Raw genomic sequence first — 47,534 nt, forward strand, 5'->3', positions numbered from 1 at the left:
TATATTCTTCAAAGGAGCTTGAACTTCTAATATAACTGTAATGTACCATTACACTTTTTAAATGAATTAAAACTGCACTCTCTTGGTGCAGTAAATAATGAAAAAGACAAAGTAAGATTATTTCGCTGAAACCTGCTGTAAAAATAATTTTCGAGGCGTTCGTAGCCCTAATTTTTCCGCTTCATTGACCAGATTTAAGGCTCGGTTGATGTCTTTTTGTTTTAACGCATTGAGGACAGCTTGATTAAAATAGGCCTCCGTTTCTTTCTCCACCTTAACATTTTTCTCATTCTCTCCCTTTTGGTTAGCAATCACGGCGGTGGCTGCGGGGGCGTTTTTTTCCATTGTAAAAATCTGATTTAAGCCGACAAAATGTGTGCCGTTAGCGGGTTGGAAATTAACGATGAGCTTGCCATTTAAACTATGCTTCACTTGAATATCCGCAATCGCTGGCGGTTGTTTGCCTGTGGCTTTGGCAAAAAGTTTTGAGGGGTGAGGGACGACAGTTTGCCCTGCCAAATCCGCTTTTGTGGTGTAAATCAGCAAGTATAATGCCCCTTGATTAATTGGCGTGAGATTTAGCGTCGCAACTAATTTATTCGGCTTTAGCCCACGTTCTTCTTGCAGTTTAAAGTAGGCGGAATCATAATGTGCTGCAACCTGAAATTGACTATCTAAAACCACGACATTCGGGACAAAAACCTGCTGATTTTGCACCTCACTTTCAATTTCGATTTCCATTGCTCCTTGGCTTGCAGGGAGACGATAAGCCGCAACAGGGCTTTCAATCCCAGCAAAAGAGAGCGTAAACCCTTGTTTTTGTGTGGCGTTAAGTTCGGTTTTCACCTGTTGCGGTAGTGCGACATCTTGCCAGTGCAACTGAGCGAGGCTTTGAGCAGGCAAAGACAAGGTCGCGGCGAACGTTGGCGATGTGCTGAAAACGGTGATGGCGAAAAGTGCGGTCAAAAAAAAGGGTATTTTTTGGGTTAATTTCATTGTTACCTCACAAGAAGAAAGCCATTGTGTTGTTGAAGAGGCAAGCAAAAGTGCGGTGGTTTTTTGAGCCAGTTTTTTTACTTGCCTTGTCCTATGATTTACTTATGGGTTGCCTGAATCTGAGATCCATTCCGTGGTTGGCATTACCACCAAGCCTCAAATTGTATGCCAGCGATAAATTCGCCATCTTTGGCTTTATAGCCTGCGTCAGTGCGTTTGCTGGTATTAAATTTATCGTTCCAATGAGCATAAGTGCCGAACACACGGATTGCAGGTCTTGCCCAAATGCTGCTACCGGCTTGCCATTGTTGGGCGAGGGTGTATTTCATTAGTTGATTTTTCAATCCTGTTTGCTGATCTTTAATGCGATCATAGCCCACTTCAACCAGCGTACTCATTGTGTCAGTCCATTTGTACATCGGGCGAACGCCTGCGGAATACCAAGTTTTCCCTTGATGATTATCTAAATCGGTTTTTTCGTAAATTAACGCATACATCACTTCCACTTTATCTGACGGTGCGACAACGCCTTGATTGATTAAACGTAGCATATGCCCTTTATTGGTATTTGAGCCACCTTGAGAATGTCCCGTACTCCAAGAGGTCATCGCGTCTGTGGCGTATTGCACGGTAAATTTATTAAAACCGCCAAAAAATTCGCCTTGTGTGTGCTCGAGGGTGAGCATATAGCCGTTTTTACTTGCACCCTCGACACGGCTGGCGTGATTTTTGGTATGCGAGTTGCCGTAATCTAGCCCGATTTCTAATTTTCCGTTTTTATTCACTTCAAGATCGGCAAGACGCACATCAAAGACATCGTTATACACGTCTTTATCTAGATCACGAGTGGATTCCCACTTTTTCGTAATCGGGTTATAATTCCAGCCGTACGCTCCGCCTTGCTCGGTATTGCGAGTTACGGCAAAAGACAATTTCCCTACGCCCACATCAATATTCTCTACCCCTGCGCCAGGGCCTGAAATATCCCAATAATAGAAGTCATTAAGATGCACATCGTGGCGTTGATAAAAGCGTTTCCCTGCCCATAAAGTGGCATCGGGTAGGCTATCGAGGAAATTTTTAAATTGCACATTGATCTCACGCAAGGCGGGCGTGGTGGTTTCCCAATCGCCTTGCTGATTAATGGAATAGGCAAGATTGGAATCTAAATAAATGGATTTATTGCCCTCATTAAAAAGCGATTGCCCCAGTTTAAATTCTGCATAAGTTTCCGCTTCGTTGCCTAAGCGATATTTTGAACCACCACCGTTTACTGTAAAGGCAGTTTGCTCACCACCGCCTGATGTCTAACCAATGCCCGAACGAGCATAGCCGTGAAAATCAACGGCATTCGCACTCAGTGCGATAAAACTGGCGGCGATAGCGGTTGCAATGCGTGTTTTTGCGTTTTTCATAAGCGACCTCACTTGAAAATAATTGACGTATGAAAGAGAAATGAAAAATGATGGTTACACCCCTTTTTCTTTAAAAAGCCTTGGGCAAGCCACCCCGTTTTCTTTGAATAAATGACAACGCTCTGGCACGATCCCAATATCAAATTCTGCCCCCTCATCAATCAACACCACATCATTTTGTCGATAGACCAAGGTTGGCTGTTTGATTTCAGGGATTTCAAGATGGATTTGGGTTTCATAGCCCAGCAGTTCCACCACTTGCACTTTGCCTCGTAGGGTAACTTCTGCTTTTTCAGAGGGGACAAGGTGTTCAGGTCGAATACCAAGTGAAAGGTTATCGCCCACTTTCACCCCACTAGCAAGAACGGGAATCCAAAAGTTGTGATGATTTGCATCGGGTAATTCCACCTGAACCCGCTCTGGCTCTACGCCTGTAACTTTAACAGGGAGGAAATTCATTTTAGGCGAGCCGATAAATCCAGCGACAAAACGATTAGCAGGATAATGATACAGCTCAAGCGGTTTGCCAACTTGTGCGATGCCGCCTGCTTTTAGCACCACGATTTTATCGGCAAGGGTCATCGCCTCCACTTGATCGTGGGTAACGTAAATCATAGTGCGGTTCAATTTTTTGTGTAATTTGGAAATTTCCACCCGCATTTGTACGCGTAATGCGGCATCAAGATTAGAAAGGGGTTCATCAAGTAAAAAGACTTCAGGCTGAGAAACGAGAGTTCTGCCAATCGCCACCCGTTGTCGCTGACCGCCCGATAAGGCTTTCGGCTTGCGATCGAGCAAATGGGCAAGTTGTAACACTTCTGCCACTTGATTTACCCGAGCCTCACGTTCCGCTTTGCTCACCCCAGCCAGTTTTAAGCCGAAAGACATATTTTCCGCCACATTCAAATGAGGGTAGAGGGCGTAAGATTGAAACACCATTCCTATGCCTCTTTTGGCTGGCGGCACATCATTCATTCTTTTTTCGCCGATGTATAAATCCCCTGTGCTGATGTCTTCAAGCCCTGCGATCATTCTAAGTAAGGTGGATTTTCCACAGCCAGAAGGTCCAACAAAAACGACAAATTCGCCTTCATCAATTTCTAAATTAATGTCCGTTGAAATCTGTACATTGCCGTAGGATTTACCCACATTGCGTAAGGATACCTTTGCCATATTTAACCTCGTTTTGCATTTTTATCCGAAAGCTTAGGATAATTCAATGTGCCGTATCTTCCCCTATTCATTTATAAAAAAAATCCTCCTTGACGGATTTTTTTAAGGATTAGATGGAAAAACCGGCTGAAAATGATGTTGTGTGTTGAAAAGGACAATTTGGCGAGCTTTTGTGATAGCGATCACATTTTCTTCTTTCATTTTTGTGAGCTTGCTCACAGAAATAGAAAAAACTTGTCAGAACAGGCTGATTTTTTAAAAGGAGGAGATGGGGGGAGGATAACAAATTGTAAAATTTACGCATAATGAAGCAGAAATCCTTATTACCCACTCACAATCAGGAGCGTAGTATTATGAAAAAAGTGATGAAAAAAACCTTATTGACTTTCACCCTAAGCACCATTGCCAGCCTTGTTTTCTCAGGGGCGGTAATGGCGAAAATGAGCGAAGGAAAACTGGTGATTTGGATCAACGGCGACAAAGGCTATAACGGCTTGGCTGAAGTTGGGAAAAAATTTGAAGCGGATACAGGCATTCCCGTGTTAGTAGAACACCCTGATAAACTAGAAGAAAAATTCCCACAAGTTGCCGCAACAGGCGATGGACCCGACATCATTTTCTGGGCACACGATCGCTTTGGTGGCTATGCACAAGCAGGATTGTTAGCCGAATTACACCCTAGCCCTGAATTTAAAGAAAAATTCGCCGATTTCGTGTGGGACGCACAAACCTATAACGGCAAGGTGATTTCTTACCCTGTTGCGATTGAATCCCTTTCATTAATCTACAACAAAGACCTGATCAAATCGCCACCTCGCACTTGGGAAGAAATCCGCGAATTGGATAAAACCCTAAAAGCACAGGGGAAAAATGCCATTATGTGGAACCTTGCAGAGCCTTATTTCACTTGGCCAGTAGTTGCTGCCAATGGAGGCTATGCGTTCAAATTTGACAACGGACGCTATAACCCGCAAGACATCGGCGTGAATAACGCAGGTTCGCAACAAGGATTACAATTTGTCGTAGATTTGGTGAAAGATAAGGTGATCAATCCTGATATGGATTATTCCGTTGCGGAAGCTAGCTTCAACAAAGGGGAAACTGCCTTAACCATCAACGGGCCTTGGTCGTGGGGCAACATTGAAAAAAGTGGGATCAATTATGGCGTGGCAGTATTGCCTACCCTCAATGGTAACCCATCTAAACCATTTGTGGGGGTATTAAGTGCCGCGATCAATGCCGCAAGCCCAAATCAGGATCTCGCTATTGAGTTTTTAGAAAATTATCTTTTAACAGACGAAGGGTTAGCCACTGTGAATAAAGATAAACCATTGGGTGCGGTGGCATTGAAATCTTACCAAGCTAAGCTCGCTGTTGATCCTAGCATTGCCGCCACGATGACGAATGCGGAAAACGGAGAAATTATGCCGAACATTCCGCAAATGTCCGCCTTTTGGTACGCTGAACGCAGTGCGATTACCAATGCGGTGAATGGTCGTCAAACGGTACAACACGCCCTAGATGACGCACGAGCAAGAATTTTAAAACAGCAATAATTTGAGGGGAATTTCTCCCTTTTGTCTATAGCTAAAAGTGCGGTGCTTTTTTTTACATTTTTTTTTGAGGTGTAGTATGCGATCATTTTTAAGCCCCAATCCTGTTTTAACCCCCAAGCTGAAGCAACGAGGTTTTGTCAGATACAGCCTAATCCTTGCCATTTTGCTCTTGGATTTTTATGCCGTAATGCTGATGTATTCCCAAGGCGAGTATCTTTTTGCGATTTTAACCCTCGTGATTCTCACTTCTGGGGTTTATATTTTTAGCAGCCCGAAAGCCTATGCGTGGCGATATGTGTACCCCGGCATCACAGGAATGATCATCTTTATTTTGTTTCCATTGGTAGCCACTATCGCCATTGCATTCACCAATTACAGCAGCACAAACCAACTTTCATTTGAGCGTGCGTTAAACGTTTTAACCACCCAGAAATATTTATCTGGCGAAAAATATGATTTCAAGCTCTACCCACAAGCGGAGGGAAAATTCCAAATTGGCTTATCGCATAACGGAGAATATTTTCTTTCCGAACCCGTACCGTTAGCCCCTGCACAAGTCAATTTAACGCAACAAGATCTGCCAAACATCAGTACCGCTCCGCTGAAAACTATCACCCAGAATCGCCAAGCCTTGCAAGCGATGACCTTAATTTTACCGAATGGCTCATCATTAACAATGAGTTCATTACGCCAGTTTTCAGCCCAAAGTCCTCGTTATCATTATGACGAAGCGACACACCAGCTCATTAATAATGAAAACGGCAAACGCTATGCTGCCAATTTTGACACAGGCTTTTTCCAACAAATAGATGCACAAGGCAACTGGCTGAAAGAAACCCTTGAACCCGGTTTCACCGTTTCTATTGGCTTCAGCAATTTTATTAAAATTTTCACCGATGAGGGCATTCAAAAGCCGTTTATCCAAATTTTTATTTGGACGATTGTATTTTCTGTGCTGACGGTAATTTTTACTGTGATCTTAGGAATGATTTTCGCCAGCCTCGTACAGTGGGAAGCCTTAAAAGGCAAGGCGGTTTATCGTCTTTTATTAATTCTGCCCTACGCCGTTCCTGCATTTATTTCTATCTTAATTTTCAAAGGGTTATTTAATCAAAGCTTCGGTGAAATCAATATGATCTTGAACCAGCTTTTCGGCATTCGCCCTGAATGGTTTAATGATCCGTTCTTAGCTAAGGTAATGATTTTAATCGTAAATACTTGGCTGGGCTATCCTTATATGATGATCTTATGTATGGGATTATTAAAAGCCATACCGCAAGATTTGTATGAAGCCTCCGCAATGGACGGGGCGTCCACTTGGCAAAATTTTAGCAAAATTACTGTGCCATTATTGTTAAAACCGCTAACTCCCTTAATGATCGCCTCGTTCGCCTTTAATTTTAACAATTTTGTGCTAATTCAATTATTAACCAATGGGCGACCAGATATGATTGGCACAACCACCCCAGCAGGACATACTGATCTTTTAGTCAGCTATACTTACCGAATCGCATTTGAGGGTGGCGGAAGCCAAGATTTCGGGCTAGCCGCTGCCATTGCAACCCTCATTTTCTTATTAGTCGCAGGGCTTGCCTTGCTGAATATCAAAGCCACAAAAATGAAATTTGGCTAGGAGGGATTATGGCTATTGTTCAAGCAAAATCATTACGCTATCGCCTATGGGCAACCCATTTATTTTTAATTGCCTTTATCGCCTTAATAATGTTCCCACTATTGATGGTGGTTGGCATTTCGCTACGCCCCGGCAATTTAGCCCTCGGCGAGATTATCCCGAACGAAATCTCGTGGGAACATTGGAAACTCGCTCTTGGGTTTGATGTGGTACATTCTGATGGTAGCATCACTCCACCGCCGTTCCCTGTATTACTTTGGCTTTGGAATTCTGTGAAAGTGGCAACCCTCACCTCTGTTGGGATTGTTGCACTCTCGACTACTTGTGCTTACGCCTTTGCAAGAATGAAATTCAAAGGCAAAAAAACGCTATTGCAAGGAATGCTCATTTTCCAAATGTTCCCTGCGGTGTTATCCCTTGTCGCCTTATATGCCTTGTTTGATCGCCTAGGGCAATATATCCCATTTCTGGGGTTAAACACTCACGCTGGCGTGATCTTCGCCTATCTTGGTGGTATCGCATTGCACGTTTGGACGATCAAAGGCTATTTTGAAACTATCGACGGCTCATTAGAAGAAGCTGCAGAATTAGACGGTGCAACCCCGTGGCAGGCATTCCGTTTAATCTTGCTTCCTCTTTCTGTGCCGATTTTGGCAGTGGTGTTTATTTTATCTTTCATCGCTGCCATTACAGAAGTGCCAATCGCCTCGTTACTTTTGCGTGATGTGGAAAGCTACACCCTCGCCGTGGGTATGCAACAATATCTTTATCCACAAAATTACCTATGGGGCGATTTCGCCGCCGCAGCCGTCCTTTCCGCTATCCCTATCACCGCCGTCTTCCTACTCGCCCAACGTTGGCTAGTTGGCGGATTAACCGCAGGCGGTGTAAAAGGTTAATTCCTGAGGGGAAGAAAAAGTAAAAAAATAGCGAAAAATCTGACCGCACTTTGAATGATAAATCACGCTCTTAACACTTGTAGGGCGTGATTTTTAAGCCTGTAAAATATGATTAAGGTCGCTTTTTTCCATTATCTTTATTGGCTGGAATTTTCGGTTCAATTTCTCTTAAAAAATCAAGATAGTGATCTGTTACACGATATAATTTTAATCTGTCACTCATAACCATTTCCCCAATGAAAATACTGTGCAAAAAAAAAGATGCCGATTAGGCATCTTTTTTCAGCACTTGTGGTAGCTTGCACCTAATTAAGTAGCACTTATGGCAGCTTACGCCCGATTAAATAGCACTTATGGCAGCTTACGCCTCAGCACATAATATAGCCATTTTTGAGTGGTATTTCAAGGTTTGTCATTGATTTTCCTTTTCTAGTCGTTTTTCGTTTTTAATTTAACTGTACCCCATCAACTGCAAAAGTTCCCTTGTGTATTGAATGGCTTCGTTACGATTTGCTACGCCTAATTTTTGATATAAATTGCGGATATGGGTTTTAATTGTGGTGGTGGCAACTTGTAATTCATCTGAAATTTGGTCGTTGCTATATCCCGAATAAATTAAGCCTAGCACTTGCCATTCCCGTTGGGTAAGGGGGCTGATTTTTAATAAATCTGGCACTTGCGGATTTTTTAATAATTGTGCGACAAATTCTTCATCAAAATGAGCGAATTTATGTCGATAATATTGGTTGATGTGGCGTAAGATAAATTGAGCTTTATGAGCAACTAATTCATCGAGGCTGTTTTGGGCAAGTAATTGGCGGATTTGCTGTGCCATTATTTCCCCCTCCAACACGAAAACACTGATAAAGTTGGTTTGTTTGGTGAGGGCAAGAGCAAGCTGAAGATCTGCCATCGCCGCTGTTTTGTTATGTGTAAGAAAATGCAGCCGATTGCGTAAAATTAAGGCTCTGTTTAAGTCGCTGATAAATTGTAACTTTTCCGCCGTTTGGATCAATTTATCCAAAATCGTTTTGGCAGCCTCATAATCGCCAATCAGCATTTTTGCCCGCGCAATATTACGCCATTGTACTTGGCTGAAATGATTGGTATCCGTGCTTGGTGGTTGGTTTTGAATTAGCCAATTTTGAGCAGCTTGGTTATCGTTCGTCATTTGCCATAACACAATTTTGACCTGATCAGCATTGGCATTCCAATCGTTGTGATAATGATGTGCATTTTGTAGTTGGGTAATTTTTTCTAGCAGTCGGGCGGCGTTGTCTAAATCCCCGCGTACAATGGAAATTTTGCATAAAATCGCCAAACATTGTAGCCTTGCTTCTTCGCTATCCAACACCGAAATACCAGCGGTTGCCATTGCTTCGGCTTTGTCCAAATCATACCAATCCCATAAAATTTGCCCTTTCAAACGGAGCAAAAACTCATACATTGGAATTTGTTGCAAGTGGTTTTCTTTCACAAATAGCGTCGCTTTATTGAGCATATCATACCCTGCTTGTAAAAAACCTTGGGCGATCAAAATTTCCGATTGTTGGAGTAATGTCCACAGCACATTGTGAGAGGTGTGATACTGACGAGCCATTTTTTCCGCTTTTTGCAGCATTGTAATGGCATCGGCGAAATTGCCTTTAACGTGCCACGCCTCGCCAATAATGGAGGTGGCAACAATTTTAGCATAGTGGGCGTTGTCAGCAAGGCGATTTAATGCGTTGGAGGCAAGTGAAAGTGCGGTGTTTTCATCGCCTGAATTTATGGCGACTTGGGCGAGCAACACGTCAAATTCCGCTTGATTTTCAGGGCTGAGATCGATGTTCTGTTGCTCAAAATGGGCAAAAATGCCAGCTACTTCACTATGCTGATGTTGGCTTTGGGCAAGCCACGCTTTTAATAACACCAGATTAGGGTAGGCGACAAGCCCTGTATCATCAAGATGTTCTAGGCTTTGCTCTAATAATTTGAGTTCCCCTTGGTGGAATAATTGCCAGCCGTTTTGTGATAAAATTTGCAACAATAATTGTTTGTTTTCTAATAAGCTGGCGTGGTAGAGGGCTTCGGTAACATAGCCTTGAGCGAGCCAACCTTGTGCCGCTTGTTGGTGCAAGGTGGGCATTTCATTTGCCAACTCACGCTGGCTACAATGGGCTAAGAAAGAGGCAAAAAGCGGGTGAAAACGCCACCAATTATCATCGCTTTCCATTCGCTGTAAAAATAGCCCTTGTTTTTCTAGCCGTTCCAAAATAAATCGGCTCTCTGTTTCGCCCGTTACTTCAGCTACGAGGGTTTCGTTCATTGAACGCAGAATAGAGCAACGCAAAATAAATTGTCTAGTCGCTTGATCCACAGGGGCAAGCACTTCGTCATTTAAGTAATCATTGATGTGAAAACTATGATGGGAAAGGCGTTTGGCAATATCTTGTAGAGTACTTTTCTGCTGTTTGGCAGAAAGGCTGATGAGTTGTAACGCCGTCGGCCAGCCCTCCACCTCATCACAAAGTGCGGTAATTTCTTGTTCCGTTAAGGGATCTTCTAAGCGAGATTGGAAAAATGCAATACTTTCTTGATGAGAAAAAGGCAGTTGATGGGCATTAATTTCTAATAATTGTTCTTGCACTCTTAAACTGGCTAAGCTCAATGGCGGCTGAGAACGTGAAATCAAAATGAGCGTCATTGCAGGCGGTTGGTGTTTGATCCAATATTTTAATGCGTCGTGAATTTCTTCGTTTTCAATTAAATGATAATCATCAATCACCAGATAAAATGGCTGTTCGTAGGAAGCAAGATTGACCAACAACTGATTAAACAGTGAAAACAAATTGGAATAGGGCGGATTGTCTTCATTGTGAATGTGGTTGTTGGTAGCTCTCGCTAATGCCGCACAAAAATAGCCTGCGAACCGCTCCGTTTGATTATCGCTTTCATCTAAAGAATACCAGCCTAGATGTGGTTTATCCTTTGCCCATTGGGAAATCAACGTAGTTTTGCCATAACCTGCGGGAGCGGTAATCAGCACTAAAGGATAATCTGAAGCCTGTTCTAGCAAGGATAATAAAGCGGTTCTGGTTACGCTATTTTGTAGGCGGTAAGAACAAATAAGTTTTGATGGAATTAACATTGTTAATAACCCTTTTGTTGATGAAAGATGTCTTTTGGAGTTCTCCTCCCCCAAATAAGAAATTACTTCCTACTCGTCATACTGACAAGATTATAGCAAGGAGGATTTATTTTTTCTCCTGCCGAGCATAATAAAACAAGAAGAATGTTTAATTTATGCCTTAAAAGGAGTTTTTATGTCTATTTCTCATACAAATGAAATGGCGTTATTTGATAATAATGTACAAAAATACTGCCGTTTTTTTGAACTTAACTCACCACAACAATTTACCCTTGAGCAATGGTATCAAGTCATCGCTCGTACGGTGCTTGAAATGGCATATCACAAGCCGCAAGGCAAGGTTGATGAGCAACGCCATATTAATTATCTCTCAATGGAATTTCTCATTGGTCGCCTCACGGGGAATAACCTGATGAATTTGGGCTATTATGAAGCGATCAAAGCCTATTTAGCCCAGTATCAGATTGAGCTAGTCGATGTTCTGGAACAAGAACGTGATCCTGCTTTAGGCAATGGCGGATTGGGACGCTTAGCCGCCTGTTTTTTAGATTCAATGGCAACGCTAGGGCAAGCGGCGACAGGCTACGGGCTGCATTATCAATATGGGCTGTTTAAACAGGCTTTCCAAGATGGAAAACAAGTAGAAAGTGGCGATGAGTGGGGAAGAAATCAATATCCTTGGCATCGCTATAATCCAAGCAAAACCCAACAAGTGCATTTTGGCGGAAAAGTGGTGGCAATCGAGGGAGATCGCTATGAATGGCAACCCAAATTAACCATTGAAGGCAAAGCTTTTGATCTGCCGATTGTGGGCTATCAAAATGACGTAATCCAACCGCTACGCCTCTGGCAAGCAGACAGCCCACAATCTTTTGATTTAAACCAGTTTAATGAGGGCAAATTTGTCGCAGCGGAAAAAACCTTAATAAAAAGCACCGCACTTACCCAAGTGCTATACCCGAACGATAATCATCGTGCAGGACAACAGTTACGCTTAATGCAGCAATATTTCCATTGTGCTTGCTCCGTGGCGGATATTCTTTCTCGCCACTTGGCACAAGGCTTCACCTTGGAAGAATTTCCGAAACGCCAAGTGATTCAGCTCAACGACACGCACCCAACCCTTGCAATCCCTGAATTAATGCGGATTTTGCTTGATGAACATCATCTTTCTTGGCAACAAGCGTGGTCTATTTGCCAACAAAGTTTCGCTTACACAAACCATACCTTGCTTCCAGAAGCTCTAGAACAATGGGATCAACGCCTATTCAAACAATTATTGCCACGCCACTTTAAAATTGTGGAAAAAATTAATCACCTTTTCCATCAACAAGTGAAAGCACAATTTGGCGATGATGCCAAAGTATGGGAAAAACTGGCGATTTTGTTTGATTACCGAGTGAGAATGGCAAATCTTTGCGTCGTGAGTTGTTTTGCGGTGAATGGTGTTGCTCAAATTCATTCTGATTTGTTGGTTAGTCAGCTTTTCCCCGAATATCATCAACTTTTCCCGACAAAATTCTGTAATGTTACCAATGGCATTACCCCAAGACGATGGATTCAACAAGCCAACCCTGCATTAAGCCAGTTGCTCGATCAAACTATCAAAGGGGATTGGAAAAAAGATCTTGAGCTACTTCACCAAGTGGAAAATGTGGTTGATGATGCCAACTTCCGCGAGTCTTATTGGCATATAAAACAGCAAAACAAAGCGGCTCTTGCCAGAGAAATTGAGCAAACACTTAGCTTATCTGTCAATCCAAATGCGATTTTTGATGTACAAATTAAGCGTTTCCATGAATACAAACGCCAGCATTTGAATTTATTAAATATTATCGCCACCTATCAATGGTTAAAAGATAATCCGAATAAAGATTACACACCAAGGCTCTTTGTTTTTTCAGGCAAAGCGGCACCGGGCTATTATTTGGCGAAAAATATTATTCACGCCATTAACAATGTCGCAGAGATCATCAATAACGATAAACAGATGAGAGATAAGCTACAAGTGGCGTTTTTACCTGATTATCGTGTGTCGCTAGCGGAAAAAATTATCCCAGCGGCGGATATTTCCGAGCAAATCTCAATGGCTGGCAAAGAGGCCTCAGGGACAGGCAATATGAAGCTGGCATTAAACGGGGCATTAACCTTAGGAACGCTTGACGGGGCAAATGTGGAAATTGCTGAAATGGTAGGGAAAGAGCATATTTTCCTCTTTGGTCATACGGTTGAAAGCATTCAAACCTTGCTGGCAGAGGGCTATTCGCCAAAAAGCTACTATCAAAATGATCCCGTATTAAAAAATGCGGTGGATTTTTTGGCCAAAGGCAAAGCGAGCAAAGGGGATAAAACGGCGTTCAGCTTAATGTTAGATAGTTTGCTTGAGCGAGATCCATTCCTCGTTTTCGCTGATTTTGAGAGCTATCGAAAAGCTCAGGAGCGTATTGGCCAGGCTTATTTAGATCGTGATGCGTGGTTAGAAAGTGCCATTTTAAACACCGCACGGCTTGGCAAATTCAGCTCGGATCGTTCAATCCGTGATTATCAATCACGCATTTGGCTAAAAAAATAGCGTAAAGACAGAGGTTAGCACAATGAACAGATCAACCAAGCGATTTCAGCAAGCAGGCATACTGCCTTATTTTTACGATGAACGAGGGCTAAAAAAAGTTGCCAGCCTGCAAACCCAGCAGCGTTTATTTAAGGCATTTGCGGGAAATACGGGGACATATTCAGCGATGTTGCCACCAGTAAAAATCCTTTATGAAAACACACCGCACTTTTTAAAGCTCCATCGCACGGATCTCAAGCACAATGTGCAGGGCGATTGGCGGCTTCAACTGGAAAATCAGCAAGGGGAAATCAAAGGGAAAGTAAAACGTAATACCCTGCGTTTTCCTCATCATCTGCCGTTGGGTTATCACAATTTAACCTTAAAGGTCGGGACGAAAAACTATGCTTGCCGCTTGATCGTTGCCCCAAAACGCTGTTATCAACCACCAGAAATGGAACAAGGTAAAAAGCTATGGGGATCATTTATTCAATTATATAGCTTGAAATCTGAGCATAATTGGGGCATTGGCGATTTTGGCGATCTCAAACAATTTCTACGCCACATTGCGGCGACAGGGGCGGATTTCGTTGGGTTAAACCCCATTCACGCTCTTTTTCCTGCTAATCCTGAAAGTGCTAGCCCTTACAGTCCTTCATCAAGAAAATGGCTCAATATCCTTTATATTGATCTCAATACATTACCTGAATTTCAGCAAAATCCTGAAGCACAGCAATGGTTTCAGCAGCCACAAATTCAGCAAACCTTAGAAAAATTACGCACGGCAAGCCATATTCATTACACAGAAGTGATGGCATTAAAACTCGAAGGGCTACGACTTGCTTTCTCTTTTTTCCAACAACAGGCAAATTCTGCTCGCCAAGCTGATTTTGAGCAATTTCTCCAACAAAAAGGGGAAAGCATTATTATTCAAGCCACTTTTGATGCACTTCATCAACATCTCAGTGAGCAATTCCCTGAACAATGGGGTTGGAATTATTGGGCTACGCAATATCAGGATTATCATAGCGAAACGGTAGCACGCTTTCAGGAAACCCATCAAGCGGATATTCGCTTTTATGCTTGGTTACAATTTATTGCGGAAACTCAGCTCAAAGAATGTAATGAACTCTGCAAAACCTTAAAAATGCCGATTGGGCTTTATCGTGATCTTGCTGTTGGCGTTTCCGATCAAGGCGCAGAAACTTGGTGTGATAAGCAACTTTATTGCTTAAAAGCCAGCATTGGTGCACCGCCTGATATTTTAGCTCCACAAGGGCAAAACTGGGGCTTATCGCCGCTCAATCCACATATTTTGCAGCAGCGAGCCTATCAACCCTTTATTGATCTTGTGCGAGCCAATTTGAACCACTGTGGTGCATTACGTATCGATCATATTATGTCACTGCTACGACTGTGGTGGATTCCTAAGAATGGACAAGCACAAGATGGAGCATATATTCGTTATCCTGTTGATGATTTGATCGCCATTCTTGCCTTAGAAAGCCATCGACACAAAGCACTTATTATCGGGGAAGATCTGGGTACAGTTCCGAAAGCTATCGTGAGTAAGCTCAAAAACGCGGGGATTTTATCTTATAAAGTGTTTTATTTCGAGTTTGACGAACAAGGAAAAAGTCGAGATTTAGCCGATTATCCTTATCAAGCAATGACAACCTTAAGTACGCACGATCTGCCAACCATTGATGGCTATTGGCGAGGCTATGATTTTGAACTTGGACAGCGTTACGGCATTTACCCAAATGAAAAAATTTTGGCGATATTGCAACAGCAGCGTCAGGAAGCTAAAGCAAAAATTTTAGCACGCCTAACAGAAGCAGGAATTGAGCCTGATCTACCAAAAGATTTATCCTCTCCAATTAGTAAAAAATTTAATCATCAACTGCAAGCCTATGTGGGGAAGGTAGAAAGTGCATTGCTAGGGCTTCAGCCTGAAGATTGGTTAAATATGTCTGAACCCGTCAATATTCCGGGAACAAGCGCTCAATATCCTAACTGGCGAAGACGACTAAGCCAGAATATCACAGAGATTTTTAATGATCCTGAAGTTCAGCAACTTTTACAGAAAATAAATACTTGCCGAAAATCGCATTAATTCTATAAAAATAGCCGATTAATCGGCTATTTTTTCAAAATGATTATTAATTTTTCAACAGACTGTTGACTAAACTCAATACTTCATCAATCTGTGCAGAAGAAAGTTTCCCCTCGTGAACAAACTTCACTTTGCCGTTTTTATCCAACACTACGATCAAACTTTCTTTCTCTTTTAATTTCCACGCATTTTTTACCGCACTTTGATTATCCAGCAAAATTTAGCTATACGCATTTTCTTTTTTCGCCTTTTCGGTTCAGCTTCGCACAAAAGCACTTGTGCCGCAAATGGCGTCATCGGCGTTAATGATGTTGGTGATTTGAATGTAACCTTTTGAAGTGTTGAGTTTTAATTGCGTCCATTAACGGCTGATTTTCTCTTTTGTTGCAATGTGTAAAACAACACGGCTTGATACAAAGTATGAGTCGTCGAGGAAATTGTTGGGATAATGTGCCGATGGGGCGTTGGTTTAGAAGTTTTAAATATAAATGGATGTTATATGATCGTATTCAACTTATCACAATCTACAAACAAAACCTGATTTTCACTAAAGCCGAATATATTAATCAAACAACGGCACAAAACTCTCTTTAACAAATCCGCCAAATCGTATAACCTTACAGCTTGAAGATTGCCCAACCAATGCACAGGGCTTATGTAAAATGGACGATTTTTATAACGCGGTAAAAAATGCCTTAAAATAACACCGCACTTTACCCATAGCCGATCACGGCTTCGCTTTTGTATAATGTGAAGCCGTACTCCCGAACCATCGCAAACTGTGAACGAGGCGTGATCAAAAAATGACTGAAAGCAAAAAAGACAATGCGATTTTTAATCTCAAAGCCAGCGAAAAACTGTTACTACGGCTCATTCGCCAATATTCCCCCTCACGCAAAGAATTAAGCGTATTATCGGGTTTAACCCCTGGGGCAGTAACGCAATATTGCCGCAAACTGCTGTTTCTCGGCTTAATTAAAGAAACGGAGAAAATGGTAAAAAAACGGGGAACGCCCTCTTTTCATTTAACTTTAAATCCCAATGCTTGTTGCTCGATTGGTATCACCTTTTCAGATAACTCATTTCAGCTCGCAATCGTGGATTTTATTGGCAATAAAATTGCCAATGAACGCTATGTTTACCACAATAGCGTGCAATTTGATGAATTATGCCAACAAATTCGCACCGCACTTCAGCAACTTTTAGACAAAAAATTTCTCGCTGAAGCAAAAATTCTCGGCATCGGTTTTTCTCTTTCTGGCTACCTATTGGCCGATCAATCCATTTCGTCCCCTTGGTTTCCGTTATTACAAAATATCCCTAACTTAGCCAACGTATTCAGCGAAAAACTGGGCTACCCCTGCCATATTGAGAACAACATTAACACGGTGGCACTGGGGGAATATTATTCGGGATTATGGAATGATATTGAAGATATGGTGGTCATCAGCCTTGATTTTGGCATTGGGGCGGGCATTATCTCGCAAGGCAAATTAATTCGCGGCGGTTTCGGTAATGCTGGTGAAGTGGGCTTATTGTTCCCTTATGATGCCCCTCGCCCAAGCTGGAAATATTTGCAAGACGAACTCGGCGAGTCGCAGTTGCAAGGAAATTTAATGGAAAATCCTCAAGTGCAAAAATGGCTCGCACACAGCCAAGAGCAAATCCATTCCCTTATGCTGTCTGCCATTGCGTGGCTCGATCCCCGTGTTATCGTCCTCACAGGAATGTTGCCACCGCTGTTAATCAACCAGTTGATTGACTATGTAAAACACACAAAAACAATGCAAAATTTACACCGCACTTCCGCTCAACTCTGTGCTTCCAAAATGAAGTTTGAAGATATTTCTATCGCCGCCGCCATCGTTCCTATTTATCATTTTTTGCAATGACGGATTTACTCTATTAATGTATCTGAATAAGTATTTATATACTATTTTAACTATGATGCTAAGAAATAAAACAATAAATTAAACCCAATTACCAAAAGGTAATTGGGGGCATAAAAATAAGATTTCTTTAAATAGAAATTATCCCTCAGAAGTTAACTTATTCTCTAATGTTTCCGGTACTAAATCCAATTTGGCCATTAACATTTGATCGTGATCTTCTTCGTTATTACCAGTTACCAATAATTTGTCACCATAGAAAATGGAGTTTGCACCAGCCATAAAACAGAGTGCTTGCATTGCTTCCGGCATTTTATGACGACCAGCGGAAAGTCGCACATAGCTGTTCGGCATTGTGATGCGAGCAACGGCAACAGTACGTACAAATTCTGTCCAATCCAATTCTTCCGCTTCCATCATTGGTGTGCCTTCCACTTTGACTAACTGATTTATTGGGACAGATTCTGGTTGTGGATCAAGATTAGCTAAACTGGCAATCAAACCAGCACGTTCTTTACGAGTCTCATTCATTCCAACAATACCGCCACAGCATACTTTCAAGCCAGCTTTGCGTACTTTGCCGAGAGTATTGATGCGATCATCAAAACGGCGAGTGCTAATGACCTCTTTATAATGTTCCGGAGCAGTATCAATATTATGGTTGTAATAATCTAACCCAGCTTCTTTAAGCTGTTCTGCCATTCCATCTTGTAATAAACCGAATGTGCCACAAGTTTCTAGTCCGAGTTCTTTCACTGCTTTAATAATAGCGGAGACTTTTTCAATATCTTTTGGTTTAGGCCCTCGCCACGCTGCGCCCATACAGAAGCGCCCTGCACCTCGTTCTTTAGCAATTTTGGCTTTTGCCACAATATCTTCAATATCTAAAAGTTCTTCTTTTTGCACACCGGTTTGGTAACGGGCGGATTGAGGACAGTACCCACAATCTTCCGGACAACCGCCGGTTTTAATAGACATCAGTGTTGACAGCTGAATGGTTTGTGGATTGAAATTTTCACGATGAACTTGTGCTGCACGGTAGATTAAATCAAGAAATGGAGTTTCAAAAAGTGCTTCCACTTTGCATACTGACCAATATTCCACACTTGGATGTGGGGTGAGTGAAGATAGCTCAATCGTTGTTGTTGTCATATTCCTGTCCTTATCATTTTTGTAACAAAGTTCTGTATTCTAACGATTATTGTGGTGTTGCACCAAATAATTTTCAGTTATTCTGCCATTATCAATTCGAATAACTCGTTGCATAATGTTAATTACCTCGTTAAGTTGATGGGTGACCAATAATAGACATAACTGTTTTTGACAGCAGATTTTATCAACCAGTTGCAACATTTCTTGTCGTAATTCAGGATCAAGCGCAGAAAAAGGTTCGTCTAGCAATAAGATTGGACGATTACGTAATAAGGTTCTAGCAAGGGCAACGCGTTGTCTTTGACCACCGGAAAGTTGTTGAGGCAGTCTTGCTAAATAATGTTCTAGCCCTACTTGCTCGGCAACATCAGTGACTTGTTTTTGCTCTGTTTTATTCAACGAAAGACTTGGTTTTAAACCTAAAGCGATATTTTCGGCAACGGTGAGATGATTAAATAGATTATTATCCTGAAACAACATTGATACTGGGCGTTGATAAGGTTCAGTGAAAGTGTGATTTTCACCGTTAAGCCAGATTTCTCCTGATTCTGCATATTCAAAGCCGGCAATAAGATTGAGTAGGGTAGATTTGCCAGCACCACTGGCACCAATAAGGGCAGCTTTTTCAGTTCGAGTAAGTTGTAAATCAAAATACATTGGCATTGGTGGATAAGTGTAATGCACTTGTTTAAGTGTAATCATTGGGTCGATTTTGTTCCGTAAATAAAAAAATGAAAAAATAAAACAGCAATAACACCATTGCGGTGACAGCGGCGGCATCGCTTTGATAATGACCTAATTGTCGATAAAGCAACAACGGTAATGAAGTGAAACCATTATTGCCGAAAAGTGCGATAGCAGTAAAATCACCTAATGAAATTGCCATTGCTAAGGCAAATGCCGAGCATAATGGACGAATTAACGTTGCCTTTTCAACAATTTTCCAACGTTGCCAACCACGAAGATTTAATGATAAACAGAGTCGCTGATAGTTCAACATATTGCTATAAAAAGGCGCTGTTAGTAACTGTAATGCGAATGGCATTGCTACTAAAGCATTGCAAAGAGCGACTAAAATAAATAACGATATTGTATTGCTTTCCATTTCTGCAAGAAAGAGAAATAATCCTGTTGCTAACACTAAGGTTGGGATAGCTAAAATAATTGTGCCGATATTTAACATCCATTGACTACTTTGCTGTTTGCCGAGCCAATAGAGATGGCGAGTGGTCAAGAGAAGTGAAATTGTTAGTATCAGACAAAGTAGTGCCGCAGTGGGTGCTAACAAGAGTGAAAAAGCAATAGCTTGCCATAATTCTGGATGTAACAACTGTTGCCATAAATGACGGGCATTTAATCCAGCAAATAGCGTTTCCAGTAGCGGAGCAACAATGAAAAGTGTCGCTGTGATTAAAATAAAGTAGTGATAGCAACGTTGATAATGGTTTAAATTCGGTAAACAGCGTGGTTGAAGTGAAGTTTCACTTTGCTGATAACGACCAAAACGGTTGTTAATGCTAAATAGTGTGAAGCAGAATAAAAATTGTAAAATAGCTAATAATGCTGCGGTTTCAATATCAAAATCAAAAGTGATTGCTTGATAAATTGCAACTTCCAACGTGGTATATTTCGGACCACCTCCTAACGTTAGAACAATAGTGAAACTAGTGAAGCAGAGCAAAAAAATAAGTCCGAACAGATTAAAACAGGTTGGACGCAAAAATGGCATTTCCACCCAACGGAAAAAACGCCAATGACGTAAATTCAGTTGCGCCGCCAATTTGAATTGTGAAGCAGGCAACTGTTGCAAGCGTTGATATAACACTTTTGCCGCTAACGGAATATTGAAAAAAAGATGGGCGATTAGAATACCGCTTAAACCGTAAATATCGGGAAGTTGCTGCCCGAATAGACGAAGAAATTGATTAATCCAACCATTGAAACCGTAAATACCGACAATACCGAAAATAGCAACCAGTGCCGGTAACACATAGGTCAGCGAGAAAATTTTTAATAGAAAGGTTTTGGCAAAAAAATCTAGATAAAACAGTGATCTGGCAACAATAATACCGAAAAATAGTGAGAAAGTAGCGGATAATCCGGCTTGATAAAAACTGAAAAAGATAACTTGTTGCAGGTAATCGTTTTGCAGTAAATTTAGCCATTGTGAGAAGCGACTATGTTGTAGTAATTGTTGTAAGCTGCCGCCATAAATAATGGCGAGCAGTAATAATATGACTAAACCCGGCAACAGAAAAAGTTGCCGTTTTATTTCAATATAACGCATTATTTTGCCAACGCATTTTGCCATACAGCAAGCCATTGCTTGGTTTGTTGATGGCTGATATTTGAAGTATCAATAGTTTTTTCAGATAGCACTCGATGACGCAACTGATCATAATGTGGTTCAATCGCTGCATCGGTAACAGCAAACATCACATTACTTTTGCTGATGATATTTTGTGCTTCCGGTGAGATTAAAAATTGTAAAAATTGATCTGCTAATTTCGTTTGTTTACTTGCTTTTAATTTTGCTGCAATTTCGATTTGTAAAATATTGCCTTCGCTGAATTCTGTTGCAGCATAGTTTTGTTTCTGTTCATTTAGTTGATGATAGAGTGGTGAACTACGGTAGCTCAATACTAAATCGCTTTCTCCTTTCAAAAAGGCACCGTAAGTTTCAGTCCAACCTTTGCCGACAGTGACGGTGTGCTTTGCCAGTTGTTGCCACGCTTGTTCTACTTGATCTTGCGGATAAACCTGATTGACCCAAAGTAATAAGCCACGACCGACAGAACTGGTGCGCGGATCTTGATAGATAATGCGTAAATCCTGACGTTCAATCAATTCTTTTAGGCTTTTTGGAGGATTGCTGAGTTTTGTTTTGTCATAAATAAAGGCGAAACTACCGAAATCATAAGGAATATAGGTTTGATTTTCCCATTTTAGTGGTAAGTGAAGATTGTTTAAATTGATGTTGGTTTTGGCAAATAGCTGTGATTGATCTGCGGCTTCAATTAAGCTTTGATCTAAACCTAACACGATATCAGCTTTGCTTTTTTTGCCCTCTAAACGCACTCGATTAAACATTGTGACACTATCTTCAAAAGTCACGAATTTGAGATCACAGCTGCACTGTTTTTCGAACATAGGTTCTAATTTTGGTGCAGGCCCCCAATCGGAAGCAAAAGAATCATAAGTATAAACGGTTAAGGTTTCAGCATTGGCGAAAGAAATGGTACTAACGGTCAATACACTGAGGAAAAGTGTTTTTTTTAACATAGTGAATTCCTATTTCATTATTGATAAATGCAAACAGGATTTTGAATAGCAAGCTGCTTCTCAAATCCCTCCGCTGCGACTAATCAGTTCAGGTTCGACGGGTATTATCTCAGCCTTACTTTTAGTAATGCACCCCGTTGAGAACGGCAGTTACTATACGAAATTGTAGCGATTTAGACAATGAAATTGTGAAAAGTTTATGAAAGATACCGTCATTTAAGCGTTTTTTACACTATAAACTTTAAATTTTCCTGTTTTCGCAAGAACCTGATGTGTACCGAAACTGCGATCAAGCAGATCCGGATAAGGCAGAAATGCATTAGCTACAATTCTTAATTCTCCGCCACGATTTAAATGTTGTTTGGCTTCAGTGATTAAGGTTTCTACTGCTTGATAAGCAGTATTCAAACCTGAATGGAACGGCGGATTGGAGATAATTAAATCGAATTTGTCATTAATTTGTGAAAAAACATCACTAGCGATAACCGTACCTTGCAGTTGATTTTGTTGCAATGTTTGCGTTGTCGAGGCAATTGCCATAGCGTGAATATCGCTCATTGTCAGCTCAATTTGTGGTGAAAGGAATTTTAGATAAGCACCGATTACCCCAGCACCACATCCGATATCTAACACTTTTCCCTGCACAGGTTGTTGCATAGTTGAAAGCAATAAATCTGTACCTTGATCCAGCTCACCGGAGCTGAATACACCCGGCAGTGCATAGATAGTTAATTGTGGCAATTGTGGAAGTGTATATTGTTTCCACCAGTCAGATAATGTAAATTGCACCGGTTTTCGTAATTCAAAATAGTAAAGGCTACATCGCCGAGCGGAATCAATTTTATAAATATCGCCTAATTTGCCACAAAACTTCTCTGCGGATCGAACGCCTCCACGATTTTCTCCTACTAATAAAATTTTTTGTCCGATAGGTGCTTGCGACAAAATTTGAGTTAATTGGAATAGACACTCTTGTTTGTTTTTTCCCCAGTAAAAAATGATGAGAGATGCTTCTTGATAATCAGCTTCAAGCTTAAATTCAGTAGGATTTTTAGCGTGACGTACATAATCAAAGTAATAACTGACTACATTAATCCGTTTGGCTAAGATACGACATTGTGATGGAAAATCATCCTGTATATTACCGAGAAAAAGTAAAGTTTCATTTTCAAACAGATTAAGGTGGCGTTGTAATAATTGGCTTTCGGGTGTGAGTGACATTGTTTTTTCTTAGAAAGTGAATTGATTGAATCAAAAGAAAGATGGAGCTAATAGAAGCCCCATCGCTATTTATGATGGTTTTATTTGACACGATAACCAGCTTTAGCACCGCTATCGACATCAAGTAGGAACAGATCTGCACCACCACTACCGGCAGATAAAATCATTCCTTCAGAAAGTCCGAATTTCATTTTACGAGGCGCAAGATTGGCAACCATAATCACCATTCGCCCCTCTAATTCTTCTGGTTTGTTGTAAGCCGCTTTGATACCTGAAAAAACCTGACGAGTTTCAACACCTAAATCAAGTGTGAACTTCAATAATTTTTTACTTTCTGGCACGGCTTCACATTTCAATACTTTTGCCACACGTAAATCCAATTTAGCAAAATCATCAATAGTAATAGTTTTTTCAAATGGCTCAATTTCACTGTCTGTTTCACTTATTTTTGCCGGCGCTGTTTGGGTTGCAAATTGAGCATTTTCTGCTTTTGAGGCTTCGATCAAAGCTTCAATCTGTTTCATTTCTAAACGACTAAATAATGCTTTGAACGGTGCAATTTCGTGTGCCAATAATGGAGAAGTTAAGGTTTCCCAACGCAATTCATCGTGCAAAAAGGCTTCTGCACGCTCCGCCAATTTCGGCAATACCGGTTTTAAATAGCCCATTAATATACGAAACATTTGAATACCCATTGAGCAGACCTCGTGCAATTCCTGCTGGCGAGTTTCATCTTTTGCAATTATCCAAGGTGCGGTTTCATCCACATATTTATTGGCTTTATCGCATAAAGTCATAATTTCACGAATTGCTTTGTTGTATTCACGATTTTCGTAATGTTGAGCAATTTGTTCTGCCTGTTGGCTGAATTCTTGCCATAAGGCTTGATCGTGTAGGCGATCTGCTAATTTGCCATCGAAACGCTTTTGAATAAATCCTGCATTACGGCTAGCAAGATTAACCAATTTATTGACAATATCGCTGTTCACACGTTGTACAAAATCTTCCAAATTTAAATCTAAATCATCAATACGACCACTTAATTTTGCTGCATAGTAATAACGTAAACATTCAGGATCAAGATATTCAAGATAGGTTTTTGCTTGAATAAAAGTACCACGGGATTTAGACATTTTTTCACTGTTTACTGTGACATAACCGTGTACAAAAATATTATTTGGTTTGCGGTAACCTGCACCTTCAAGCATCGCCGGCCAGAATAGACTGTGGAAATAGACAATATCTTTACCAATAAAATGATAAAGTTCGGTGTTGCTGTTTTGTTGCCAGAAATGGTCGAAATCAATATTTTTACGATTACATAAATTTTTGAAAGATGCCATATAACCAATAGGAGCATCTAACCAGACATAGAAATATTTACCAGGTCGGTTTGGAATTTCAAAACCGAAATAAGGCGCATCACGAGAAATATCCCACTGCTGTAAACCAGATTCAAACCATTCCATCATTTTATTGGAAACTTCGGTCTGCAACGTGCCAGATTTAATCCAGTCTTTCAACATAAATTCAAATGACGGTAAATCAAAGAAGAAGTGTTCAGACTCTTTCAGGATCGGAGTTGCGCCGGAAACGACAGAACGAGGATTAATCAACTCTGTTGGGCTGTAAGTAGCGGAACAGACTTCACAGTTATCACCATATTGATCTTCAGCTTTACATTTTGGGCAAGTACCTTTCACAAATCGATCCGGTAGGAACATTCCTTTTTCTGGATCATAAAGTTGAGAAATAGTCTTGCTCTTGATAAAGCCGTTTTGTTTCAATTTGTTATAAATTGTGCAGGATAATTCTTGGTTTTCCGGACTATGAGTAGAGTAGTAATTATCATAACTGATATTAAACCCGGAAAATGAAGAAATATGTTGTTGTTGCACATCTGCAATCAATTGTTCTGGCGAGATACCCATTTGATCCGCTTTCAACATAATAGGTGTACCGTGAGCATCGTCTGCACAGACGAAATAAATTTCATTACCGCGCATCCGTTGAAAACGTACCCAAATGTCGGCTTGAATATGTTCAAGCATATGACCTAAATGGATTGGACCGTTTGCATAAGGCAAGGCACAAGTAACTAATATTTGACGGCGACTGGACATAATTTTTCCTTTTGATTAATTCGTTTTTTAATTGTGAAAATAACCGCTAATGTTACTCTATTGACAGGCTATTTTCCAGTTTAACTACTACTACCAAATATGTATTAGCGCTGTTTTCGATTGATTTTACTTAACAGTTGCTTGTGGTCGTGGTTAAATAGACGAGCTAATTTAAACACTACCTAATTTAAGGACAGATAAATGCGTAGTCTTAATTTTACTTATACTCATCTTGATGAAAATGTTGTGCAACAAATTGCCGACAAATTGGAACAATTTCAACATCCTACCTTACAAAAAGATCTGCTGACACTAAAAGCAGTGAAAAAAATTAGTTGTGAAAACAACAAATTGCAAATTGAGTTAACAATGCCATTTGCTTGGAACAGCGGTTTTGCCGATTTGAAAGCATCATTAAGTGAATCGTTGGCACGGTTGGCGAAGGTTGCATCAACCGAATGGAATCTTAATTATCAAATCGCTACTTTAAAAAGAGCTAACAATCAACCGGCAGTAAACGGAGTGAAAAACATTATTGCGGTGAGTTCTGGTAAAGGTGGAGTAGGAAAATCGACAACTGCGGTTAATTTGGCATTAGCATTACAAGCACAAGGTGCGAAAGTAGGTATTTTAGATGCTGATATTTATGGCCCATCCATTCCTTATATGTTGGGGGCTGAAGAGCAACGCCCTACTTCGCCGGATAATCAACATATGACACCGATTGTGGCACACGGTTTGCAATCTAACTCAATCGGCTATTTAATGGATGCGGATAGTGCAACTATCTGGCGCGGGCCAATGGCAAGCAGTGCTTTGAGCCAATTATTGAATGAAACCTGGTGGACGGATTTGGATTATCTTGTGATCGATATGCCACCGGGAACAGGTGATATTCAATTGACATTGTCACAACAAATTCCGGTAACTGGTGCGATTGTAGTTACTACACCGCAGGATATTGCATTATTGGATGCGATTAAAGGTATCACGATGTTTAACCGAGTTTCTGTGCCAGTATTGGGCGTTGTGGAAAATATGAGCGTTCATATTTGTGCAAATTGCGGTCATCACGAAGCGATTTTTGGCACTGGCGGTGCAGAAAAAATTGCTAAACGCTACAACATCAAATTGTTGGGACAATTGCCACTACATATCCGTTTACGCGAGGATTTGGATCAGGGCAAACCGACTGTGATTGCCGCGCCTAATGATGAAATCAGCAAAGCCTTTTTAGATTTAGCACAAAATGTTGCTGCTGAACTTTATTGGCAAGGTGAAACCATCCCGGCAGAAATTATGATTCGAGAAGTGAAATAGCATTGCTAAATTGATAAAATTTTTTAGAACAGATTTTAAACAGCTTTATATCTTTGATATAAAGCTGTTTTTTATGCTTTCTATCAGGATATGTTTAAAAAATTGAGAATTTTAAACATATTTCGTTAATATGTAGATTGGATAAACATATTTTGACAGCGAATCGAAAAAGAAAACCTACGAGGAGGTTAGGTTAGATATTTTTAGCAAAAGCTAATAAAGTATTTTCTTCGGTTCGATTAATATGGTTGATATTGAACTTATCAAAAGTCCGTTTAATAGTGTCAATCACATTGATTTTATTAGCTGTGTCAGCAGTATCCAATGCAAAGAGGATATTTTCTTTTTTCAATAAACCCTCTTCATCTGCTCGATTGATTTTAGATATCCAATTATCACAATGCTCAATCATATTCGGGCTTTCATCCTGGTCAAAAGCTAATGGTTTAACCGCTTTTAAGATTTCTTTCTGATCTTTATTTTTTAAAGCAAGCGGAAGGATGAATTTGGTTAATTCTCCTTTTACTGAATGTTGTTTGTAATTCGACAGAATAGCATCATTTTCAGCTTTAAAAATCGTTTTGAAGTGTTTCTCCATAATTGTTTCTTGATTATCGGATTTAATGCCAGATAAATGAATATATTTAGTATATAAATTATTAAAATAGGCTTGTGGATCATCAACTAGACCAACTGCTGCATTGCTGTATTGCACAATACCTTCCTTAACATCAACATAATGATGAAAGAAAGTTGCCATTTCTTGTGGAGTTAAATTGAATACTTGAGAGGTAATATGTTGTAATTCCTCATTTATGGTATCTCTTATGCTATTAAATATATTACTACGATAAAAAAAATCGTTCACACGCTTATCATTTTTAGCAACAAGTTGATAGCTCAGTTTTTGTTTTTCAGGTTCACACATCAGTAAGCCAACATTAACGAATTCACCTGTTTCAAAGTAAGGTCGAAACCTCACAAAACTATATAAAATTGGTTGTTTCATTCGATGTTGCTCCAGTAATCTTTGTTAGTTATGCGGTTTAGTAGTGTATGTATCTTATTAATATAATTATCAATTTTTTTAAATTCTTCTTCATCTACTGGAAACCAGTCATCAGGTATGAGTTTATAAATATGATTAAAGTCCTTTAGAATGTCAATAGCTCTATCTGTAAATAGCTGTTGATCAACAAAATCTAATCTCCACATTCTATTTTTAGGAGCAAAAATATGCTCATCGAATGCAGAAATTTCTTCGTCAAAAGCAAGATTATGATCTATTACGAGTATTTTCTGTTGCTGTTCATCAAAAAGTAAATTAATATTGCCAGTTCCTACTTGTGATGCAGTTCTATCTGAATTTAAAATCCATCTATCAAACATATAGAGCTGTTTTTGTAGGCTTTCAGGGAAATAATCGACATTTTTTGCTTGTACTGTTTTTGCTATTTTTGCTGAATCAATATATTTTGAAGCAAAAGCTGAGCCAACAGAAAGATCAGAGAGCCAATCAGACAAAATATATTTATTTGTTTCGTTAGTTATTTCAACAAAAGATATTTCAGGACAAGGTAACCCCATTTTGATTGCTAATTCAGAGCCAATAGTCTCAGCTAATAATTGCTGAATAGGCATCATTGCTTTTGTTTTGACAATGAACCATTGACCATCATCTGCTTGGCAGATAAAAGGTCGGGTTACCCCCATATCAGTTCTTTCTTGAATGAAAGAAATTTTCCTCATTGATACAATCTCTTATTTAAGAAAATCTAAATTTTGGTTTTAACACTAATTTTAGTGTCATTATTTATTTAAATGCATGGTTTGCTTTTTATATTCTAATAACATCGCATAAAATAAGACAGTTAAAAAGAAATAGAACATATTGCCTGAATTATGTGCAAAAAAGACTTGTGTTAACCCGTAAGACATTACTGAAGTGATGTGAATCATACCGAGTGTTGCTAATAATCTAACTTCTAAATTATCTTTATTTTCTCGATAAGCTTTAAAGAATTGCCATAGTGGAAATAAAAATACAGCAAGAAGGGATAATAATCCGATAACACCTCTTTCTAAAGTATCATTGAGAAATTGATTATGGGAGTGTCCATATTGTCCATCGTGCTCACTTATAATACCTTGTTTTGCTTGTTGTGCTCGCTTGGTATCAGCCCCTTTATCTCCCCATCCAAAGAGAGGTTTTTCTTGAATAGCTAATAGTCCAGCCTTCCAAAGTTCTAATCTAGGAGATACAGAACCGTCATTTGGTAAGTTAGATAACTGACGATTTGACAAAATATTGGTTATTTGTTGATAAACAATTTCTATTCGTGATTTTATAGGAGTATTCATTGAAATAATTAAACTAAATGCCACAAGAAAAGTTAGAATACATCCTATAATTGCTTTTTTAGAAAAGATGGTTCTATTTAAGTATAATAAGATTAAAAGAATAAATGGCGAGAGTAGCCAACCTCCACGAGATAGACTGAAAAGGCTTCCTATGACTCCTCCAATTATGCCTGTTACACATAAAATACTTAAAAAATTTAATTTCTTATTCCAACTATAAAAAAATATAGCAGCACAGAACATACCTAATGACATAGAAATATCACCGAATTGGATAGGCATTTGATATGAAAATTGGAAAGCTCTATTATAATGTAAGATATTAACCTGATAAAAAGAGAATAATCCTGAAATTATTCCGCCTAAAGGAATAACATATAACAATAACTGTAATTTAATCGGATAATTTTTAAATAAATAAAAGACAAATAAAAAAGTTAATGCTCGGCTTGGACCATCAAGAATTTTAGTGGAGTCTTGGTGAATTAACACATCAAGTAAATAGATAAAAAAGTAAAAACAAAAAGCAAAAACAAAAGCATAGCAGCTTGAATCAAGGAAGCATTTTTCTCTGGCTCTAAAAGCATAAAAAATAAAAAGTAATAAACCTACAGCAGCCAGAACAACACCTGTACCATATGCTTTAGGAATAATAACAAGAGCAATAAAAAAGTAAGCAACAGATAAATTTAAAAAAAATGAAATAGAACGGTGAAAAGTAGGGGGATTAAACATAATAATATCTTCAAAAATATATAAAATTTAATTAAGAGCAGTTATCTTCCCCCCCCCCTTGCCATTTAAAACAAGGGGAGTATGGAGATCAACGACTACGGAAAACGATACGACCTTTGCTTAAGTCATAAGGTGTCATTTCAACAGTCACTTTATCACCGGTAAGGATACGAATATAGTTTTTACGCATTTTACCGGAGATATGAGCAGTTACCACATGCCCATTTTCCAATTCAACACGAAACATTGTGTTTGGTAAGGTTTCCAAAATGGTACCTTGCATTTCAATACTATCTTCTTTTGCCATGTTTCCTCTAATAGTTAACAACTTTATTGATAATTAAACAAAAAGCTACCGAAGTAGCGCTTTAAACGGCGTAATTATACACATATTTTTAATATATATGCATTAAAAATTGGAGAGAGTTATTGAGAAATGCAATTAAACCTGTGACTAGAAGTCGCTGATATCCATTTATTTTGTACAAAAAATAATCTCAAATAATCGATTTTTAACTAAATAACTTGAAAATAATCAATTTGTTGCCAGTAAAATCGCTACTTTTCCAAAGTAGGATATTACGACACGACACAATTTGATAACTTTTATAAATTGTTGATTTACAATTATATTTACCCCCCTCCCTAGACACTTTTTAAGTAATTTGAATATATTGAAATGGCGTCATACTTCTTTTACAATATGCAAAAATTTTTTATCGAGAATAGTTCAAAATGGAAAATCAACGACAACAAAACTCATCAGATGAAATTGATCTGATTGAATTGCTTACCCTCTTATGGAAAAAGAAAGTTATCATTATTGCAACAACTTTCATCTGTGTGGTGATAGCAGCAATTTATGCTTTTACCGCTAAAGAACAGTGGACATCAAAAGCAGAAGTAATCGCACCTAATGCTGTTTCATTAAATAACTATCTAACTATCAGACGTGAATATGCTCGTATTTTAGGTAGTGATTTTGATGTAAACAGTTTATCTAATAGCTTTTTTTCAAAATTCAATCAATTACTTTATTCATTGGATGAGAGAGAAAATTTCTTATCTCAAACGGAAGTGTACAAATTAGAAAGTGTCGGTAAGGATAAAGAGCAGCAGCGAGTCATTTTAAATAAATTAGCGCGAGAAAATATCACTATTACCAAACCTGATGAGAAAAAAGATCCAAAAGCATTATGGGGAGGAGTACAAGTGAGTTTTTCCGCAGAAACACCAGCATTAGCTCAAGATACATTAAAAGCCTTCATAAAGCAGATTAGTCAAGAGTCATTAGATTACAATTTTAAGTCTTTTCTAATTACTTATAATGAAAAATTAACTGATCTTCGTTTTGAGCTTAACCAAATTAAACAAAATGTCGATATTCAACGCAATGTACAGTTAGAAAATTTACATCGAGCTTTGGATACAGCAAAGCGGGCAGATATTAAAGATTATTCAAAAATATCTGGTGAAGTAGAGAATAATTTATTAAATATAATTAGAGCAGATACCTCTATTCCTTTATCTGAATCTCCACTATCAGATAATCCATACCTCTTCATTTTAGGAGAAAAATATATTAGTGCGCAGATTAGTGCTATAAAACAAAACGATATCATTTACCCACCAAAATATTATCAGATTCAAGAACAGATAACGAAATTGGAAGCATTAGCTCAAAAATTTAAAGAAGGGAAATTGGAAACAAATGCTTATACTTATCTTTCTTCACCGGATTATCCTGTGGTTAAAGATAAGCCGAAAAGATTGTTAATTGTAGTAGCTGGTATGTTAATTGGTCTTATTTTATCAATTATTTATGTGTTAGTAACAAGTGCGTTTATTTCAAGAAAAAAAGAAATAAATTAGTAATGTTGAGAACAGATTATGCTGAATAATATTTTAAGTCTACACCGTAGTGTAAAAAGAGTTATTTCAATAATCATTGATATTCTTTTTATTGTTAGCTCCTATTTTTTAGCATTAGGAATTAGGCTTAATTTTCATGAAGAAGTGATAAAAACAGATAACTGGTATATTGTTTTATGTGTCAGTGTAATCTCTATTTTGACATTTATTCGTTTAGGTTTATATCGTGCAGTTCTTCGTTTTATTACCATTAAATTTACGCAAGTTGCTATTGTTGGTACGGGGGTATCAACAGCAGCATTGTTATTAGTAACATTTGCGTTTCAATTTAATTTACCAAGAACAGTTCTATTCTTATACTTTGTTTTCTTGTCTATTTTTGTTGTTTGTACTCGTTTTTTATGGCGTGCAATGTTGAGTTATGATCGTCATGATAAGACAAGAGTAATTATTTATGGGGCAGGAAGTTCAGGAAGACAGTTGCTGACAGCATTAAATCAAGCATCAAATTATTTAGTGGTTGGTTTTGTTGATGATAATAAAAATTTACATAGAACAGTAATGCACGGTATTACCGTATATAATCCAAAATCATTAGACAAATTAATTGAGAGCAGAAATGTAAAAAAAATATTATTAGCAATGCCAAGTGCAAGCCAGACACAACGTAAAAAGATTATTAATCGGATTAGTAAATATAAGTGCGAAATTCTAACAGTTCCGGGAATGGAAGATATTGTTAGTGGTAAAGCACATTTAACTAGCTTAAATCAAATTTCGATTTCCGACTTATTAGGAAGAGATATTGTTAAACCAATAGACACTTTATTGAATCAAGATATTAAAAATAAAGTTGTTATGGTAACCGGTGCAGGTGGATCAATTGGTTCTGAATTATGCCGTCAAATTGTTAAGCAACAACCTAGAAAATTAGTTTTGTTTGAGTTGAGTGAATTTTCATTATATCAAATTCATCAAGAATTATTACAAAATGATAATGTTAGAACAGAAAAAATTGAATTAGTTCCGTTATTAGGTTCGGTACAAAGGAAACATCGCTTAGATATTATTATGCATTCATTCCAAGTGGAAACAGTATATCATGCTGCAGCTTATAAACACGTTCCATTAGTGGAGTATAATGTTGTTGAAGGTATTCGTAATAATATTTTTGGTACTTTATCTTGTGCTCAAGCAGCTATTGAAGCAAAAGTTTCTACATTTGTTTTAATTTCTACAGATAAGGCTGTGCGCCCAACTAACATTATGGGAACAACTAAACGAATGGCTGAATTAGTGTTGCAGGCTCTTGCTAGTAAACAGAATACAACTCGTTTTTGTATGGTTCGTTTTGGTAATGTGCTTGGTTCATCAGGTTCAGTAGTGCCATTATTCAATAAACAGATTCGTGAAGGTGGTCCAATCACATTAACGCACCGAAGGATTACTCGTTTCTTTATGACCATTCCTGAAGCAGCTTCGCTAGTGATTCAAGCAGGTGCTATGGGAAAAGGTGGTGATGTGTTTGTGTTGGATATGGGAGAACCAGTCAAAATTTATGATCTAGCGGTAAAAATGGTGAATTTAAGTGGGTTGACTGTTAAAAATGAAAAAAATCCCGATGGGGATATTGAAATTCAAATAACAGGATTAAGACCGGGTGAAAAATTATATGAAGAGTTATTGATTGGTGAAAATGTTCACGGCACTACACATCCAAGAATAATGTCAGCAACAGAAATTATGATTGAATGGGATAAGTTGTCAGTTATTTTAGAACAATTGGATAAACTATGTGCAGAATATAAGATTGATGAGATTAGAGAATTATTAATGAAATCATCAACAGGGTTTAATCCGACAACGGAGATTTGTGATATGGTATATCGCAAATTGCATTAATAGATAATAAAAATAAAGGATAAAGTAATGAAAATCAGTTTTTCTCCTCCGGATATTACAGATTTAGAAATCAATGAGGTTATTGAAGCATTAAAAAGTGGTTGGATTACAACTGGTCCTCGTACTAAAACATTAGAGCAAAGACTTGCGTCATATATGGGAATAAAAAGGGGCGTTTGTTTAAATTCGGCAACAGCTGCCCTAGAATTGATTCTTAGAGTTTTGGATATTAAAGAAGATGATGAGATTATCACTTGTGCATATACTTATACAGCAAGTGCAAGTCCAGTTGTTCACATAGGAGCTAAACTGGTTCTCGTGGATACAGCACCTAATTCGTATCAAATGGATTATGAGGCTTTAGAAAAAGCGATTACTGAAAAAACTAAAGTCATTATTCCTATTGATATAGCTGGTGTACCTTGTGATTACGATAAGATTTTTGATATTGTTGAACGTAAAAAATCGCTTTTTAAATCATCAAATGATTTACAAGCGAAAATTGGACGTATAGCTGTAGTGGCTGATTGTGCCCATTCTCTTGGTTCTATATGGAGAGATCAAATGACTGGAGCTATTGCAGATTTTAGCAGTTTTTCTTTCCATGCAGTAAAAAACCTTACAACAGCAGAGGGAGGATATGCTACTTGGCGAAGTATTGATGGTGTTAATGATGAAGCTATTTATCATCAATTTCAACTTTTATCTCTACATGGACAAAATAAAGACGCATTAGCTAAAACAAAATTGGGTGCTTGGGAATATGATATTCAAGGTTGCTATTATAAATGTAATATGACGGACATTTGTGCTGCGATTGGCTTAGCTCAATTTGAACGTTATCCATTATTATTAGCTAGACGTAAAGAAATTATTGGCAGATATATAGAAGGACTAAAAGGATGTAATGTGGAGATTCTCCCTCATTTTACAAAAGATTATACGAGCTGTGGTCATTTGTTTTTAGTTCGCCTAATTGGGAAAGACGAACATTATCGCAATCGATTTATTGAAAAAATGGCAGAAGCAGGCATCGCTACGAATGTACACTATAAACCACTTCCAATGCATACAGCTTATAAAAATATGGGATTTTCGATAAATGATTATCCTAATTCATATAATCAATATTGTAATGAAATAACATTACCATTGCATACTCAGCTAACAAATGAGGAAGTTGATTATATTATTGAAAAATTTAAGAAAATTTTGAGTGATTAGTATGATTTTGCGAGATTGGGAAAATTTGCCTTTACGAATGAAAACAGAGTCCGTGAAGACATATTATGATTACTTAAAAACGAAGCGATTCAGTTTATTGTGCAAGGTGATATTTGATCGATGTTTGGCTGCAATTTTACTGATTTTACTATCTCCTTTATTTTTATATATTGCTTATAAGATTCATAAAGATAGCCCTGGAGATGTGTTTTTTAAGCAAACACGAGTTACTCAATACGGAAGAGAATTTAAAATCTATAAATTTCGTACAATGGTGGCTAATGCTGAGGCATTGGGGTCTCAAGTAACTACAGATAATGATAAAAGAATTACAGCTATAGGTGAGAAGCTAAGAAAAACGCGCTTAGATGAAATTCCGCAACTTATCAATATTTTAAAAGGCGAAATGAGCTTTGTAGGAACTCGACCAGAAGTTCCCCAATATGTTGACGCATATACGGATGAGATGATGGCAACATTGTTATTGCCAGCTGGCGTAACAAGTGAGGCAAGCATTGAGTATAAAGATGAGGACAGACTTTTATCTAATGCAGAAAATGCAGATAAAGAATATATTGAAAAAGTACTTCCTAAAAAAATGAAATGGAATTTAGAAAGTATACGAAATTATTCATTTAGTAGGGATCTAGTTACAATGATTAAAACAGTATTGGCGGTGATTAAGTAGAGGTTCTAATGTTATTAGATACAACAAAGGAAATTCAGAAAAAAGAACTGGAAATGCTACTCTATTTCACGAATTTTTGTAATGAACATAATTTGATGTTTTATTTATGCGGCGGAGGTTTAATTGGAGCAATTCGTCATCAAGGATTTATCCCGTGGGATGATGATTTAGATGTATTTATGCCAAGGGATGATTATGAGAAATTGTCTCAGCTATGGGATAAATATGCCGATAAAAAAAGGTATTCCTATTGTAGGACTAATCAGTATTTGAATTATCATGATGCAGGTGCGTCAATTAGAGATAATAATACGACATTTATTAATAGGCATAGTATACAAGAAGATATTTGTCATGGTTTAGCATTAGAAATTATGCCTATAGATGGTTGTCCTAGTAATAAAGTAAAAAGAGCTTTTCAGCTTTTTTATGCTATGATGTTTTCATTGTTTAATGTACAGAGATTACCTAATAATAAAGGAGTTTTGTTCCGGGTAATGGCGAAAATAATTTATTCTTTGATTCCTAGTCAGACGTTTAGATATAAGATTTGGTCGTTTGCAGAAAAAAGAATGATGCAATATAAATGGGCTGATGTTGAGCAAGTGACAGAATTAATAGGAAGTTTAAAGGGAATGAAGTTAATCCATCCTAAAAAGGATTTTGATTCTGTTATATATAAAAAGTTTGAAGGACATGATATTCCTGTAATGAGCGGTTATGATAGATATTTGCGTTTAATTTGGGGAGATTATATGAAACTTCCTCCAGAAAAGGATAGAAAAGCAAAACATGACGCAGTTTATATTGATATGAATACACCATATACACAATATAAGGGTAAATATTATTGTATTTCGGAGAGGAAAAAGTGAAAAATATTGCAATTATTTTTGCAGGAGGAGTAGGGGCAAGAATGAATAATCCTGAAACCCCTAAACAGTTTTTAGTATGGAATGGAAAAGCAGTTCTAATACATACTTTGTTGAATTTTGAAAAAAACGAAAACATAGATGCTATTATTTTAGCCTGTAAAGAAGATTGGATTGATTATGCTCGTTCTTTAATAGAAAAGGAAAATATAAATAAAGTTTGCTCTATTGTACCTGGAGGGGATACAGCTTTAGATTCTCAATATATTGCCTTAAAAAAAGCAAAAGAGTTATATGGAGAGAGGGATATTATAGTTTTAATTCATGATGGGGTTAGGCCATTGATTGATGATGAAATAATTAATAGAAATATTGAGGGTGTAAAGAAAAAAGGTTCTGCTATTACAGTAACAAAAGCTATAGAAACAGTAGTTTTAGTTAACAAAAATGCAGAAGTTTCTTCTGTATTAGATAGAGATTCTTGTGTTATGGCAAAAGCACCTCAGAGTTTTTGGTTGAGAGACATTTTGGATGCACATAATATAGCTCGAAAAAAAGGAGTATATAATTATGTCGATTCAGCCTCCCTTATGTTGGCATCCGGATTTACCTTAAATACAGTAATGGGGAAACATGAAAATATTAAAATAACTACTCCGTCAGATTATTATATGTTTTTAGGTATTTCGCGAGCGAGATTAGAGGAATAATATAAATGGAAAATTATTCACAGGTTTTGGAATCAGATTTGGAAAATATTGTTTGTAGATTAGATGATATTAATTTATTAAAGAATACAAGTATTTTAGTTACTGGAGCGACTGGTTTTTTAGGATCAATATTCATAAAGACTATCTTATTAGCTGATGAAAAGTATAGTTTAGGAGTTAAAATTGTAGGAATTGTAAGAGATAAGAATAAAATTAAGAAAGTATTTAATGATAAATTAATTGATAAGATTGTTTTTTTTGATGATTGGAATGGTCTAAAAGATATTTCTTTTGATTTTATTATGCATGCAGCAGCCCCAACACAATCTTCTTATTTTATTTCTTTCCCTGTGGAAACACTAGATAGTATGATGATTGGGATACATCAGGTATTGGAATTAGCTAAACAAAATAATAATTGTAGAGTGGTTTATCTTTCTTCGATGGAGCAGTATGGTATTCCCTATGAGAATGGAGCTTTTATGAATGAGCAAAGTATAGGAGTTATTGATCATTTGACTCCTAGAAGTAGTTATTCATTAGGTAAAAGGGTATGTGAGTGTTATTGTAGTGCTTATGCTACAGAATATGATGTAGATGTTAAAATAGCTCGTTTATCTCAAACTTTTGGCCCAGGAGTATCATTGACTGATAATCGGGTTTTTATGCAATTTGCGAGAAGTGTAATTAAAAATGAAAGTATTATATTACATACGGATGGAAGTTCAGTTTCTAATTTTTGCTATATTACAGATGCTATTTGTGGAATTTTTTTTATTTTATTTCTAGGGAAAAAAGGGGAAGCTTATAACATATGTAATGATAAAGAAACAAGAACTATTAAAGAAATTGCTGAAATGGTATCTGGCAAAGTAGCATCAGGAAAAATTAAAGTAGAATATGATATTCCCACAGAGTCTAATTATGGGTATGCTCCAACAGTAAATATGTTTTTATGTTCAGATAAATTGAAGAGTTTAGGTTGGAAGGCAGAGGTTTCTATGGAGAAAGCTTATGAAAGATTAGTTTGTTATTTAAAAGAGATAGAGAGCTTTCAATGAAGAATATCGTTGTAGTTACTATAGCTCTTGGAAATGATGGTGCAGAAAGGGTTTTAACAGAATTAATGCGTGAATGGAGTAATAAAGGTCATCATGTAACAGTTATTCAAACTCACGCAAATAGGTACGGTAATTCTACCTATGAGATATCTGATTCTATTAAAACAATATATATTCAATCTACTAGTAAGAACAAGATTATTAGATACTTACAAGAAATTAATAGTTTGATTCATATTTTAAGAGAAAATAAGTCCTCTACGGTTATATCTTTTTTATCTGCATCAAGCTTTATTTCTGCTATGGCCTCTTTATTTGTCCCTAATAAAATGATCTTTTCGGAAAGAAATAATCCGAAAGAATGTCCGATCGGATGGTTACAACAGAAATTGAGAAACTTATCTTTTTATTTTGCAGATAGGATAGTTTTTCAAACGGAAGAAGCTAGACAATATTTTTCATCATATATACAAAAAAAAGGGATTGTTATTCCTAACCCAATTAACGGAAAACTTCCTGATAGATATATAGGGGAAAAAGAAAAATTAGTTGTTACAGCTTGTAGACTTCACCCACAAAAGAATTTGTTTATGCTGATAGATGCATTTAAAAAATTTCATAATGATTTCCCTGATTATTCGTTAGTAATTTATGGGCAAGGAGTTCTGGAACAAGAGTTAAAGCAATATGTGTATAAATTAAATTTAGAAGAGAAAATTATATTTCCAGGATTTGAACGTAATGTTTTAAATAAATTGAATAAGGCAAGCATGTATGTTTCTTCCTCTAATTATGAAGGGATTTCAAATTCTATGCTTGAAGCTATGGCGTTAGGGTTACCTGTTATAGTAACAGATTGTCCTGTCGGTGGAGCTAGGATGATTATTCAAAATAATGAGAATGGGATTCTTGTACCTGTCAATGATACAGAAGCATTGTATCTTGGAATGAAAAGAGTTGCAGAAAATCCTCAGTTTGCAAAAAAATTAGCAGATAAAGCTTATTTGGTTAGAGAAAAATATCCATTACATATCATTGCAAATGAATGGCTGGAATTACTATAAGGGAAGCTTATGCGGTTTTTAAATATATCTATAAGCCACTTCTTTGATTCTCTTGTATCTATTTTTGTGGCCGTTTTTCTCTTTTTGTCTTTAACTATTTCGTTCGCTTTAGGTGAACAAAATAATTATGGCGCATATTTTTTGTTGTTAATTTTAGTTTGTATTTTGTTGTTCTCTCTTATTAGAGATAGAGGAAAAATTTCTATTAAGGTAACAAGTTTTTATACATGGATTCTATTATTTATCTTTTGTGGATGGTTAAGTATTTTCAATGCAAAAGATTTAGACTTTGTTATTGAACGAGTTATTGATCTTATAGAAATTTTTATAATGATTATAGTTTTTTATATTGCATTTCAGCACAAAAAATCAATAGATATATTGCTAAAAATAGGAATGTGGGTAGGATACAGTATTTCTTTCTATACAGTGTTTTACTATGGCTACGATAATATATTACTTATTGTTAATAAGGGGGCAAGAATATCAAATGATGCCTTGAATGCAAATACTGTAGGTTTATGTGCAGCTCAGGCGATTTTAATTAATAGCTATTATTTTTTATATAAAAAGAAAAATTGGACTGATATTCTTATCTTGCCTGCAATATTTGTTTTGATTGCTTCAGGAAGTAGGAAAGCTTTATTGGCAATTTTTATAGGGTTAATAGCTCTATATTGTTTGCAATATATAAATAATAGAAATAAGCTTTTTGTTTTTATGAAGATATTTAGCTCTTTATTTGTCCTTATGTTTTTTTCTATATTAATACTACAACTTCCCATCTTTGATGGAATAACCTTAAGAATAGATGAGATGCTTAATGGTTTCTTGGGGAAGAATGAAACAGATCATTCGACTGAGGTAAGAATGAATTTAGTACAAATAGGCTGGAATTTATTTCTTAACTTTCCTATTCTGGGTGTTGGATTAAATAATCCGCAAATTTATACTTATCCAATATATCATGCAGAAGGATATTACTTACATAATAATTATTTAGAGTTGCTATGTGGTGTTGGAATTATAGGTACTTTTGCTTATTATTCACTATTTATAAAATTATTAAAGGATCTTATTAAGTATAGGGATTGGTCGGATCCAGAATATATAGTTATATTGATATTGTTATTAGGGCGATTATTTTTAGATATGGGTATGGTTTCATATGAAATGAAATTAACATACTTTTATCTTTTATTAATCTATTTAAAGACCCAATTGTTAAAGAAAAAATATAGCGAGATTAGATATGTTTCACAAGATAAAAACATTGATAACACTTTTGCAAAAAGATAAATCAAGAATTCCCTATGCATTATTGAATAATTTAACAAGACTAGGGATAACAAGATTTATTCCTGATAAATTATATCTTAAAATAATGTATAAATTAGCCACAGGAAATAAATTAGATTTAGAAAACCCTAAAAAATTTAATGAAAAACTCCAATGGCTGAAATTAAATGATAGACGTGATATTTATACCACGATGTGCGATAAATACCGTGTCAGAGATTACATAAAGAAAACGATAGGAGAAGAGTATTTAATTCCTCTTTTAGGCATGTGGGAAACCGTAGAGGATATAGATTTTAAATCCTTGCCTGACCAATTTGTTTTAAAATGTAACCATGATTCTGGTAGTATCTTAATTTGTAAGGATAAATCAAGCTTTGATATTGAAAAGGCAAAGAAGAAACTGTCTTCAGGGTTAAAACGGAATGGATACTGGTTTGGAAGAGAATGGCCCTATAAAAATATCAAACCTTGTGTTATTGCTGAAAAATATATGTTTAATAAAGGGGAAAGTGATTTAATTGATTATAAATTTTATTGCTTTAATGGAATTCCAGTTTTCTGTCAGGTTATTTGTAGCCGAAGTGAATCTGAAACAATAGATTTTTTTGACTTAAATTGGGTCCTCCAGCCTTTTTCAGGAATACATGTTGGAAATATTCCTTTCAAAAGTAGTCAGAAAATTCTTAATAAACCTATAAATTTAGATAAAATGATACAATTTTCTCAGTGGCTATCAAAAGATAAACCTTTTTCTAGAATTGATTTTTATGAGGTTCAAGAAAAATTATATTTTGGAGAAATTACTTTATATCCAGCTGCAGGATTTGGACGATTTGAACCTGATGAATGGGATTATAAATTAGGTAATATACTAAAATTACCAATAGAAAGAGCTAAAAAAATATAAATAGATAGTTTTGGAGTGTTTTATATGCGAGTTATCATTGGCGGAGATACTGTCCCAACAAAAAGAAATTATAATGCTTTTTCTGATGGAGATTTAGAGTCATTAATTGGGGAAAAATTATTGTATGATTTAAATGCTGCAGACTTAGTTATCTTGAATTTAGAGACCCCATTAGTTAATGAAGAATCACCAATCGAGAAAGCAGGTCCTCACCTAAAAGCCCCAACAGATTCAATTAATGCTCTCAGAAAAATTAAATCTTTATTTTTTACTCTTGCTAATAACCATATTTATGATCATGGAGAAAAAGGATTAAATTCAACTATAGAAATTCTAAAAAAGAATAATATCCCATTTTCTGGTATTGGGAATAATTTAGAAGAAGCTTCAAGACCCTATATTTATAAAACTGATGGTATGAATCTAGGGATTTATTGTTGTGCTGAACATGAATTCTCTATTGCTACGGAAACGCGCTCTGGAGCAAATCCTTTTGACCCATTAGAAAGTTTTGACCATATTCAAACCTTAAAGCATCAATGTGATTTTATTATAGTCCTCTATCATGGAGGAAAAGAGCATTATCGCTACCCTTCTCCTCAATTACAAAGAATTTGTCGAAAGTTTATAGACAAGGGAGCAAATTTAGTTATTTGTCAACACAGCCATTGTATTGGATGCGAAGAGGACTGGAATAAAGGAAAAATAATTTATGGTCAAGGAAATTTTTTATTTGATTATATGGATAATGATTTCTGGCAAACTAGCTTACTTCTAGATCTTGAAATAAAATCAAATCATTTTAATATAAAATATATTCCTATTATAAAAAGAAAGGAATGTATTAGATTAGCTGATCTAAAACAAAAAAAAGATATCTTAAGTCAATTCTATTTAAGAAGTAATCAAATAAAGAATCCTGGCTTTATACAATCCCAATATCAAACTTTTGCTAAGAATATGCAGTGGGAATATTTATCTGCATTTGCTGGGAAAATCACAAAAAATATTTTTTATAGAATACTTAATAAACTCAGTGGCTATAAGTTTTCACCATGGTATCTAAATAAAAGGTATGGCATGTTACAGCGAATTTTTATAGAGAATTATGTTGAATGTGAGGCTCATAGAGAATTACTAATCCAAGGTATAAAAAGTAAAGTAAAATCAGACAATTTAGAGTACGAGAAAAAATGATGGAAAAAAAATGTTTTTTTTGGATTTGTGTCCCTGTGTACAATGTGGAAGCTTTCTTAAAAGATTGTCTTGATTCTGTTTTAAATCAAACATACCAAAATTTTAGAGTAGTGTTAGTGAATGATGGTTCTACTGATGATTCAGGAACTATTTGTGACGAATATGCTAATCGGGATAAACGAATTTCAGTAATTCATAAAAAAAATGAAGGACAAATATCTGCACGCCAAATGGCCATGAAGTTCGTGTTAGAAAATGCAAATAAAATCTCCCAAAATTTAGCTTTTCTAGTATATTTAGACTCAGATGATTCCTTAAAGCAGAATGCTTTAGAAAAGATTAATAATACTATAAACAAATATTCTTGTGATATGGTTATTTATGGTATGGATAGAGTTTACAAAGATAAAGTAATTAAATCTTTTGAAAATAAAGATATATTCGATCTTATTGAGGATAAGAGAGTGCTTTATACAATAGTATTCAATGATTCTGACTATAACCCTGTATGTAGAAAAGCAATAAATACTGCATTATTAAATAAACTAGATTATAGCCAATACTTTCATATTAAACATGCTGAAGATCTTCTACAGAGTATCGATTACTATAAAAGAGCATCGAAGATTTACTTTCTTAATGAGGCACTCTATAATTATACTCTGAACCCTCAGAGTATCACGCAAACAGTATCTTATCAAAATTTCAAAGTTGATTTTACAGTAAGGGAGAAGGTTCTTGCTTTTTTAATGACTGAGAATGTTTTTTCACGAGAGAATTGGGTGCAATATTATTCCTACTGTATACTACAGATAACTAATACAGTTAAGACAATATTTAAGTTTAATACACCACTGTTAGAAAAAATTAAATTATGTGATCAGATTTATAATTCATCATATTACAAATCTATTAGTGTGGCAAATTTGGATAAAAAACGATTAGGCTCTGCTAATTATTTTATTTATACCTTGTTTAAAAATAAAGCATACTTCATCCTAAATATAATTTTTTATATTTATAAAGTTTTAAAATAATTAGAGGTAAGTAATGGGCCCATCTGGTGATTCTCGTAAGAAAAAAGCAAAATTAAATATTATCGTTTCTTTAGTAACTCAAGTTATTACTTTAGTTTGTGGGATGTTAGTTCCTTGGCTAATAATCAATAAATTTGGTTCAGAAGCTTATGGTGCGACAGTATCAATAACTCAATTTCTAGGATATATAGCTTTATTAGAGGGGGGAATAGGAGGCGTTGCAAGAGCAGCATTATATAAACCTTTAGCTAATAGAGATAAAAAAACAATCTTTAATATCATATTGGAATTAAAAAAGTTTTTTAGGCTAATTGCTTATTTTTTTATTGTATATGTGTTGGTGTTGGCTTGTAGCTTCCATACATTAGCACATGTTGAAATTTTTGATTGGATTAGTACCTTTTTATTAGTAATAGTCATCAGTATTTCTATATTTGCTCAATATTTTTTAGGTATCACTTATTCTATACTAATACAAGCAAGTCAGAGGATATATATTACTAATATAATCAATATGTTAACGTTATTGTTGAATGTTATTACTGTTTTTATGTTGGTTTATTTTGGTTATAGTTTAATTATAATAAAATTAGCAAGTAGTTGTATATTTATTCTTAGACCTATTCTAATGTGGAGATACATAAAAATTAAATTTGGCTTTTTATCTGAAGAAACGAAAAAAAAAGAGGAGAATATTTTAAAACAGAAGTGGATTGGATTAGGGCAACATATAGCGTATTTTTTACACTCAAATACAGATATTGGAATATTAACTATTTTTAGTGATCTAAAATTCGTGGCTGTATACTCTATATACAATATGATTGTTTTCCAAATTCAGAACTTTGCAGTATCATTTTCTTCAGGAATAGAGTCTTATTTTGGAGATATACTGGCTAAAAAAGAGTATGAAATATTACATCAAGTTTTTAATAGATATGAATTATTGTTATCGATTGTATCGGTAATACTTTTTTCAGTTACTACTGTTATGATTACTCCTTTTATAGCTATTTATACTCATCATATAAATGATATTAGTTATGATGTTTTCACGTTTGCATTGCTATTAATTTTATCTTCATTCGTTACTACATTGCGAGTTCCATACCATAATTTAATTATAGCGGCAGGACATTTTAAAGAGACTCAATTAGTAGCTTATGGGGAGGTTGCCATCAATCTTTTCTTATCGGTTATTCTTGTTTATTGGTTAGGTCTAGTAGGTGTAGCTATAGGAACATTAGTTGCCATATCTTTTAGATTCTTATTTTATGTGTACTATTTGTCAAATAAGATATTTAATAGGAAAAAAATGTATTTTTTTAAAAGATCTTTTATTAATTCTATTACATTTTTTTTCATTATTTGGATAGGTTTAAAATTTAGAAATGGTTTTATTATAGATGGATATTTTGACTGGATTATTTGTTCCTGTTTAGTAACAACCATATCTTTACTAATTGTATTTTTGATTAATTACCTCTTTTATAAAAGGGAAATTGCAGAAATTATACATCAATATGTAAAGGGCAGAATAGATAAAACTATCGGAGATAAATAAAATGAAAATCGCAATAGCCGGAACGGGCTACGTAGGACTATCAAATGGAATTTTATTGGCACAACATAATCAAGTGGTTATGTTAGATATTGTGCCTGAAAAAGTTGCAATGTTAAATGATAGGAAATCCCCTATTTTGGATAAAGAAATTGAGGAGTATCTTGCTTCTAAGCCACTTAATTTTAAAGCGACATTAGATTCGAAAGAAGCGTTTAGTGGAGCTGAATATATTATTATTTCTACCCCGACTAATTACGATCCTGATAAAAATTATTTTGATACTTCTTCAGTTGAAAGCGTTATTGAGGAAGTTTTAGCTATTAACCCATCTGCAACAATAGTTATTAAATCTACTATTCCTGTAGGTTATACGGAAAAAGTACGTGAGAGATATAATACAAATAATATTATTTTCTCACCTGAGTTTTTGCGTGAAGGAAAGGCTCTTTATGATAATTTATATCCTTCTCGTATTGTAGTGGGAGAGGAGTCTGAACGTGCACATAAGTTCGCTTCTTTATTAGCACAAGGTGCAATTAAACAAGATATTCTGATGTTGTTTACTGGTTCAACAGAAGCTGAAGCGATTAAATTATTTGCCAATACTTATCTGGCATTACGTGTAGCTTATTTTAATGAGTTGGACTCTTATGCTGAAATTAGAGAGTTGAATACTGCAGAAATTATCAAAGGAGTTTGTTTAGATCCTAGAATTGGAGATTTCTATAATAATCCATCTTTTGGTTACGGCGGATATTGCTTACCAAAAGATACTAAACAGCTATTGGCTAATTATTCTGATATTCCTCAAAATTTAATTACCGCTATTGTGGATGCTAATCGTACTCGTAAAGACCATATTGCGGATATGATTATCGCTCGTCAGCCTAAAATAGTTGGTGTTTATCGTTTAACAATGAAAACCTCTTCTGATAATTTTAGGGCTTCAGCGATTCAAGGCGTAATGAAAAGAATTAAGGCAAAGGGAATAGAGGTTATAGTTTATGAACCAACACTTGATGCTAATGAGTTTTTTCATTCTCGTGTAGAAAAGAATTTAGCAACTTTCAAGCACCAAGCGGATGTTATTCTAGCTAATCGTTTATCAGAAGATTTAATTGATGCGAAAGATAAGGTTTATACTAGGGATTTATTTGTGCGTGATTAAAAATAAGTGAGCAAAAAATGAATATATTTGATAACAAGAAAAAGGTTTTGATTACTGGTGCCGCTGGCTTTATTGGGTTTCATTTAGCGAAACGTTTGTTGGAATTGGGAGCCAAGGTTTGTGGCTTTGATAGTGTTAATGATTATTATGATGTGCAATTAAAAGAAGATCGCTTAAAAATTCTTTCACAATTTAATAGTTTTTCTTTTGTTCGAGCAAATTTAGCAGATGCACAAGCGGTAAACCGTTGTTTTGAGGAATTTGATCCAGATATTGTTGTCAATTTAGCAGCACAAGCAGGGGTTCGTTATAGTATTGATAATCCATATGCTTATGTTGAATCAAATTTAATAGGCTTTTTTAATATTTTAGAGGCTTGTCGTCATTATCCCGTAGAGCATCTTTTGTTTGCTTCAAGCTCTTCTGTTTATGGCAACCAACAAAAAACACCGTTTAGTACTTCGGATAATGTTGATCAGCCAATTAGTTTTTATGCTGCTACAAAAAAATCGAATGAATTAATGGCATATACTTATAGTCATTTATATGGTATTCCATCAACTGGGTTACGTTTTTTTACGGTATATGGTCCTTTTGGGCGTCCTGATATGGCTTATTTTAAATTTACGAATATGATTTATGCCGGTCAAGCAATTAAGATATATAACCAAGGTGATATGTATCGTGATTTTACGTATATTGATGATATCGTAAAAGGAATTGAAAATATGCTTTGTAATCCTCCGCAAGCTAATAACCAAGGCGATCATTACAAGGTGTATAACATCGGTAATAACCAGCCAGAAAAATTAATGTATTTCATAGAGACATTAGAAAAGTCTCTAGGTATGCAGGCAGAAAAAGAATATCTTCCTATGCAAGATGGGGATGTTTATCAAACTTATGCTGATGTGAGCGAGTTAGAGAGAGATTTTGGATTTAAGCCTAGTACTTCCATAGAGGATGGACTTGGGCGATTCGCAAAATGGTATAAGGAGTATTATTCTAAGTAAATAGCTTAACTTAATACTACTGATAGTTGTGATTTCAGGATAGCAGAGTATGTTGTCCTGTGTTCAACATTTAATTTCCTTCTTTCCCAATAAACAGCCCCTTCAAAAAATGGTAAATAAACTCAAAATTTAAATTTTGAGTTTATTTACCATTTTCATCTATGTAACAATCTGGTTTTTTGTAGAAATTCTTGTAGGTTGAAATATTATTGCTCGATCTTTCCTTAATCTAGATGTTTTTATACCAAATAGAGGGGGAATCAATATTCATTGATGCTTATGGATAAAAATAGCTTTTATTAAGGGTAGAAGCATTATTATCTAATAAATAATAAATTTATCTAAAACGCTCTACAAACCCTCTTTTATATTTGATATGACTTTGAATATTTGTAGTGGTA

At 36.4% G+C, this 47,534-nt stretch carries 37 protein-coding genes, 2 pseudogenes and 1 riboswitch; of the genes and pseudogenes, 23 read left to right on the top strand and 16 right to left on the bottom strand.

Annotation, left to right across the window (positions count from 1 at the left end; translation table 11 throughout):
- Positions 1 to 117: 117 nt before the first annotated feature.
- The 3 genes and pseudogenes from malM to malK all read right to left on the bottom strand — a co-directional run bounded on the left by malM (position 118) and on the right by malK (position 3,584).
- Positions 118 to 996, bottom strand: a complete 879-nt coding sequence (gene malM, locus QV04_RS06435) for a maltose operon protein MalM (RefSeq protein WP_065231343.1) — start codon at positions 994 to 996, stop codon at positions 118 to 120.
- A gap of 143 nt (positions 997 to 1,139) precedes the next feature.
- Positions 1,140 to 2,411 (bottom strand): annotated as a pseudogene (locus QV04_RS06440) (maltoporin).
- A 54-nt stretch (positions 2,412 to 2,465) separates the two neighbouring features.
- Entirely contained in the window at positions 2,466 to 3,584 is a 1,119-nt protein-coding gene (malK, locus tag QV04_RS06445; protein WP_065231344.1) for a maltose/maltodextrin ABC transporter ATP-binding protein MalK, read from the bottom strand.
- A 365-nt stretch (positions 3,585 to 3,949) separates the two neighbouring features.
- Between malK and malE the strand changes: the two genes are divergently transcribed.
- The 3 genes from malE to malG all read left to right on the top strand — a co-directional run bounded on the left by malE (position 3,950) and on the right by malG (position 7,672).
- The gene (malE, locus tag QV04_RS06450) at positions 3,950 to 5,140 is read left to right on the top strand and encodes a maltose/maltodextrin ABC transporter substrate-binding protein MalE (RefSeq protein ID WP_065231373.1); all 1,191 of its coding nucleotides are present in this window, start codon (positions 3,950 to 3,952) and stop codon (positions 5,138 to 5,140) included.
- A 76-nt stretch (positions 5,141 to 5,216) separates the two neighbouring features.
- Positions 5,217 to 6,773 carry a maltose ABC transporter permease MalF gene (gene malF / locus QV04_RS06455; protein ID WP_065231345.1) on the top strand — a complete coding sequence of 519 codons (1,557 nt, stop codon included), beginning with the start codon at positions 5,217 to 5,219 and terminating at the stop codon, positions 6,771 to 6,773.
- Between the two features lie 8 nt (positions 6,774 to 6,781).
- Positions 6,782 to 7,672, top strand: coding sequence for a maltose ABC transporter permease MalG (malG, locus tag QV04_RS06460; protein WP_039093719.1), 891 nt, complete (start codon positions 6,782 to 6,784; stop codon positions 7,670 to 7,672).
- Positions 7,673 to 7,784: 112 nt separating this feature from the next.
- Here the strand turns inward: malG and QV04_RS11495 are convergent, their stop codons facing one another.
- Together QV04_RS11495 and malT are read right to left on the bottom strand one after the other, a co-directional pair.
- Positions 7,785 to 7,895 (bottom strand): type III toxin-antitoxin system ToxN/AbiQ family toxin, encoded by a 111-nt coding sequence (locus QV04_RS11495; RefSeq protein ID WP_231924177.1) that lies wholly within the window; start codon positions 7,893 to 7,895, stop codon positions 7,785 to 7,787.
- A 228-nt stretch (positions 7,896 to 8,123) separates the two neighbouring features.
- Positions 8,124 to 10,802 (bottom strand): HTH-type transcriptional regulator MalT, encoded by a 2,679-nt coding sequence (gene malT / locus QV04_RS06465; protein ID WP_065233331.1) that lies wholly within the window; start codon positions 10,800 to 10,802, stop codon positions 8,124 to 8,126.
- A 175-nt stretch (positions 10,803 to 10,977) separates the two neighbouring features.
- Here malT and glgP point away from each other — a divergent pair, with 175 nt between their 5' ends.
- Together glgP and malQ are read left to right on the top strand one after the other, a co-directional pair.
- On the top strand, positions 10,978 to 13,374 hold the full coding sequence (glgP, locus tag QV04_RS06470) for a glycogen/starch/alpha-glucan family phosphorylase (protein ID WP_065231347.1): 2,397 nt from the start codon (positions 10,978 to 10,980) through the stop codon (positions 13,372 to 13,374).
- Between the two features lie 22 nt (positions 13,375 to 13,396).
- Positions 13,397 to 15,469 (top strand): 4-alpha-glucanotransferase, encoded by a 2,073-nt coding sequence (gene malQ / locus QV04_RS06475; protein ID WP_065231348.1) that lies wholly within the window; start codon positions 13,397 to 13,399, stop codon positions 15,467 to 15,469.
- A 46-nt stretch (positions 15,470 to 15,515) separates the two neighbouring features.
- Here malQ and QV04_RS11500 read toward each other — a convergent pair.
- A pseudogene (locus tag QV04_RS11500) lies at positions 15,516 to 15,794 on the bottom strand (YtfJ family protein).
- 95 nt (positions 15,795 to 15,889) lie between these two features.
- Between QV04_RS11500 and QV04_RS11305 the strand changes: the two are divergent.
- Both QV04_RS11305 and QV04_RS06480 read left to right on the top strand, forming a co-directional pair.
- Positions 15,890 to 16,063, top strand: coding sequence for a hypothetical protein (locus QV04_RS11305; protein WP_167333060.1), 174 nt, complete (start codon positions 15,890 to 15,892; stop codon positions 16,061 to 16,063).
- Positions 16,064 to 16,272: 209 nt separating this feature from the next.
- Positions 16,273 to 17,361 carry an ROK family protein gene (locus QV04_RS06480; protein ID WP_065231349.1) on the top strand — a complete coding sequence of 363 codons (1,089 nt, stop codon included), beginning with the start codon at positions 16,273 to 16,275 and terminating at the stop codon, positions 17,359 to 17,361.
- A 138-nt stretch (positions 17,362 to 17,499) separates the two neighbouring features.
- Here the strand turns inward: QV04_RS06480 and bioB are convergent, their stop codons facing one another.
- The 6 genes from bioB to metG form a co-directional block, all read right to left on the bottom strand.
- Positions 17,500 to 18,510 (bottom strand): biotin synthase BioB, encoded by a 1,011-nt coding sequence (gene bioB / locus QV04_RS06485; RefSeq protein ID WP_039165820.1) that lies wholly within the window; start codon positions 18,508 to 18,510, stop codon positions 17,500 to 17,502.
- Between the two features lie 39 nt (positions 18,511 to 18,549).
- Positions 18,550 to 19,212, bottom strand: coding sequence for a thiamine ABC transporter ATP-binding protein (thiQ, locus tag QV04_RS06490; RefSeq protein ID WP_065231350.1), 663 nt, complete (start codon positions 19,210 to 19,212; stop codon positions 18,550 to 18,552).
- Positions 19,199 to 20,821: a thiamine/thiamine pyrophosphate ABC transporter permease gene (gene thiP, locus QV04_RS06495; protein ID WP_065231351.1), complete on the bottom strand. Its 1,623-nt coding sequence runs from the start codon at positions 20,819 to 20,821 to the stop codon at positions 19,199 to 19,201. Before thiP ends, thiQ begins: the two co-directional genes overlap by 14 nt.
- Positions 20,797 to 21,792, bottom strand: coding sequence for a thiamine ABC transporter substrate binding subunit (thiB, locus tag QV04_RS06500; protein WP_065231352.1), 996 nt, complete (start codon positions 21,790 to 21,792; stop codon positions 20,797 to 20,799). The genes thiP and thiB overlap by 25 nt, the downstream gene beginning before the upstream one ends.
- A 47-nt stretch (positions 21,793 to 21,839) precedes the next feature.
- A riboswitch (TPP riboswitch) is annotated at positions 21,840 to 21,939 on the bottom strand.
- A gap of 69 nt (positions 21,940 to 22,008) precedes the next feature.
- Positions 22,009 to 23,013 (bottom strand): 16S rRNA (guanine(1207)-N(2))-methyltransferase RsmC, encoded by a 1,005-nt coding sequence (gene rsmC, locus QV04_RS06505; protein WP_065231353.1) that lies wholly within the window; start codon positions 23,011 to 23,013, stop codon positions 22,009 to 22,011.
- Positions 23,014 to 23,093: 80 nt separating this feature from the next.
- Positions 23,094 to 25,136: a methionine--tRNA ligase gene (gene metG / locus QV04_RS06510; protein WP_082985583.1), complete on the bottom strand. Its 2,043-nt coding sequence runs from the start codon at positions 25,134 to 25,136 to the stop codon at positions 23,094 to 23,096.
- Positions 25,137 to 25,337: 201 nt separating this feature from the next.
- On the opposite strand from metG, the gene apbC reads away from it, so the two are divergent.
- On the top strand, positions 25,338 to 26,456 hold the full coding sequence (apbC, locus tag QV04_RS06515; protein ID WP_039134454.1) for an iron-sulfur cluster carrier protein ApbC: 1,119 nt from the start codon (positions 25,338 to 25,340) through the stop codon (positions 26,454 to 26,456).
- A 193-nt stretch (positions 26,457 to 26,649) separates the two neighbouring features.
- Here apbC and QV04_RS06520 read toward each other — a convergent pair whose 3' ends face one another.
- From QV04_RS06520 to infA, 4 genes are all read right to left on the bottom strand, one after another.
- On the bottom strand, positions 26,650 to 27,465 hold the full coding sequence (locus tag QV04_RS06520) for a DUF3037 domain-containing protein (protein WP_065231355.1): 816 nt from the start codon (positions 27,463 to 27,465) through the stop codon (positions 26,650 to 26,652).
- A complete protein-coding gene (locus QV04_RS06525; protein WP_065231356.1) occupies positions 27,462 to 28,205 on the bottom strand; it encodes a HipA family kinase in 744 nt (247 codons plus the stop codon). The genes QV04_RS06520 and QV04_RS06525 overlap by 4 nt, the downstream gene beginning before the upstream one ends.
- 60 nt (positions 28,206 to 28,265) lie before the next feature.
- Positions 28,266 to 29,552, bottom strand: coding sequence for an O-antigen ligase family protein (locus QV04_RS06530; protein WP_065231357.1), 1,287 nt, complete (start codon positions 29,550 to 29,552; stop codon positions 28,266 to 28,268).
- Between the two features lie 88 nt (positions 29,553 to 29,640).
- On the bottom strand, positions 29,641 to 29,859 hold the full coding sequence (infA, locus tag QV04_RS06535; protein ID WP_013746899.1) for a translation initiation factor IF-1: 219 nt from the start codon (positions 29,857 to 29,859) through the stop codon (positions 29,641 to 29,643).
- Between the two features lie 428 nt (positions 29,860 to 30,287).
- On the opposite strand from infA, the gene QV04_RS06540 reads away from it, so the two are divergent.
- Genes QV04_RS06540 through QV04_RS06610 form a run of 15 tightly spaced genes read left to right on the top strand, consistent with a single transcriptional unit; the run spans position 30,288 to position 47,133 of the window.
- Positions 30,288 to 31,424 (top strand): LPS O-antigen chain length determinant protein WzzB, encoded by a 1,137-nt coding sequence (locus QV04_RS06540; RefSeq protein WP_065231358.1) that lies wholly within the window; start codon positions 30,288 to 30,290, stop codon positions 31,422 to 31,424.
- Between the two features lie 18 nt (positions 31,425 to 31,442).
- Complete coding sequence (locus tag QV04_RS06545) at positions 31,443 to 33,326, top strand: polysaccharide biosynthesis protein (RefSeq protein WP_082985584.1); 1,884 nt, start codon at positions 31,443 to 31,445, stop codon at positions 33,324 to 33,326.
- 27 nt (positions 33,327 to 33,353) lie between these two features.
- Positions 33,354 to 34,550: a DegT/DnrJ/EryC1/StrS family aminotransferase gene (locus QV04_RS06550; RefSeq protein WP_065231360.1), complete on the top strand. Its 1,197-nt coding sequence runs from the start codon at positions 33,354 to 33,356 to the stop codon at positions 34,548 to 34,550.
- A gap of 7 nt (positions 34,551 to 34,557) precedes the next feature.
- The gene (locus QV04_RS06555) at positions 34,558 to 35,238 is read left to right on the top strand and encodes a sugar transferase (protein ID WP_419177512.1); all 681 of its coding nucleotides are present in this window, start codon (positions 34,558 to 34,560) and stop codon (positions 35,236 to 35,238) included.
- Positions 35,239 to 35,246: 8 nt separating this feature from the next.
- Positions 35,247 to 36,113 carry a LicD family protein gene (locus QV04_RS06560; RefSeq protein WP_065231362.1) on the top strand — a complete coding sequence of 289 codons (867 nt, stop codon included), beginning with the start codon at positions 35,247 to 35,249 and terminating at the stop codon, positions 36,111 to 36,113.
- Positions 36,110 to 36,820 (top strand): IspD/TarI family cytidylyltransferase, encoded by a 711-nt coding sequence (locus QV04_RS06565; RefSeq protein ID WP_065231363.1) that lies wholly within the window; start codon positions 36,110 to 36,112, stop codon positions 36,818 to 36,820. Before QV04_RS06560 ends, QV04_RS06565 begins: the two co-directional genes overlap by 4 nt.
- A 5-nt stretch (positions 36,821 to 36,825) precedes the next feature.
- Positions 36,826 to 37,881: an NAD-dependent epimerase/dehydratase family protein gene (locus QV04_RS06570; RefSeq protein ID WP_065231364.1), complete on the top strand. Its 1,056-nt coding sequence runs from the start codon at positions 36,826 to 36,828 to the stop codon at positions 37,879 to 37,881.
- A complete protein-coding gene (locus QV04_RS06575; RefSeq protein WP_065231365.1) occupies positions 37,878 to 38,945 on the top strand; it encodes a glycosyltransferase in 1,068 nt (355 codons plus the stop codon). Before QV04_RS06570 ends, QV04_RS06575 begins: the two co-directional genes overlap by 4 nt.
- 9 nt (positions 38,946 to 38,954) lie before the next feature.
- The gene (locus QV04_RS06580; RefSeq protein ID WP_065231366.1) at positions 38,955 to 40,244 is read left to right on the top strand and encodes an O-antigen ligase family protein; all 1,290 of its coding nucleotides are present in this window, start codon (positions 38,955 to 38,957) and stop codon (positions 40,242 to 40,244) included.
- A complete protein-coding gene (locus QV04_RS06585) occupies positions 40,231 to 41,154 on the top strand; it encodes an ATP-grasp fold amidoligase family protein (RefSeq protein ID WP_065231374.1) in 924 nt (307 codons plus the stop codon). The genes QV04_RS06580 and QV04_RS06585 overlap by 14 nt, the downstream gene beginning before the upstream one ends.
- Before the next feature lie 24 nt (positions 41,155 to 41,178).
- The gene (locus QV04_RS06590; protein WP_065231367.1) at positions 41,179 to 42,351 is read left to right on the top strand and encodes a CapA family protein; all 1,173 of its coding nucleotides are present in this window, start codon (positions 41,179 to 41,181) and stop codon (positions 42,349 to 42,351) included.
- Positions 42,348 to 43,388, top strand: a complete 1,041-nt coding sequence (locus tag QV04_RS06595) for a glycosyltransferase family 2 protein (protein WP_065231368.1) — start codon at positions 42,348 to 42,350, stop codon at positions 43,386 to 43,388. Before QV04_RS06590 ends, QV04_RS06595 begins: the two co-directional genes overlap by 4 nt.
- A gap of 13 nt (positions 43,389 to 43,401) precedes the next feature.
- Positions 43,402 to 44,952: a polysaccharide biosynthesis C-terminal domain-containing protein gene (locus QV04_RS06600; protein ID WP_065231369.1), complete on the top strand. Its 1,551-nt coding sequence runs from the start codon at positions 43,402 to 43,404 to the stop codon at positions 44,950 to 44,952.
- Between the two features lies 1 nt (position 44,953).
- A complete protein-coding gene (locus QV04_RS06605; RefSeq protein ID WP_065231370.1) occupies positions 44,954 to 46,120 on the top strand; it encodes a nucleotide sugar dehydrogenase in 1,167 nt (388 codons plus the stop codon).
- A 17-nt stretch (positions 46,121 to 46,137) separates the two neighbouring features.
- Positions 46,138 to 47,133, top strand: coding sequence for an NAD-dependent epimerase (locus QV04_RS06610; RefSeq protein WP_065231371.1), 996 nt, complete (start codon positions 46,138 to 46,140; stop codon positions 47,131 to 47,133).
- The last annotated feature ends 401 nt before the right edge of the window (positions 47,134 to 47,534 follow it).

The sequence above is a fragment of the Gallibacterium genomosp. 1 genome (assembly GCF_001678575.1).
In the GTDB taxonomy this organism is placed as follows: Bacteria; Pseudomonadota; Gammaproteobacteria; order Enterobacterales; family Pasteurellaceae; genus Gallibacterium.

Excerpts from the sequence above, each read along its gene's own strand:
- malM (WP_065231343.1), bottom strand. The coding sequence starts at position 996 with ATGAAATTAACCCAAAAAATACCCTTTTTTTTGACCGCACTTTTCGCC.
- malK (WP_065231344.1), bottom strand. The coding sequence starts at position 3,584 with ATGGCAAAGGTATCCTTACGCAATGTGGGTAAATCCTACGGCAATGTA.
- malE (WP_065231373.1), top strand. The coding sequence starts at position 3,950 with ATGAAAAAAACCTTATTGACTTTCACCCTAAGCACCATTGCCAGCCTT.
- malF (WP_065231345.1), top strand. The coding sequence starts at position 5,217 with ATGCGATCATTTTTAAGCCCCAATCCTGTTTTAACCCCCAAGCTGAAG.
- malG (WP_039093719.1), top strand. The coding sequence starts at position 6,782 with ATGGCTATTGTTCAAGCAAAATCATTACGCTATCGCCTATGGGCAACC.
- QV04_RS11495 (WP_231924177.1), bottom strand. The coding sequence starts at position 7,895 with ATGAGTGACAGATTAAAATTATATCGTGTAACAGATCACTATCTTGAT.
- malT (WP_065233331.1), bottom strand. The coding sequence starts at position 10,802 with ATGTTAATTCCATCAAAACTTATTTGTTCTTACCGCCTACAAAATAGC.
- glgP (WP_065231347.1), top strand. The coding sequence starts at position 10,978 with ATGTCTATTTCTCATACAAATGAAATGGCGTTATTTGATAATAATGTA.
- malQ (WP_065231348.1), top strand. The coding sequence starts at position 13,397 with ATGAACAGATCAACCAAGCGATTTCAGCAAGCAGGCATACTGCCTTAT.
- QV04_RS11305 (WP_167333060.1), top strand. The coding sequence starts at position 15,890 with ATGAGTCGTCGAGGAAATTGTTGGGATAATGTGCCGATGGGGCGTTGG.
- QV04_RS06480 (WP_065231349.1), top strand. The coding sequence starts at position 16,273 with ATGACTGAAAGCAAAAAAGACAATGCGATTTTTAATCTCAAAGCCAGC.
- bioB (WP_039165820.1), bottom strand. The coding sequence starts at position 18,510 with ATGACAACAACAACGATTGAGCTATCTTCACTCACCCCACATCCAAGT.
- thiQ (WP_065231350.1), bottom strand. The coding sequence starts at position 19,212 with ATGATTACACTTAAACAAGTGCATTACACTTATCCACCAATGCCAATG.
- thiP (WP_065231351.1), bottom strand. The coding sequence starts at position 20,821 with ATGGCAAAATGCGTTGGCAAAATAATGCGTTATATTGAAATAAAACGG.
- thiB (WP_065231352.1), bottom strand. The coding sequence starts at position 21,792 with ATGTTAAAAAAAACACTTTTCCTCAGTGTATTGACCGTTAGTACCATT.
- rsmC (WP_065231353.1), bottom strand. The coding sequence starts at position 23,013 with ATGTCACTCACACCCGAAAGCCAATTATTACAACGCCACCTTAATCTG.
- metG (WP_082985583.1), bottom strand. The coding sequence starts at position 25,136 with ATGTCCAGTCGCCGTCAAATATTAGTTACTTGTGCCTTGCCTTATGCA.
- apbC (WP_039134454.1), top strand. The coding sequence starts at position 25,338 with ATGCGTAGTCTTAATTTTACTTATACTCATCTTGATGAAAATGTTGTG.
- QV04_RS06520 (WP_065231355.1), bottom strand. The coding sequence starts at position 27,465 with ATGAAACAACCAATTTTATATAGTTTTGTGAGGTTTCGACCTTACTTT.
- QV04_RS06525 (WP_065231356.1), bottom strand. The coding sequence starts at position 28,205 with ATGAGGAAAATTTCTTTCATTCAAGAAAGAACTGATATGGGGGTAACC.
- QV04_RS06530 (WP_065231357.1), bottom strand. The coding sequence starts at position 29,552 with ATGTTTAATCCCCCTACTTTTCACCGTTCTATTTCATTTTTTTTAAAT.
- infA (WP_013746899.1), bottom strand. The coding sequence starts at position 29,859 with ATGGCAAAAGAAGATAGTATTGAAATGCAAGGTACCATTTTGGAAACC.
- QV04_RS06540 (WP_065231358.1), top strand. The coding sequence starts at position 30,288 with ATGGAAAATCAACGACAACAAAACTCATCAGATGAAATTGATCTGATT.
- QV04_RS06545 (WP_082985584.1), top strand. The coding sequence starts at position 31,443 with ATGCTGAATAATATTTTAAGTCTACACCGTAGTGTAAAAAGAGTTATT.
- QV04_RS06550 (WP_065231360.1), top strand. The coding sequence starts at position 33,354 with ATGAAAATCAGTTTTTCTCCTCCGGATATTACAGATTTAGAAATCAAT.
- QV04_RS06560 (WP_065231362.1), top strand. The coding sequence starts at position 35,247 with ATGTTATTAGATACAACAAAGGAAATTCAGAAAAAAGAACTGGAAATG.
- QV04_RS06570 (WP_065231364.1), top strand. The coding sequence starts at position 36,826 with ATGGAAAATTATTCACAGGTTTTGGAATCAGATTTGGAAAATATTGTT.
- QV04_RS06575 (WP_065231365.1), top strand. The coding sequence starts at position 37,878 with ATGAAGAATATCGTTGTAGTTACTATAGCTCTTGGAAATGATGGTGCA.
- QV04_RS06580 (WP_065231366.1), top strand. The coding sequence starts at position 38,955 with ATGCGGTTTTTAAATATATCTATAAGCCACTTCTTTGATTCTCTTGTA.
- QV04_RS06590 (WP_065231367.1), top strand. The coding sequence starts at position 41,179 with ATGCGAGTTATCATTGGCGGAGATACTGTCCCAACAAAAAGAAATTAT.
- QV04_RS06595 (WP_065231368.1), top strand. The coding sequence starts at position 42,348 with ATGATGGAAAAAAAATGTTTTTTTTGGATTTGTGTCCCTGTGTACAAT.
- QV04_RS06600 (WP_065231369.1), top strand. The coding sequence starts at position 43,402 with ATGGGCCCATCTGGTGATTCTCGTAAGAAAAAAGCAAAATTAAATATT.
- QV04_RS06605 (WP_065231370.1), top strand. The coding sequence starts at position 44,954 with ATGAAAATCGCAATAGCCGGAACGGGCTACGTAGGACTATCAAATGGA.
- QV04_RS06610 (WP_065231371.1), top strand. The coding sequence starts at position 46,138 with ATGAATATATTTGATAACAAGAAAAAGGTTTTGATTACTGGTGCCGCT.